The 56,219-nt window shown below is 73.7% G+C and carries 52 protein-coding genes and 3 tRNA genes (1 of these 55 running past the window's edge); 33 read left to right on the top strand and 22 right to left on the bottom strand.

The genetic code is table 11. From position 1 onward, the window contains the following. The 3 genes from nirB to IF20_RS32560 all read right to left on the bottom strand — a co-directional run. Positions 1-1,556, bottom strand: partial view of a nitrite reductase large subunit NirB gene (gene nirB, locus IF20_RS32570; RefSeq protein WP_110944763.1) — the 5' portion only. The gene continues 1,021 nt to the left of window position 1, outside the view; the window shows 1,556 of its 2,577 coding nt (coding positions 1-1,556); its start codon is at positions 1,554-1,556; the stop codon falls past the left edge of the window. A 366-nt stretch (positions 1,557-1,922) separates the two neighbouring features. After that, positions 1,923-3,119, bottom strand: a complete 1,197-nt coding sequence (locus IF20_RS32565; protein ID WP_052869021.1) for a M20 metallopeptidase family protein — start codon at positions 3,117-3,119, stop codon at positions 1,923-1,925. Positions 3,120-3,203: 84 nt separating this feature from the next. After that, entirely contained in the window at positions 3,204-4,502 is a 1,299-nt protein-coding gene (locus IF20_RS32560; protein ID WP_052869020.1) for an MFS transporter, read from the bottom strand. Positions 4,503-4,653: 151 nt separating this feature from the next. Between IF20_RS32560 and IF20_RS32555 the strand changes: the two genes are divergently transcribed. Beyond that, complete coding sequence (locus IF20_RS32555) at positions 4,654-5,673, top strand: Lrp/AsnC family transcriptional regulator (protein ID WP_052869019.1); 1,020 nt, start codon at positions 4,654-4,656, stop codon at positions 5,671-5,673. A 102-nt stretch (positions 5,674-5,775) separates the two neighbouring features. On the opposite strand, the gene IF20_RS32550 is transcribed toward IF20_RS32555, so the two are convergent. Continuing rightward, positions 5,776-6,630 (bottom strand): aldo/keto reductase, encoded by an 855-nt coding sequence (locus IF20_RS32550; protein WP_052869018.1) that lies wholly within the window; start codon positions 6,628-6,630, stop codon positions 5,776-5,778. Between the two features lie 40 nt (positions 6,631-6,670). Here IF20_RS32550 and IF20_RS32545 point away from each other — a divergent pair, with 40 nt between their 5' ends. After that, on the top strand, positions 6,671-7,456 hold the full coding sequence (locus IF20_RS32545) for a TSUP family transporter (RefSeq protein WP_199896861.1): 786 nt from the start codon (positions 6,671-6,673) through the stop codon (positions 7,454-7,456). 24 nt (positions 7,457-7,480) lie between these two features. Here IF20_RS32545 and IF20_RS32540 read toward each other — a convergent pair whose 3' ends face one another. Together IF20_RS32540 and IF20_RS32535 are read right to left on the bottom strand one after the other, a co-directional pair. Continuing rightward, positions 7,481-8,101, bottom strand: coding sequence for a sensor domain-containing protein (locus IF20_RS32540; RefSeq protein WP_052869016.1), 621 nt, complete (start codon positions 8,099-8,101; stop codon positions 7,481-7,483). A gap of 107 nt (positions 8,102-8,208) precedes the next feature. Next, on the bottom strand, positions 8,209-8,538 hold the full coding sequence (locus IF20_RS32535; protein ID WP_052869015.1) for a cupin domain-containing protein: 330 nt from the start codon (positions 8,536-8,538) through the stop codon (positions 8,209-8,211). Positions 8,539-8,745: 207 nt separating this feature from the next. Here IF20_RS32535 and cutA point away from each other — a divergent pair, with 207 nt between their 5' ends. Continuing rightward, positions 8,746-9,042: a divalent-cation tolerance protein CutA gene (gene cutA, locus IF20_RS32530; protein ID WP_052869051.1), complete on the top strand. Its 297-nt coding sequence runs from the start codon at positions 8,746-8,748 to the stop codon at positions 9,040-9,042. An 8-nt stretch (positions 9,043-9,050) separates the two neighbouring features. Here the strand turns inward: cutA and IF20_RS32525 are convergent, their stop codons facing one another. Next, positions 9,051-9,761, bottom strand: coding sequence for a SanA/YdcF family protein (locus IF20_RS32525; protein ID WP_052869014.1), 711 nt, complete (start codon positions 9,759-9,761; stop codon positions 9,051-9,053). A 111-nt stretch (positions 9,762-9,872) separates the two neighbouring features. Between IF20_RS32525 and IF20_RS32520 the strand changes: the two genes are divergently transcribed. The 8 genes from IF20_RS32520 to IF20_RS32485 all read left to right on the top strand — a co-directional run bounded on the left by IF20_RS32520 (position 9,873) and on the right by IF20_RS32485 (position 19,217). Beyond that, positions 9,873-10,406, top strand: a complete 534-nt coding sequence (locus IF20_RS32520; RefSeq protein ID WP_110944755.1) for a gamma-glutamylcyclotransferase family protein — start codon at positions 9,873-9,875, stop codon at positions 10,404-10,406. A gap of 7 nt (positions 10,407-10,413) precedes the next feature. Next, positions 10,414-11,415, top strand: coding sequence for an adenosine deaminase (locus IF20_RS32515; protein WP_052869013.1), 1,002 nt, complete (start codon positions 10,414-10,416; stop codon positions 11,413-11,415). A 191-nt stretch (positions 11,416-11,606) separates the two neighbouring features. Next, positions 11,607-12,431, top strand: coding sequence for a sirohydrochlorin chelatase (locus IF20_RS32510; RefSeq protein WP_110944754.1), 825 nt, complete (start codon positions 11,607-11,609; stop codon positions 12,429-12,431). Next, complete coding sequence (locus IF20_RS32505; protein ID WP_234426909.1) at positions 12,428-13,945, top strand: deoxyguanosinetriphosphate triphosphohydrolase; 1,518 nt, start codon at positions 12,428-12,430, stop codon at positions 13,943-13,945. Before IF20_RS32510 ends, IF20_RS32505 begins: the two co-directional genes overlap by 4 nt. A 177-nt stretch (positions 13,946-14,122) precedes the next feature. Next, complete coding sequence (locus tag IF20_RS32500) at positions 14,123-15,388, top strand: NAD(P)/FAD-dependent oxidoreductase (RefSeq protein ID WP_052869012.1); 1,266 nt, start codon at positions 14,123-14,125, stop codon at positions 15,386-15,388. Positions 15,389-15,397: 9 nt separating this feature from the next. After that, positions 15,398-15,847, top strand: a complete 450-nt coding sequence (locus IF20_RS32495) for a GNAT family N-acetyltransferase (protein WP_052869011.1) — start codon at positions 15,398-15,400, stop codon at positions 15,845-15,847. Between the two features lie 75 nt (positions 15,848-15,922). Continuing rightward, on the top strand, positions 15,923-17,833 hold the full coding sequence (dnaG, locus tag IF20_RS32490; protein WP_052869010.1) for a DNA primase: 1,911 nt from the start codon (positions 15,923-15,925) through the stop codon (positions 17,831-17,833). Positions 17,834-18,002: 169 nt separating this feature from the next. Then, entirely contained in the window at positions 18,003-19,217 is a 1,215-nt protein-coding gene (locus IF20_RS32485) for an RNA polymerase sigma factor (protein WP_052869009.1), read from the top strand. Between the two features lie 199 nt (positions 19,218-19,416). Here IF20_RS32485 and IF20_RS32480 read toward each other — a convergent pair whose 3' ends face one another. Together IF20_RS32480 and IF20_RS32475 are read right to left on the bottom strand one after the other, a co-directional pair. Then, positions 19,417-20,862 carry an FGGY family carbohydrate kinase gene (locus IF20_RS32480; RefSeq protein WP_052869008.1) on the bottom strand — a complete coding sequence of 482 codons (1,446 nt, stop codon included), beginning with the start codon at positions 20,860-20,862 and terminating at the stop codon, positions 19,417-19,419. Between the two features lie 114 nt (positions 20,863-20,976). Beyond that, entirely contained in the window at positions 20,977-21,276 is a 300-nt protein-coding gene (locus IF20_RS32475; RefSeq protein ID WP_052869007.1) for a YtxH domain-containing protein, read from the bottom strand. Positions 21,277-21,491: 215 nt separating this feature from the next. Here IF20_RS32475 and IF20_RS32470 point away from each other — a divergent pair. From IF20_RS32470 to IF20_RS32455, 4 genes are all read left to right on the top strand, one after another. Further along, positions 21,492-21,564 (top strand) — tRNA-Asn (locus IF20_RS32470). 5 nt (positions 21,565-21,569) lie between these two features. Next, positions 21,570-21,642 (top strand) — tRNA-Asn (locus tag IF20_RS32465). 280 nt (positions 21,643-21,922) lie between these two features. Next, positions 21,923-21,999, top strand: a tRNA-Ile gene (locus IF20_RS32460). A gap of 550 nt (positions 22,000-22,549) precedes the next feature. Then, positions 22,550-23,080, top strand: coding sequence for a hypothetical protein (locus IF20_RS32455; protein ID WP_052869006.1), 531 nt, complete (start codon positions 22,550-22,552; stop codon positions 23,078-23,080). Positions 23,081-23,099: 19 nt separating this feature from the next. On the opposite strand, the gene IF20_RS32450 is transcribed toward IF20_RS32455, so the two are convergent. Both IF20_RS32450 and IF20_RS32445 read right to left on the bottom strand, forming a co-directional pair. Next, positions 23,100-24,011 carry an NADP-dependent oxidoreductase gene (locus tag IF20_RS32450; RefSeq protein WP_052869005.1) on the bottom strand — a complete coding sequence of 304 codons (912 nt, stop codon included), beginning with the start codon at positions 24,009-24,011 and terminating at the stop codon, positions 23,100-23,102. Then, complete coding sequence (locus tag IF20_RS32445; protein ID WP_052869004.1) at positions 24,008-24,472, bottom strand: hypothetical protein; 465 nt, start codon at positions 24,470-24,472, stop codon at positions 24,008-24,010. Before IF20_RS32445 ends, IF20_RS32450 begins: the two co-directional genes overlap by 4 nt. Before the next feature lie 236 nt (positions 24,473-24,708). On the opposite strand from IF20_RS32445, the gene IF20_RS32440 reads away from it, so the two are divergent. The 12 genes from IF20_RS32440 (at position 24,709) to IF20_RS32385 (ending at position 37,459) form a co-directional block, all read left to right on the top strand. Then, on the top strand, positions 24,709-25,944 hold the full coding sequence (locus IF20_RS32440) for a sedoheptulose 7-phosphate cyclase (protein WP_052869003.1): 1,236 nt from the start codon (positions 24,709-24,711) through the stop codon (positions 25,942-25,944). Further along, positions 25,941-26,708 (top strand): SDR family oxidoreductase, encoded by a 768-nt coding sequence (locus IF20_RS32435; RefSeq protein WP_110944752.1) that lies wholly within the window; start codon positions 25,941-25,943, stop codon positions 26,706-26,708. The genes IF20_RS32440 and IF20_RS32435 overlap by 4 nt, the downstream gene beginning before the upstream one ends. 55 nt (positions 26,709-26,763) lie before the next feature. Beyond that, positions 26,764-27,447, top strand: a complete 684-nt coding sequence (locus IF20_RS32430; RefSeq protein WP_052869002.1) for an HAD-IA family hydrolase — start codon at positions 26,764-26,766, stop codon at positions 27,445-27,447. Beyond that, positions 27,444-28,487, top strand: a complete 1,044-nt coding sequence (locus tag IF20_RS32425; protein ID WP_234426908.1) for an ROK family protein — start codon at positions 27,444-27,446, stop codon at positions 28,485-28,487. Before IF20_RS32430 ends, IF20_RS32425 begins: the two co-directional genes overlap by 4 nt. Next, on the top strand, positions 28,484-29,572 hold the full coding sequence (locus IF20_RS32420; RefSeq protein ID WP_052869001.1) for an alcohol dehydrogenase catalytic domain-containing protein: 1,089 nt from the start codon (positions 28,484-28,486) through the stop codon (positions 29,570-29,572). Before IF20_RS32425 ends, IF20_RS32420 begins: the two co-directional genes overlap by 4 nt. Next, positions 29,569-30,378 carry a sugar phosphate isomerase/epimerase family protein gene (locus IF20_RS32415; protein ID WP_052869000.1) on the top strand — a complete coding sequence of 270 codons (810 nt, stop codon included), beginning with the start codon at positions 29,569-29,571 and terminating at the stop codon, positions 30,376-30,378. The genes IF20_RS32420 and IF20_RS32415 overlap by 4 nt, the downstream gene beginning before the upstream one ends. Continuing rightward, positions 30,375-31,412 (top strand): zinc-dependent alcohol dehydrogenase, encoded by a 1,038-nt coding sequence (locus IF20_RS32410; protein ID WP_052868999.1) that lies wholly within the window; start codon positions 30,375-30,377, stop codon positions 31,410-31,412. Before IF20_RS32415 ends, IF20_RS32410 begins: the two co-directional genes overlap by 4 nt. Continuing rightward, positions 31,409-32,668, top strand: coding sequence for an MFS transporter (locus tag IF20_RS32405; protein WP_234426907.1), 1,260 nt, complete (start codon positions 31,409-31,411; stop codon positions 32,666-32,668). The genes IF20_RS32410 and IF20_RS32405 overlap by 4 nt, the downstream gene beginning before the upstream one ends. 115 nt (positions 32,669-32,783) lie before the next feature. Beyond that, on the top strand, positions 32,784-33,560 hold the full coding sequence (locus IF20_RS32400; RefSeq protein WP_052868997.1) for an alpha/beta fold hydrolase: 777 nt from the start codon (positions 32,784-32,786) through the stop codon (positions 33,558-33,560). Positions 33,561-33,645: 85 nt separating this feature from the next. After that, positions 33,646-34,875: an acyltransferase family protein gene (locus IF20_RS32395; RefSeq protein ID WP_052868996.1), complete on the top strand. Its 1,230-nt coding sequence runs from the start codon at positions 33,646-33,648 to the stop codon at positions 34,873-34,875. An 85-nt stretch (positions 34,876-34,960) separates the two neighbouring features. After that, positions 34,961-36,157, top strand: a complete 1,197-nt coding sequence (locus IF20_RS32390; protein ID WP_052868995.1) for an MFS transporter — start codon at positions 34,961-34,963, stop codon at positions 36,155-36,157. 6 nt (positions 36,158-36,163) lie between these two features. Beyond that, positions 36,164-37,459 carry an acyltransferase family protein gene (locus IF20_RS32385; RefSeq protein WP_110944750.1) on the top strand — a complete coding sequence of 432 codons (1,296 nt, stop codon included), beginning with the start codon at positions 36,164-36,166 and terminating at the stop codon, positions 37,457-37,459. Positions 37,460-37,519: 60 nt separating this feature from the next. Here IF20_RS32385 and IF20_RS32380 read toward each other — a convergent pair whose 3' ends face one another. Both IF20_RS32380 and lysA read right to left on the bottom strand, forming a co-directional pair. Further along, entirely contained in the window at positions 37,520-38,722 is a 1,203-nt protein-coding gene (locus IF20_RS32380; protein WP_052868993.1) for an MAB_1171c family putative transporter, read from the bottom strand. 298 nt (positions 38,723-39,020) lie between these two features. Further along, a complete protein-coding gene (gene lysA / locus IF20_RS32375; RefSeq protein WP_199896854.1) occupies positions 39,021-40,358 on the bottom strand; it encodes a diaminopimelate decarboxylase in 1,338 nt (445 codons plus the stop codon). A gap of 337 nt (positions 40,359-40,695) precedes the next feature. Here lysA and IF20_RS40245 point away from each other — a divergent pair, with 337 nt between their 5' ends. Beyond that, positions 40,696-42,432 carry a PucR family transcriptional regulator gene (locus IF20_RS40245; RefSeq protein ID WP_234426906.1) on the top strand — a complete coding sequence of 579 codons (1,737 nt, stop codon included), beginning with the start codon at positions 40,696-40,698 and terminating at the stop codon, positions 42,430-42,432. A gap of 57 nt (positions 42,433-42,489) precedes the next feature. Here the strand turns inward: IF20_RS40245 and paaE are convergent, their stop codons facing one another. From paaE to paaN, 9 genes are all read right to left on the bottom strand, one after another. Then, positions 42,490-43,605, bottom strand: coding sequence for a 1,2-phenylacetyl-CoA epoxidase subunit PaaE (gene paaE / locus IF20_RS32365; RefSeq protein WP_052868990.1), 1,116 nt, complete (start codon positions 43,603-43,605; stop codon positions 42,490-42,492). Continuing rightward, positions 43,605-44,123, bottom strand: a complete 519-nt coding sequence (gene paaD / locus IF20_RS40240; RefSeq protein WP_234426911.1) for a 1,2-phenylacetyl-CoA epoxidase subunit PaaD — start codon at positions 44,121-44,123, stop codon at positions 43,605-43,607. The genes paaE and paaD overlap by 1 nt, the downstream gene beginning before the upstream one ends. Positions 44,124-44,449: 326 nt before the next feature. After that, on the bottom strand, positions 44,450-45,340 hold the full coding sequence (gene paaC / locus IF20_RS32355) for a 1,2-phenylacetyl-CoA epoxidase subunit PaaC (protein ID WP_234426905.1): 891 nt from the start codon (positions 45,338-45,340) through the stop codon (positions 44,450-44,452). Positions 45,341-45,361: 21 nt separating this feature from the next. Beyond that, positions 45,362-45,676 (bottom strand): 1,2-phenylacetyl-CoA epoxidase subunit PaaB, encoded by a 315-nt coding sequence (gene paaB, locus IF20_RS32350; protein ID WP_052868986.1) that lies wholly within the window; start codon positions 45,674-45,676, stop codon positions 45,362-45,364. Next, the gene (gene paaA, locus IF20_RS32345; RefSeq protein ID WP_110944761.1) at positions 45,673-46,677 is read right to left on the bottom strand and encodes a 1,2-phenylacetyl-CoA epoxidase subunit PaaA; all 1,005 of its coding nucleotides are present in this window, start codon (positions 46,675-46,677) and stop codon (positions 45,673-45,675) included. The genes paaB and paaA overlap by 4 nt, the downstream gene beginning before the upstream one ends. 757 nt (positions 46,678-47,434) lie before the next feature. Beyond that, positions 47,435-48,316, bottom strand: a complete 882-nt coding sequence (locus IF20_RS32340) for a 3-hydroxyacyl-CoA dehydrogenase family protein (RefSeq protein ID WP_052868982.1) — start codon at positions 48,314-48,316, stop codon at positions 47,435-47,437. Continuing rightward, positions 48,313-49,242 carry an enoyl-CoA hydratase/isomerase family protein gene (locus IF20_RS32335; protein WP_110944747.1) on the bottom strand — a complete coding sequence of 310 codons (930 nt, stop codon included), beginning with the start codon at positions 49,240-49,242 and terminating at the stop codon, positions 48,313-48,315. Before IF20_RS32335 ends, IF20_RS32340 begins: the two co-directional genes overlap by 4 nt. Before the next feature lie 173 nt (positions 49,243-49,415). After that, on the bottom strand, positions 49,416-50,654 hold the full coding sequence (locus IF20_RS32330; protein ID WP_052868980.1) for a thiolase family protein: 1,239 nt from the start codon (positions 50,652-50,654) through the stop codon (positions 49,416-49,418). A gap of 1 nt (position 50,655) precedes the next feature. Beyond that, the gene (gene paaN, locus IF20_RS32325; protein ID WP_052869043.1) at positions 50,656-52,326 is read right to left on the bottom strand and encodes a phenylacetic acid degradation protein PaaN; all 1,671 of its coding nucleotides are present in this window, start codon (positions 52,324-52,326) and stop codon (positions 50,656-50,658) included. Positions 52,327-52,540: 214 nt separating this feature from the next. On the opposite strand from paaN, the gene paaI reads away from it, so the two are divergent. From paaI to IF20_RS32300, 5 genes are all read left to right on the top strand, one after another. Beyond that, positions 52,541-52,918 carry a hydroxyphenylacetyl-CoA thioesterase PaaI gene (gene paaI / locus IF20_RS32320; RefSeq protein ID WP_052868978.1) on the top strand — a complete coding sequence of 126 codons (378 nt, stop codon included), beginning with the start codon at positions 52,541-52,543 and terminating at the stop codon, positions 52,916-52,918. Positions 52,919-52,923: 5 nt separating this feature from the next. Continuing rightward, positions 52,924-54,270: a phenylacetate--CoA ligase PaaK gene (paaK, locus tag IF20_RS32315; protein ID WP_407702582.1), complete on the top strand. Its 1,347-nt coding sequence runs from the start codon at positions 52,924-52,926 to the stop codon at positions 54,268-54,270. 36 nt (positions 54,271-54,306) lie between these two features. Further along, a complete protein-coding gene (locus tag IF20_RS32310; protein WP_052868975.1) occupies positions 54,307-54,924 on the top strand; it encodes a TetR/AcrR family transcriptional regulator in 618 nt (205 codons plus the stop codon). A gap of 79 nt (positions 54,925-55,003) precedes the next feature. Beyond that, the gene (gene trxA / locus IF20_RS32305; RefSeq protein ID WP_324605608.1) at positions 55,004-55,555 is read left to right on the top strand and encodes a thioredoxin; all 552 of its coding nucleotides are present in this window, start codon (positions 55,004-55,006) and stop codon (positions 55,553-55,555) included. Next, complete coding sequence (locus tag IF20_RS32300; protein WP_052868972.1) at positions 55,548-56,144, top strand: histidine phosphatase family protein; 597 nt, start codon at positions 55,548-55,550, stop codon at positions 56,142-56,144. Before trxA ends, IF20_RS32300 begins: the two co-directional genes overlap by 8 nt. Positions 56,145-56,219: the final 75 nt, after the last annotated feature.

Genomic DNA, 56,219 nt, shown 5'->3' with positions numbered 1-56,219 from the left:
TCGCCGTCCTTGGCCTCCGGGCGGCCGTGCGAGGCGAGCAACTGCTCGTACGAGGTGAGGCGCAGGGTGCGGACGATCTCGTACAGCTCGGCGCGGGTGTGCGGGAAGCAGCCGCACAGGCCGGTCTCGACGGTGACGCCGTTCAGCTCCAGCTCGTCGTTGACCAGGGTGGTCAGCGCCTTGACGCAGGAGCCGCAGCCGGTGCCGGCCTTGGTGCACTTCTTGACCTCGGGGACCGTGCCGCAGGAGTGCTCGGTGACGGCCGCGCGGATGGTGCCCTTGGTGACGTTGTGGCAGTTGCAGATGACCGCCTCGTCGGGGAGCGCGGATGGGCCGAGCGCGACGGGGGCGCCGGCCCCGGCGGGGAGGACCAGCTGCTCGGGGGAGATCGGCGGGACGGTGCCGGTGAGCGGGCGCAGGGTGCCGTACGCCTCGGCGTCGCCGACCAGGACGCCGCCCAGCAGCGTGCCGTCCTGGCCGATGACCAGCTTCTTGTAGACGCCCGAGCGGGAGTCGGCGTACACCACGTCCAGGCAGCCCTCCGCGGTGCCGTGCGCGTCGCCGAAGGACGCCACGTCCACGCCGAGCAGCTTGAGCTTGGTGGAGGTGTCGGCGCCGGTGAAGCCCGTGGTGTCCGCCGCGGCGATCGCGGCCGCCGCCGTCTCGGCCATCTCGTAACCGGGCGCGACCAGGCCGTACACCCGGCCGTCGGCGGCCAGCGCGCACTCGCCGATCGCGTACACGGCCGGGTCGGTCACCGTCCGGCAGGAGGCGTCCACCACGATGCCGCCGCGCTCGCCGACCGCCAGGCCGCAGTCGCGGGCGAGCTGGTCGCGCGGCCGGACACCGGCGGAGAAGATCACCAGGTCGGTGTCGATGCGGGAGCCGTCGGACAGCTCCATGCCGGTCACCGCGCCGTCCGGGCCCGCGGTGATCTCCTTGCCGCCGACGCCGGTGTGCACGGTCACGCCCATGTCCTCGATGGTGCGGCGCAGCGCCCGGCCGCCGCCCTCGTCGACCTGTACGGGCATCAGCCGCGGCGCGAACTCCACGACGTGCGTGTCCAGACCGAGGCCTTGGAGCGCGCCCGCCGCCTCCAGGCCGAGCAGACCGCCGCCGACCACCGCGCCGGAAGCCGCCCCCCGCTGCTCCTGCAAGCGTTGCGCGTACTCCTCGATGGCGAGCAGGTCCTCGATCGTCCGGTAGACGAAACAGCCCTCGCTGTCCTTGCCGGGGACGGGCGGCACGAAGGGGTACGAGCCGGTGGCCAGGACGAGCTGGTCGTACCGGACGGTGAAGCCGGACCGGGCGGTCACGGTGCGGGCCGCGCGGTCGACGGTCTCGGCCGGGTCGCCGAGCCGCAGCTCGATGCCGTGCCGCGCCATGAAGTCCGCCTCCACCAGGGAGAGGTCCTCGGGCGTTCGGCCGGCGAAGTACGAGGTGAGCTGGACCCGGTCGTAGGCCGGGCGGGGCTCCTCGCAGAGGACGACCACGCGCGCGGCGGCACCGGTCAGGCCCCGGTCGGCGAGGGCCTCCAGGAAGCGCTGGCCGACCATGCCGTGGCCGACGAGCACGATCGTGGGTGCCCCGGTCGTGGGTGCGGTGTTCGCCTCGGCAGTCACAGTCAGGAGCCTCCATCGTGGATGAGCAGGCGGAGCACGGGGGCGACCTGCCCGCCGCGGGTCACCACCGCGTGCTGTTCCGCGGTCATGCACAGAAGCGTGCGGGGCGGCTGTTACCCGACCGCATCCCGCCCGTTTCCGCCGGGGAACGCTGCTCTCCTCACACGGCACCCCGCCGTGTGAGGAGCACGACGGGGCGCCGGCCACGATGAACCGCCGGCCCCTGGAACCGGCCTGTACGCAGTGCTCTGGGGCCGGACCGCGGAGGGGACGGTCCGGCCCACTCGGTGGGCGGTGGTGTCAGGCGGCCGCCTTCGTCAGGCGGCGGGCCGCCAGTTCCGCGTATACCGCGGCGCCGTCCGCGAGGACCGCGTCGTCGAAGACCGCGAGCGGGGAGTGGTTGTTGGGCGAGGTCTCCGGGTCGGCGCCGGCCGGCGGGGAGCCCAGCGTCAGCATCGCGCCCGGCACCTCGGCGATCACCCGCGAGAAGTCCTCCGAGCCGTGCAGCGGCTGCGGCAGCGGCGCGTAGAACTCCTCGCCCAGCGCCTCCCGCACGGTGTGCGCCACGAAGTCGGCCTCGGCGTGGTCGTTGACGGTCACCGGGTACTGCTCGACGAACTCCGCGTCCACCTCGACCCCGTACGCCCGCGCGATGCCGCGGCAGACCTCCGGCGAGCCCTCCCGGACCTTGCGCTGGGCGGTGGGGGAGAAGCTGCGGACGGTCGCGTGGAAGGTGGCGGAGTCGGGGATGACGTTCTGCTGGGTGCCCGCGTGGAAGGTGCCCACCGTCAGCACGACCGGGTCGAAGACGTCGAAGGTCCGGGTGATCCACGCCTGCAGCGCGGTGACCATGGCACAGGCGGCCTGCACCGGATCCTTGGCGCGGTGCGGCATCGAGCCGTGCCCGCCCTCGCCGTTGACGGTCACCTTCAGCACGTTGGAGGCGGCGAGCGCCGGGCCGCCGCGGGTGCCGAACACGCCGCTCCGCAGGCCCGCCGACATCACGTGGATCGCGTACGCGGCGTGCGGGCGGCTGCCGGAGGCGTCCAGCACGCCTTCGGCCAGCATCTGCCCGGCGCCGTCGAAGCCCTCCTCGCCCGGCTGGAACATGAAGACCACGTCGCCCGCGAGCCGGTCGCGGTGCGCGGAGAGCAGCTTCGCGGCGCCGGTCAGCATCGAGGTGTGCAGGTCGTGGCCGCAGGCGTGCATCCGGCCGGTGTCGGCGGCGAAGTCCAGGCCGGTCTTCTCGGCCACCGGCAGCGCGTCCATGTCACCGCGCAGCAGCACCGTCGGGCCCTCCTGCGCGCCGCGCAGCACCGCCGTCACCGAGCTGAGGCCGCTGCCCGTGCTGATCTCCAGCGGCAGTCCGTCCAGCGCCGCCAGCACCGTCTCCTGGGTACGCGGCAGGTCCAGGCCGACCTCGGGGATGCGGTGCAGCGCGCGGCGCAGCTGAACGAGGTCGCCGGCGAGGGCGCGGGCGTCGTCCCGCAGATTCATGTGTGCTCCTTCGGAGAGGGGGTGGCAGCAACGAGAGGACCGCAGCGCGAGGCGTTCCACAAGAGGGCCTCGCGGCCGGCGGGTTCAGTTCCCGGTGGTCCTGGGCCGGCGGATCAGGAAGGTGCCGGCGAGCGAGACGGCGGCGGCGCCCGCGGCCCACCACGGCACCAGCGTCAGGTGCCCGGCCTTGGCCAGGCCCTCTGCGAGCAGCGGGAACGTGCCGCCGAACAATCCGATCGCGATCGTGTACGGCACGCCCATCGCGACCACCCGCACCGCGACCGGGAAGAGCTGCGCGAACAGCACGTTCGTCAGCCCGATCGGCGCCGCGATCAGCACCAGGTACACCACCGTGACCAACCACATCGGCACGGCGCCGTGCGCCAGCGCCAGCATCAGCGGCACGGTGGCCAGGGCCAGCAGGGACAGCCCCATCCGCAGCGTGCGCAGGGCGCCCAGCCGGTCGGCGAGCCGGCCGACCATGACCATCGCCGCGACCAGCAGCACCAGCGGGCCCAGCATCGAGGCGGCCGACTCGGTGCCGGAGACGACGCCGAGCTGCTGCGCGTACTGGGGGAGGTAGGTGGTGCCGTAGTAGTACCCGACGGTGGCGCCGACCGAGATCAGGAAGACGGCCGCCATGTTGCGCAGGTTTGCCCGGTACAGCGCGCGCCGCTCGGCGCCCTTCGGGCCGTCCGCGCCCGTCTCGGCGAACTCCGTGCTCTCCCGCACGCCGCGCCGGATCCACAGCGCGATCAGCCCGAGGGCGGCCGCCACCAGGAACCCGATCCGCCAGCCGCCCCCGCGCACCCCGTCCTCGCCGAGCGCCACCAGCAGCAGGGTCAGCACGCCGAAGGAGAGGATGTTGCCGATCACCACGCCCGAGTACGAGATCGAGCTGTAGAGGAAGCGCAGGTGGCGGGGGGCTGTCTCGGTGACGTACGCGGCGGCGCTGGGGTTCTCGCCGCCCATCGAGAGGCCCTGGACCAGCCGCAGGAGGATGAGCAGTACGGGCGCGGCGGTGCCGATCAGCGCGGCGGTCGGCAGCAGCGCGATCAGCACGCTGGCGCCGGAGATGATCGTCATGCTGAGGGTGAGCGCGAACCGGCGGCCGCGCGAGTCGGCGAGCCGGCCCACCACGTAGCTGCCGAAGGGCCGGACGACGAAGCCGACGGCGAAACCCAGGTACGCGGCGAGCAGCTTGGTCACCGGGTCGTCGCCGGGGAACATCGCCGCGGCGAAGTACGGGGCCAGTACCGCGTAGACGGCCCAGTCGAAGGACTCCACGACACCGCCGACGGTCGCGGCGAGCAACGCCTTGCGCCCGTTGCCGTGCGCCGTGCGTGGGGTGTCCGCGGTTCTCGCCGTGACCGCTGATGTCATCGCCAACCTCGTCTCGTAGGCCCGGACGACCGAACGTCCGGTTTGGGGCGGTGCCGGAATGGCTCGAATGGATCGCCATGCTGGCCAGCGGCCGAAGGTGGGGAAACGAATTACCCTTGGTACGCAGGAAAGCTTCAGGAAGGCGCTGACCATGCAGGAAAACGTGCCTACGACGCTGCAAGGGCTCGACGCCCGGCTGATTCACGCCCTGCAGATCGCGCCGCGCGCCTCGTGGCAGACGATCGCGCCGGTGCTGGGCGTCGACCCGGTCACCGCGGCCCGCCGCTGGAACCGCCTGGAGCGCGCCGGGCTCGCCTGGGTCACCGCCTACCCGGGCCCCCGGCGGCTGGACCGGATGTGTGTCGCGTTCGTCGAGATCGACTGCGTGGCGGGCAGCGTCGAGACGGTCACGCGGACCCTCGTGAGGCTCCCGCAGGTGGCCACCGTCGAGCAGATGGCCGGCGGCCGGGACCTGGTCATCACCGTGTTCGTACCGGGCCTCGCGGCCCTCTCCGAGCTGCTCCTGCGGCGCATCGCCGAGCTGCCGGGCGTCACTGCCACCCGCGCCGCCATCGGCACCCGGGTCTACGGCGAGGGCAGCCGCTGGCGGCTGCGCGCCCTGGACGCCCGCCAACGCGAGGCGCTGCGCACCGCCGAGGCGCCGGCGAGCGTGGCCGCGCCGCTGGACGCGCAGGACCGGGCGCTGATCACGGAGGTGTCCCGGGACGGCCGGGGAAGCGCCGTGGACCTCGGGCGGGCGGTCGGGCTGAGCGCGCCCACGGTACGGCGCCGCCTCGGCCGGCTGCTCGCCGACCGGGACATCGCGCTCCGTTGCGAGGTGGCCCGCGAGCTGACCGAGTGGCCGATCTCGGCGACCCTGTGGGCGAGCGTGCCCGCCACCCACCTCGCCGAGACGGCGCGGGTCCTGCTGGGCCTGCCCGAGGTGCGGCTGTGCGCCGCCGTCACCGGGCGGCAGAACCTGCTCTGCACGCTCTGGCTGCAGTCGGTGCAGGACGTGCAGCGGCTGGAGATCCAGCTCGGCGAGCGGCTGCCGCACCTCCAACTGCACGACCGGGCCATCGTGCTCAAGCAGTCCAAGCTGATGGGGCGCGCGCTGGACGACCGGGGGCGGGCGCGGGACGTCGTCCCGGTCGACCCGTGGGCGGGCTGAGGCGGCTCCCGGCTTCGAGTCGTCGGCGACCGCCCCGGCGACAGCCCGGGGCTGCTCCCGATCACCGGCCGCAGCCCGCTGCTCCCGGGCGCCGGTCCGCGGCTAGCGGTCCGCCGCTTCTGCCAGCAGTGCCATGTCCGCCGGGCTCAGTTCGAGGTCCGCCGCGGCGAGGTTCTCCTCCAGGTGCGCGAGCGAACCGGTACCGGGCGTGGGGAGCAGCACGGGGGAGCGGTGCAGCAGCCAGGCCAGCGCGATCTGCCCGTGGCGCGCGCCGTGCCGCTCCGCGACGAGGTCCAGGGCGCGTGCCGCGCCGCCGGCCAGCCCGCCGTTGCCGAGCGGGAACCACGGCAGGAACGCGATCCCCTGCCGCTCGCACAGCGTCAGCAACTCCTCCGAGCCCCGGTCCAGCAGGTTGTAGCGGTTCTGCACGGAGGCGATCGGGGCCAGCGCCAGCGCGGCGGTCAGCTCGGCCGGGCGGACCGTGTCCAGGCCCAGGTGCCGGATCTTGCCCGCGTCCCGCAGCTCCAGCAGCGTGCCCAGCTGATCGGCGAGCGGCACCTTCGGGTCCAGCCGGTGCAGCTGGTACAGGTCGATGGTGTCCCGGCGCAGCCGCCGCAGGCTCGCGTCGCACATCGCACGCAGCGACTCGGGGCGCCCGTCGATGTGCCAGGCGTCCGCGCTCGTGCGGATCACGCCGCCCTTGGTCGCGATCACCAGTCCCTCGGGGTACGGGTGCAGCGCCTCGGCGACCAGCTCCTCGGCCACCCCGGGACCGTAGTTGTCGGCCGTGTCGATGAGGTTCACCCCGCGCTCCACCGCGCGCCGCAGCACCGCCACCGCCTCCCGCGGATCGGCGTGCCGCGGACCCCAGTAACCCGGCCCCGCCAGTTGTGCCGTGCCGTACCCGAGCCGCCGTAATGGCAGCTCGCCGCCCAGGGAGAAGATCTCGGAGTCCATGACTCACCACCCTAGAGCGGCCGGTGGTCCTTAAGATCACCTGGTGCCTGACATATCCCTGACGACCCTGCTCCTGCTGTGCCTGGCCGCGCTGACGGCCGGCTGGATCGACGCCGTCGTGGGTGGTGGCGGGCTGATCCTGCTGCCCGCGCTGCTCGTCGGCCTGCCGCACGTGCCGGCCGCCTTCGTGCTCGGCACCAACAAGTCGGCGGCGGTGGTCGGTACGACGGGCGCGGCGCTCACCTACGTCCGCAGGACGCCGCTGGACGTGCCGTCCGCGGTGCGCATCGGGCTGGCGGCGGCGGGTGGTTCGCTGGGCGGCGCGTTCCTCGCGGCGGGGCTGGACAGCGCGGTGCTGCGCCCGCTGATCATGATCGTGCTGGCCGGGGTGCTGGCGTTCGTGCTGCTCCGGCCGTCCTTCGGGACCGCGCCCGCGCCCGCGGGCCCGGTCACCCGGCAGCGGGTGCTCGCCGCCGTACTGATCGCCGGGCTCGGCATCGGCTTCTACGACGGCCTGATCGGGCCCGGCACCGGCGCGTTCCTGGTCATCGCGCTGGCGGCGATCCTGCACATGGACCTGGTGACCGCGTCGGCCACCGCCAAGGTCGTCAACGTCTGCACCAACATCGGTGCCCTGGCGATGTTCACCTACCAGGGCACCGTGCTGTGGGGACTGGGCGCGCTGCTCGCGGCGTTCAACCTCGCGGGCAGCACGGCCGGCGCCCGGATGGCGCTGAAGAAGGGCGCCGGCTTCGTGCGCGGCGTGCTGGTCGTGGTCGTCGCGGCGCTGCTGTGCTCGATGGCGTACGACCAGTGGCTGGCCTGACCAGGGCGCTCCGGGCCCGTTGGCTCAGAGCTTGTTGAGCGCCTGGCGGAAGGCGGCCTTGAAGGCCGGCACCGGGGCCTGCGCGAAGGTGCCCATCTCGCCCCACCGCACGACCGTGACCGTACGGCCCGAGCGGCCCACGCCGAAGAGGTGGATGCCCGGCTCGGACTCGGGCATCGAGGTGTGGACGCCGTGGACCCGGCCGCCGTCCGCCGCGCTCACCGTGCCGTAGTCCTTCCAGGACGCCGTACCACCGGGCTTGTCGTGCAGCCAGTCGCCGGCGCAGCGCGCGACCTGCCGGCGCAGCTTCGCCGCCAGCCGGCGCGCGCTGTCGTCGTCGGCCGTCACCACGGTGACCTGCCCCGCGTTGGTGTCGTACTCGGTCCAGTAGCTGCGGTGGTACGTGCCGTCCCCGGCGGGCACCGCACCGCCGTCCAGGCAGAACGGCGCCGGGTCGGGCAGCCCCGGCGTCACCTTCGAGGCGTACCAGGGCGAGGACGCGTGCGGCGGGAGCTCGCCGGGCGCGAGGAAGCGCGGCGGCGCGCTCGTGGCCGGGGCTGCGACCGCCGCGGTCGTGCCGGCGGCGGCCAGCACGGCCACGGTGGCGGTGAGCGCGGTGCGGCGGCGCACATCACGGAGACGCATGAATGAGACCTTTCCCCCGATGCGGTACGTAGCGGAATCCCGGTACGTAACGGAACTCTCGCCGGTGAGACCGCCGGGCCGGGGCGAAGGTTGTGCCGTCCTCGGCGTCACATGCCGTCGACGTGCGTCACCGAGGTCAGGAGCAGGGCGGAGTTCTCGACGGCCGTCACGCCGTGCTTCTCGCGCGGGACCGGCGCGACCTGCCCCGCGATCATGTCCTGCTTGCCGTCGCCCGTCGTGATCTGCACGTGCCCGTGCAGGATCTGCACGCTGCCCGCCGGCGGCGAGACGTGCTCGTCCAGCGAGGCGCCGCCGATCAGCGCGATCACGGTCTGCCGCAGCGGCCCGTCGTGCAGGAAGAGCCGGGCGCTGCGGCCGTGCGGGTCGGCCTTGGCGTCGTCGAGCTGCTGGCGGGCGAGGGCGGTGAGGTCGTCCATGGGGGGCCCTTCGGTCGCGGAGTGCCGGCGTTTCGGTGGCATGTTTTGTCCCATCCTGGCGGGTGCGCGGGGCGCCGCAAGTCATCGGCGCGCCGTGGTACCCGTGGAGGGGGAAGGATCAGGTACCCACCCGTCCGCGACCTAAAAGGACCCGTACCCGTGACCGATCAGCCCGTCGACACCGCACCGCCCGCATTCCTGACCGTGATGACGACGACCGACGCGGCGGAGAAGGCCGAGGCGCTGGCCCGCGGCGCCATCGAGGCGCGCCTCGCCGCATGCGCACAGGTCAGCGCGCCGGTCACCTCCGTGTACCGGTGGCAGAACGCCATCGAGACCAGCCAGGAGTGGCAGGTGCTCCTCAAGACGACCGGCTACCGCTACCAGGAGCTGGAGGAGTACCTCCGCGGGGCGCACGACTACGACACCCCGGAGATCATCGCGCTGCCGGTCGTCCACGGCGCGGCCGACTACCTGGCCTGGATGCAGGAGGAGACCCGCTAGCGGGCTGCTCAGCGCAGCGCCCGCGCCACCCCGTTCTCGCGCGGGCCCAAGAAGTGCGGGTCGGGGCGGAGTACCGCGTCGGCTGCTGCCTTGGGCGCCGCGAGGACCTCACGTACGGCGCCGTAGTACCAGGTCACGTCGTGCGCGTCGGTGGCACCGACCCCGTATGCGTCGATGCCCGCCGCCGCGCACAGCGCCAGCGCCCGCCGGACGTGGAACCCCTGGCTGACCAGGATCGCCCGGTCGACCCCGAAGACGCGGCGGGCGCGACTGCAGGAGTCCCAGGTGTCGAAGCCCGCGTAGTCGCCGACGATCCTCCGCGCGGGTACCCCGCGCGCGGTCAGGTACCGGCGCATGGCGTCCGGCTCGTCGTAGTCGTGGGTGCTGTTGTCGCCGGTCACCAGGATCGCCCTGATCCGGCCCGAGTCGTACAGCGTGGCCGCCGTGTCCAGCCGGTGCGCGAGGTACGGGGACGGCTCGCCGTCCCACAGGCCCGCGCCGAAGACCACCGCCACCGGCGCCGCCGGCACGTCGGCCACGGTCCGCACCCGGTCGCCGGTCGACAGCCGCAGCCAGGTCGCGGGCAGCAACGCGAGCACGCAGACGGCCACGACGGCCTGCACGGCCCGCCGGCGTCCCCGAGTCGTGCGCGGCAGCCGCAACCGCTGCCGCAGCCACCGTGCCGCCCGCCGCACCAGGCCGTTCGCCCGCACATCCATGACGCCCCCGTTCCGTCGCGCTTCGATCAGTCCTCCGACCTACCGGACAGCGACGCGCGGCGGCCTGGCATGGTTGCGAGCGGGAAGAACGCACAAGAGGAGAACCGACCCATGAACGACCGGCCCGACGGCCACGAGCGGCTGCCCTTCTTCGTCTACGGGACGTTGCGACCGGGAGAGGCCAACCACGCCTGGGCCCTGCGCGGCCGGACCGCGGCCGAGCAGCCGGCCACGGTCCAGGGGGCGCTGCTGTACGACGGGCCCGGCTACCCGTACGCCGTCCGGGGCCCCGCCGACGCCGCGGTCCACGGCCACCTCGTCACGCCCGCCGAAGACGTCTACGACGAGGTCCTGGCGGTCCTGGACCGGCTGGAGGGCTACACGCCCGGCGCGCCGCACAACGACTACGACCGCGTCCGGTGCGCGGCCGTCCTGCCGGACGGCACCTCGGTGCCCGCCTGGGTCTACCTCGCCGCCGAACCCCTGGCCGGCCGCCTGCGCGCCGCCGGCACCCCGATCCCCGGTGGCGACTGGCTCGCCACCGACCGACGTGCCGCGGGCCCGGTGGGCCCCGGCGTCGCCGCCAACGAGGGCCGCGCCTTCGCGGCCGCCACTGCCACTGCCACTGTCCAGGAAGGTCTCTGAACCGAGCATGACCACCGCCCACCCCCCGGTCCCCAAGGCCGAACTGCATCTGCACATCGAGGGCACGCTGGAGCCCGAGCTGGCGTTCGCGCTCGCCGCGCGCAACGGCATCGCGCTGCCGTACGCCTCCGAGGACGAACTGCGCCGCGCCTACTCCTTCAGCGACCTGCAGTCCTTCCTGAACCTGTACTACGCGCTGATGGCCGTGCTGCGTACCGAGGAGGACTTCGCCGACCTGGCGCACGCCTACCTCGCGCGCGCGAAGGAGCAGGGCGTGCGGCACGCGGAGATCTTCTTCGACCCGCAGGCCCACACGTCCCGCGGCGTGCCGATCGGCACCGTCATCGAGGGCCTGGGACGGGCCCTGGACGCCGCGCAGGAGACCTACGGCATCTCCACCCGACTCATCATGTGCTTCCTGCGGGACGAGAGCGCGGAGTCGGCCCTGGAGACCTTCGAGGCGGCCCGCCCGTACCTGGACCGGATCACCGCCGTCGGGCTGGACTCCGCCGAGGTCGGCAACCCGCCGTCGAAGTTCCGCGAGGTGTACGCGCGGGCGCGGGAGGCCGGGCTGAAGTGCGTGGCGCACGCCGGTGAGGAGGGGCCGCCCGCGTACGTGTGGGAGGCGCTGGACCTCCTCGGCGTGGACCGGGTCGACCACGGCGTGCGGTGCATGGAGGACCCGGAGCTGGTGGCGCGGCTGGTCGCGGAGCAGATCCCGCTGACGGTCTGCCCGCTGTCCAACGTCCGGCTGCGGGTGATCGACGACCTCGCCGACCATCCGCTGCCCGCCATGCTGGACGCCGGTCTGCTGGTGACCGTCAACTCCGACGACCCGGCCTACTTCGGCGGCTACGCGCACGACAACTTCACCGCCGTGCGGGACGCGCTGGGCCTGGACGAGGACACCCTGCGCACGCTGGCCAGGAACTCCTTCCGGGCCTCCTTCCTGGACGAGGAGACGCGCGCGGCGTACCTGGAGGAGGTCGACGCCCACCGCGGCGCCTGACCGCTGCCCGCGGGGAACCGGAGCGGTACGGGCAGGCCCTCCCCGGCGGCCGGCCGGCCGCGTGAGACCGGAGAAACGACTCGTCACTCCCGCGCAACGCTCCGGCAACTCTGCGCTGGCACGCTCCCATCATGACGGCGTCGCAAGCGCACCTTGCCGCTTCGGTTCCCTTCGACAGTACGGCGCAGCTCATGACAGAGATCACCGCACAGCTCAGTACGCAGCTCAGCCGGGTCAGACTCCACAGTCGCCGCACCGTGCCGAGCTGCGGCACCGCCGCCGCGACGCCGACTCTCGTCGCAGTCGCACACGGCAGCCGCGACCCCAGGGCCCTGGAGACCGTCACGGCCCTGCTGGACCGGGTGCGGCAGCACCGCCCCGGACTGCCGGTACGTCTCGGCCACATCGAACTGAACGCGCCATTGTTGCCCGACGTGCTGGCCGAGCTGGACGGCGACGCCGTCCTCGTCCCGCTGCTGCTGGGCCGCGGCTACCACCTCAAGCACGACATACCGGCGACGGCCGCCGCCGCACCGCACCTCAGGACCCGCATCGCCGGGGCGCTCGGACCGCACTCGCTGCTCGCCGAGGCGCTGCACGAGCGGCTGACGGAGGCCGGGACGCGGCCCGAGGCACCGGGCACGGGGATAGTCCTGGCGGCGGCCGGCTCCCGGGACCCGCACTCCGCCGCCGACACCGGGCGCACCGCCCGCCTGCTGTCCGCACGGCTCGGCGGCACACCCGTCGTCCCCGGTTACGCGGCGGGCGCCGGGGCCACCGTCGAGGAGGCCGCCGACGGGCTGCGCACCCGTGGCCTGCGGCCCGTCGTGGCCTCGTACTTCACCGCGCCCGGCCGGTTCGCCGCCGCCTCCGCCGCCGTACTGGAGGCCGCGGCGGCGCCCCTGGGCGACCACCCGGCCCTCGCGCGTCTCGTCCTGCACCGTTACGACCAGGCGCTCCGCTCGCGTACCGGGTCCGACCGCGAAGGGGCCGGTGCGGCTACCGTCGCGGTATGACGGGTACGCCCTTTCAGCCCACCGGCCGTCCGCCGCACGGGGACGGCACCGGCCCGGTGCCGCACGCTGCCGCGCGCCCCGACCGGGCGCCGCACCCCGACGCGCGCCCCGGTGCGCAACTCCCGTACGCCGCGCATCCCGACGCGCCGCCGAACCCCACGGACCCGGCGGCGCCGGGGCTGCCGGAGTACACCGGCTACACGCTCGCCGACGCCGAGCGCTGGGTGCCCGAGCCGGACAAACGGCCGGGCCGCACGGCCTTCCAGCGCGACCGGGCACGCGTGCTGCACTCCGCCGCGCTGCGCCGGCTGGCCGGCAAGACCCAGGTGGTCACGCCGGGTGTCACCGCGTCCGGTGCGGGCCGGCCGCACGCCTGGGACGCCACGCCACGGACCCGGCTCACGCACTCCCTGGAGTGCGCGCAGGTGGGCCGGGAACTGGGCGCGGCGCTCGGCTGCGACCCGGACCTGGTGGAGACCGCCTGCCTGGCGCACGACCTGGGCCACCCGCCCTTCGGGCACAACGGCGAGCAGGCCCTGAACGAAGTGGCCGCGGCCTGCGGGGGCTTCGAGGGCAACGCGCAGTCCCTGCGGCTGCTCGCCCGGCTCGAACCGAAACGGTTCGTCACCGACGACGACGGCCGCGTCGTCAGCGTCGGCCTCAACCTCACCCGCGCCGCCCTGGACGCGGCGACCAAATACCCTTGGCAGCGCGGCGGGCACCCGGCGGACCCGCGCTCGCGCAAGTTCGGGGTGTACGCCGACGACCTGCCCGTCTTCCGGTGGCTGCGGCAGGGCGCCCCCGAAGGGGCGCGCAGCTTCGAGGCGCAGGTCATGGACTGGTCGGACGACGTGGCGTACTCGGTGCACGACGTCGAGGACGGGCTGCACGCCGGGCACCTGGATCCGGCCGTGCTGTACGCGGACCCCGAGCGCGCCGAGGTCTTCGCGGTGGCCGCCGACCGGTACGCGCCCGGCGCCGGCGACGCGGAGCTGGGCGCGGCGCTGGACCGGCTGCTGGACCAGGAGTGGTGGCCGCACGGCTACGACGGCTCCGCGGTCGCCCAGGCCCGCCTGAAGGACGCCACCAGCCAGCTGATCGGCCGGTTCTGCCTGGCCGCCGAGACCGCCACCCGCGACGCCTTCGGGGACGGGCGGCTCACCCGCTACCGGGCCGAGCTGGTCGTCCCCGAAGAGGCGCGCCTGGAGTGCGCCGTACTGAAGGCGGTCGCCGACCGCTACGTGATGCAGCGTCCCGACCAGGAGGCGCTGCGCGCCGAACAGCGGGTGATCATCGCCGAGCTGGCGGAGGCGCTGCTCGCGCGGGCACCGGACGGCCTCGACCCGCAGTTCCGGTCGCTGTTCGACGCGGCCGGGGACGACACCGCCCGGATGCGGGCCGTCATCGACCAGATCGCGGCCCTCACGGACGCCTCGGCGCGCACCCTGCACGCCCGTCTCACCCGCCCCAGGGGCCACGCAGCGGCGGACCGCCCGCCCGCGCGTGACAACTAAGGGTGACGCATCAAGGGCCTACCCTCTTCCCCCATCACGCTCTGTGCGGGACGCTCGAACCCGGGCGGTGCTGAGGGCCCGAACGGGGGTATGGCTTTTTCGAACGGGGTGCCGACGGGGGTCGAACGGGGGGCGTTCAAGGCGCAGACGCACTGCGCCGCAGCGAGGAGGAAGCAAGTGGTCGACGCACACCAGACGTTCGTCATCGTCGGCGGTGGCCTGGCCGGGGCAAAGGCGGCCGAGACCCTCCGGTCGGAGGGGTTCAGCGGCCGGGTGATCCTCATCTGTGACGAGCGCGACCACCCGTACGAACGGCCGCCGCTCTCCAAGGACTTCCTGATCGGCAAGGCCGAACGGGACAGCGTCTTCGTGCACGAGCCGGCCTGGTACGCGCAGAGCGACATCGAGCTGCACCTCGGCCAGCCCGCCGTCGCCCTGGACCCGGTCGCCCGCACGGTCCGGCTCGGTGACGGCACCCTCATCGCGTACGACAAGCTGCTGCTGGCCACCGGCGCCGAGCCGCGCCGCCTGGACATCCCCGGCACCGACCTCGCCGGCGTCCACCACCTGCGCCGCCTCGCGCACGCCGAACGGCTGCGCGGCGTGCTGGCCTCCCTCGGCCGTGACAACGGCCACCTCGTGATCGCGGGCGCCGGCTGGATCGGCCTGGAGGTCGCCGCGGCGGCCCGCTCCTACGGCGCTGAGGTCACCATCGTCGAGCCCTCGCCGACCCCGCTGCACGGCGTGCTCGGCCCCGAGATCGGCGAGCTCTTCACCGAGCTGCACCGCGAGCACGGCGTCCGCTTCCACTTCGGCGCCACGCTCACCGAGATCACCGGCCAGGGCGGCGTCGTGCTGGCCGCGCAGACCGACGACGGCGAGGAGCACCCGGCGCACGACGTGCTCGCCGCGATCGGCGCCGCACCCCGCACCGCCCTCGCCGAGCAGGCCGGGCTCGCCCTCGTGGACCGCGCGGCGGGCGGCGGCATCGTCGTGGACGCCTCGCTGCGCACCTCCGACCCGCACATCTTCGCGGCCGGTGACGTGGCCGCCGCGGCCCACCCGGTCCTGGACACCCGGCTGCGCGTGGAGCACTGGGCCAACGCGCTCAACGGCGGCCCGGCGGCGGCCCGCGCCATGCTCGGCCAGGAGGTCTCCTACGACCGCATCCCGTACTTCTTCTCCGACCAGTACGACGTCGGCCTGGAGTACTCCGGATACGCCCCGCCCGGCTCGTACGAGCAGGTCGTGCTCCGCGGCGACGTCGGCAAGCGCGAGTTCATCGCCTGCTGGCTGGACGGCGGCGGCCGGCTGCTCGCCGCGATGAACGTCAACGTGTGGGACGTCACCGAGCCGCTCCAGGCCATGATCCGCTCCGGGCGCGGCCTGGACGCGGAGGCGCTGGCCGACCCGACGGTGCCGCTGGAGACGTTCCTGTCGTAGCGTGCGGGCATGCAGATCCGTACCGCGCCCGCCCCAGTGGCGGAGATCTTCGACCTCCGCTGGTCGGTGCTGCGCCCCGGGCTGCCCGCCGACGCCGCCGTGTACCCGGAGGACGCCGACCCCGGCGTCTTCCACATGGCGGCGTACGACGGGGACGCGGTGGTGGCCTGCGCGACCTTCTTCCCCGACCCGGTGCCGGGCGAGGAGGACGTGCCCGCCTACCGCTTCCGCGGCATGGCCAGCGCGCCCGAGGTACGCGGGCGCGGCTTCGGGGCCGCCGTGCTGCGCGCCGGCATCGAGGAGGCGGCGCGGCGCGGTGCCACGTACGTGTGGTGCAACGGGCGGGTCTCCGCGCGCGGCTTCTACGAGCGGATGGGCTTCACCACGGACGGTGAGACCTTCGAGATCGTGCCGAGTGGCGCGCATCACCGCTTCGTCCTCAAGACCGCCGCGGGCTGAGGAGCGGGCGGGCCGCCGGGGGCCGCCGGGGGAGCGGACCCGGGAGTTGTCGGTGGTCCCCCGTAGAATTCTCGCGTGGCAGGCAGGATCAACGATGACGACGTGCGGGCGGTGCGGGACGCGGTCCCGATCGATGCCGTCGTGTCCGAGTACCTCCAGCTCCGCAACGCCGGCGGCGGCAATCTGAAGGGCCTCTGCCCCTTCCACGACGAGAAGTCCCCCTCCTTCCACGTCAGCCCGGCCAAGGGGCTGTACCACTGCTTCGGCTGCCAGGAGGGCGGCGACACCGTCGACTTCATCATGAAGGTCGACCACCTCTCCTTCGCTGAGACCATCGAGCGCCTCGCCTCCCAGGCGGGCATCACCCTGCGGTACGAGGAGGGCGGCTACGCCCCCGGACGCCAGCAGGGCGAGCGGACCCGCCTCGTCGAGGCCCACAAGATCGCCGCGCAGTTCTACGTCGACCAGCTGGACGGCCCCGAGGCCGAGATCGGCCGGAAGTTCCTCGCCGAGCGCGGCTTCGACCAGGCCGCGGCCCAGCACTTCGGCGTCGGCTACAGCCCGGCCGGCTGGGACCACCTCACCCGCTTCCTGCGCGGCCGCGGCTTCACCGACAAGGAGCTGATCCTCTCCGGCCTCTCCCAGGACGGCCGCCGCGGCCCCATCGACCGCTTCCGCGGCCGCCTGATGTGGCCCATCCGCGACATCGCCGGCGAGGTCGTCGGCTTCGGCGCGCGCAAGCTCCGCGACGACGACAACGGCCCGAAGTACCTGAACACCCCCGAGACGCCGATCTACCGCAAGTCCCACGTGCTGTACGGCATCGACCTGGCCAAGAAGGAGATCGCCAAGGGGAACCGCGCGGTCGTCGTCGAGGGCTACACCGACGTCATGGCCTGCCACCTCGCGGGCGTCCGCAGCGCCATCGCCACCTGCGGCACCTCCTTCGGCGAGGGCCACATCAAGATCCTCCGCCGGCTCCTGATGGACAACAGCGGCTCCGAGGTGGTCTTCACCTTCGACGGCGACGCGGCGGGCCAGAAGGCGGCGCTGCGCGCCTTCGAGGAGGACCAGAAGTTCGCCGCAGAGACCTCCATCGCGATCACGCCCGGCGGCATGGACCCCTGCGAGCTCCGCCTCGCCAAGGGCGACCAGGCCGTCGCCGACCTGGTCGAGTCCCGTACCCCGCTGTTCGAGTTCGCCCTGCGCCAGCTCGTCGCCCGGCACAACCTCGCCACCCCGGTCGGCCGGGCCGCCGCGCTGGACGAGGCCGCGCCCATCGTCGCCAACATCAAGAACAGCTCGATCCAGCACGAGTCCGCCGTCCAGCTGGCCGGGCTGCTCGGCATCCTGGACACCCAGTTCGTGGTCCGCCGCGTCTCCCAGCTGGCCCGCTGGGCCCGCGAGCGCGGCCGGGACGCCCGGGACGCGCGCGACCAGGGCAAGCCGCAGCGGCGCGGCCCCGAGCCCGCGCAGCCCGCAGTGCCCGAGGCCCCCCGCGGCCCCGCGCTGAACCTCCGCAGTCCGGCGCACCGCGTCGAACGGGAGCTGCTCAAGCTCGCCCTGCAACGCCCCGACCTGGTCGCGCCGACCTTCGACGCGTACGGCGTCGACGAGTTCACCGCGCCGCCGTACGCCGTCGTACGCCGCTGCATCGAGGACGCCGGCGGCACGGCCGCGGCGGACGCCGGCTTCCTCACCCGCGTCCGCGAGGCCGCGCCCGACGACACGGTGCGCTCGATGGTCACGGAGCTGGCCGTCGAGCCCCTGCACACCCGCCGGGACCCCGACGAGCTGTACGCGGGCGTCCAGCTCGTCGCCGTACGCCTCGCCGCCGTACGGCAGCGCTGCACCGAGATCCACGGCGCGCTCCAGCGCCACGACCCCCGGACCGGCGACGACGCCTACACCGCCCTCCAGCAGGAGCTGTGGGTCCTGGAGCAGTACGCCCAGTCCCTCCGGGAGCGCGGCGCCGCGGCGCTCTGACGGCCGCCGGCCTACGAAGCCGCGGCCGGCCCATGCGGCTCCGTGGGCCGGCGGCGCCGCCCCGGCCGGACCGGCTCGTTCTCCGTAACCGACCGGTCACCCGCTGAATGCAAAAAGTCGTCGCACGCCCCTCGTGGCGGGAGTGTGTCGTACTCCACACTGAGAAACGGTGCCTGAGTCCTCGGAGCGCGACGGATCCGGATGCAACGACCCGGAGTCCGACGCCAACCCGCTCTTGATGTACGGGACGGACGGCGGCTCGGCCGCAGCCGTACCCGACCTTTGTGCCGCCTCAGCAGCGATCACCCTGGAGGTCGCCCCCGTGCAGACCCCGAGCCTCGCCGACGCGCCGGCCGCCGCGGCCGCCACCGTGCCCCAGCAGGCCGAGCCGCCCGCCCCCGAGATGCTGGCCGACGAGCCGGATCCGGCACCCGAGACGCCGCCCGAGCCGCCTTCCAGGCCCGAAGCGGGCGGCCCGTCCTCCGATCTTTTTCGCCAGTACCTCCGGGAGATCGGCCGGATCCCGCTGCTCACGGCCGCCGAAGAGGTCGAACTGGCCCGCCGGGTCGAGGCCGGCCTGTTCGCCGAGGCGAAGCTCGGCAACACCCCCGACCTCGACTCCCAGCTCGCCGTCGACCTCGACAAGCTGGTGGTGCTGGGCCGGATGGCCAAGCGCCGCCTGATCGAGGCCAACCTCCGCCTGGTCGTGTCGGTCGCCAAGCGCTACGTCGGCCGCGGCCTGACCATGCTCGACCTCGTACAGGAGGGCAACCTCGGCCTCATCCGCGCCGTCGAGAAATTCGACTACGCCCGCGGCTACAAGTTCTCGACCTACGCGACGTGGTGGATCCGCCAGGCCATGTCCCGCGCCCTCGCCGACCAGGCCCGCACCATCCGCGTCCCGGTCCACGTCGTCGAGCTCATCAACCGGGTCGTACGGGTCCAGCGCCGCATGCTCCAGGAGCGCGGATACGAACCGACGCCCCAGGAGGTCGCCGCCCACCTGGACCTGCCCGAGGAACGCGTCAGCGAGGTCCTCCGCCTCGCCCAGGAGCCGGTCTCGCTGCACGCGCCCGTCGGCGAGGAGGACGACGTCGCGCTCGGCGACCTCATCGAGGACGGCGACGCCGCGTCCCCCGTGGAGTCCGCCGCCTTCCTGCTGCTGCGCGAGCACCTCGAAGCGGTGCTCTCCACCCTCGGCGAACGCGAACGCAAGGTCGTCCAGCTGCGGTACGGCCTGGTCGACGGCCGACCGCGCACCCTGGAGGAGATCGGCCGGATCTTCGGCGTCACCCGCGAACGCATCCGCCAGATCGAGTCCAAGACCCTCAACAAGCTCCGCGACCACGCCTTCGCCGACCAGCTCCGCGGCTACCTGGACTGACGCCGCACCGGCCCGACCCCGGCTCGCAGCGGCCCGGGAAGCCGGAAGCAGGGCTCCGCCCGCCGTCGCCTCCTGAAACGCGGCGAGGCGACCGAAGCGCCCGGCGACCGGCGCGTCCGGCTCCCTCACCGGCCGCCCGGCTCTCGCCCCCCGGGTGCGTCTCGCCCCGCGGGGCCGTTCGGACCGGCGGTCCCGGCGCTCAGCCCGTCGACGCCTCCTCGAAGGCGCCCGGATATGCCTCGTCCCGCACCGTCGCGTACTGCTGCCGCACCGCCTGGCCCACGGCCAGCTCCTCGCCCGGCTCGAACACCTGGCAGGCCGCCGCCGGCCAGGCCGGCGGCTCCTGCGCCGTGTGCGTGCCGTGCGCGAGCCCCAGCGCCCACGCCGCCTGCCGGGCCGCGCCCAGCGCCGCGTAGTCCGCCGGTTGCGGCACCACGACCTGCGCGCCCAGGAGCGCGGGCGCCGCGGCCTGTACGGCGCCCAGCTCCGCTGCGGCACCCAGCAGGAACACCCGGCGCACCTGCACGCCCCTGCCGCGCAGCACGTCCAGCGCGTCCGCCAGCCCGCACAGCATGCCCTCGACCGCGGCCCGCGCCATGTGCTCGGGCTTCATGCTCTCCCGCCGCAGCCCGTGCAGCGAGCCCGCGGTGTGCGGCAGGTGCGGGGTGCGCTCGCCCTCCAGGTACGGCAGCAGCACCATTCCGTGGGCGCCGGGCGACGACTTCAACGCCAGGTCCGACAGGCCCTCCAGGTCGGTGCTCAGCGCGTCCGCCATGCCGCGCAGCACCCGCACGGCGTTGTTGACGTGCACGACCGGCAGGTGCATGCCCGTCGCGTCCGCGAAGGACGTGATCGTGCCCGTGGAGTCGGCCAGCGCCTCGTGGTGGATGCCGAAGACCGAGCCGGAGGCGCCCAGCGACACCACCGCGTCGCCGATGCCGACGCCGAGCCCGAAGGCCGCCGCCATCGTCTCGCCCGTACCGGCGGAGATCAGCAGGCCCTCGGGCGTCACCCCGGCCGCGTCGGCCGGGCCGAGCACCTCGGGGAGCCGCACCTGGTGCCCGAGCGCCAGCTCGACCAGGTCCGGGCGGTACGTGCCGCTCGCCGCCGACCAGAACCCGGTCCCCGAGGCGCCGCTGCGGTCCGTCGTGCGGCGCGCGGGGCGCCCCAGCAGCTGCCAGACCAGCCAGTCGTGCGGCTGCATGATCTCGGCGACGCGGGCCGCGTTCTCGGGCTCGTGCCGCGCCAGCCAGCGCAGCTTCGCCACCGGCTGCGCGGCGTGCGGCACGGAGCCCACGCCCTGCGCCCACGCCGAGCGCCCGCCGAGCGCGTCGATCAGGTCGGCCGCCGCGCTCTGCGCCCGCTTGTCGTTGCCCATCAGCGCGGGACGTATGAGGGAACCCTCGCCGTCCAGCGGCAGCAGCCCGTGCTGCTGGGCCGAGACGCCGATGGCCTGAACCCCCTCCAGGAGCCCGTCGGCGGCCGCCTCGCCGAGTGACATCAGCCACGTCTGCGGATCGACATCGGGTCCCTTCCCGTCAGGGTGCGGGGCGTACCCCTGCCTGACGACGGCACCACTCTCGGTGTCACAGACGACGATGCGTGTGCTCTCGGACGAGCTGTCCAACCCGGCGACTATCCCCATGCGCCTGATGATGCCGCATGGGGCGGACGGTACGGAAAAGCGGTCTCCCCGGGTCGCGCGACGGCGGCCCGGGGAGACCGGTGGGTCCGGCCGGGTGCTCCCGGCGGAGGAAGATCAGGTGTTGCTGGTGCCCCAGTCGTCCTCCGTGCCCGGGCGCTGCTCGCGCAGCGAACGCACGCGGTCCGTCACGGAGTTCGGCATCTTGTCGCCCACCTTGGCCGACACCGTGTCGTACGCCTTGGTCGCGGCCTCCCGCCCGGTCTGCGCGGCGGACTCGGCGGTGTTGCGCACGGCGGGGTTCTGCGCGATCCGCCGTGCGCTCTTGCGCAGCTGTTCGTACCGCTCCCGCCCGGCCCGCGTGCCGAGCACGTATCCGATGGCCAGTCCCGCGATGAACGTGAGCCGGTAGCGCATCGCTCCACCCTTCTGTCTGGTCGTTCCCGCTCTCCGGTACCCGCCGTCGAAGCGGTCAGTCGCCGGGCTGTGCTCCGCCTACCCGCGGCCCGGCTGATCACCCGTGGGCATACCGATTGGCGAAGCACCCCCCTGCTTGCGCTAATGTATGTGTCGCAGCGAGCGCACGCCGTCCGGGAGCCCGGACCGGAGTGCATTCGAGGCACACAGAGCAATCCCCTGTAGCTCAATTGGCAGAGCAGCCGGCTGTTAACCGGCAGGTTACTGGTTCGAGTCCAGTCGGGGGAGCGCAGTCCCCTGTAGCTCAATTGGCAGAGCATTCGGCTGTTAACCGGAGGGTTACTGGTTCGAGTCCAGTCGGGGGAGCAGCAGGAGGAGGGCCCCGCGAGGGGCCCTCTTTCATGTCCGGATCCGGTTCGGTCCCCGGTCCGCCACGCGGCCGGCATCGATCGCCCAGGAATCGAACACCCGGACCACTCCAAAGAGTGATCCTCTGGGTGGAACCGAACGGTGGGTGATCGCGGTCTTCACGACCGCACGCGATGGTCCGCTCTGCGCTCGGCAGCCACCCGCTCGGGCAGCAGATCGTATGAGCGGCTATGCTGCGGCAGACGGCGCGCACAAATGTGCGCGGCGCGCCGTGACGGGGGCGGTAGCTCAGCCGGTTAGAGCAGCGGACTCATAATCCGTCGGCCGTGGGTTCGAGTCCCACCCGCCCCACCACAGCAAAATCGATGTGACCTGCGAGGACGTGGGCGGAGGGTTCGTCCCTACTGCTGCGACCTGCGGTTTTCGAGAAGGCGCCCCGGTGGGGCCCTTCGGATCCTCGGACTCTTGGGGCCCTTGCTTGAGGGGCCCGCGGTCCCGCGGCAGGCATCTCGTCCGCGCCGAACATCCACTCGCCGCCGTCACCACCTGACGGCAGGGCCGGGGATGTTACTCACCTCACAGAAGCGCCCACGGCCGCAGCCGCCACGAGGCCGCGCCGGCTGAGCGATTCGCCCACGAGCTTCCCCAGGGCTTGGTCGCCGCTCCTCTCGGGAAGCTTGCGTCCTCCATGCCCGCGTGAACCGTGCCGGCCGGCGTCATGCCGAGGTTGGCCTTGCGGTGGGGGAGCCGGGTGTGCAGTGTTCACCGGATGGATCACCGCAGGCCAAAGGGGGGTCCGGGGCCTGTTTGTCGGGAGCGGGGTAGATTGAGCACCGGGCAGCTCTGGCTCAACGGTGCGTCGTGTGCGGTCCAAGACTTGATGCGGTGACACACAGGGGGCCAGGTGTTCAGCAGATTGTTCCGGCGTGGCGTGGGGCGTTCCTCGGCTGCGGACGAGGACCGGCGGCGGGACGCGGAGTTGAGGGCGCACAGCCGCTGGCTGATGCGGCAGCTCGCGCCTCCGCTGCCGCTCGGGGCCACCAAGCTGTGCGAGCTGCTGGCCGAGCAGCGCGGTACGCCGATCAAGCTGCTGGAGTGGGACCTGCCGGCCGACGGCCCGTTCGGGGTGCTGATCTCCCGTCAGGACGAGGACGTCATCGTCTACCAGGCGAAGACCACCAAGGCGCACCAGGAGCACATCATCCTGCACGAGGTCGGCCACATCGTGGCCTACGACCTGGCGGGGGAGCGGCCCGAGCGGCCGCAGTTGCGCAACTGCTACTCGGACCGGGACGAGCGGGACGCGGAGATCGTCGCCTCCACGCTCATGCACCAGGCGATGCTGATGCAGCGGCAGGCGCAGCGGTACGGGCTCGACGAGCCGTGGCGGCCCTCCGTCTACGGCAGCCTCGCCTTCGAGGACGGGCTGACGTAGCCGGAGGGCGGCAGGGTCGCTAGGGGACCAGTACCAGCTTGCCGCGGAAGCCGCCGCGCTCCAGGCGCCGGTGGGCCTCGGCCGCTTCCTCGAAGGGGAGCACGGTGGTCTCCTGGCGGGGGCCGGCGCCGCCGGCCGCGGTGTCGGCCACGCTCACCAGGTCGTCCCGGTCCAGCTCCACGCTGATGAGGGTGTACGCCACGTCGGGGCGGCTCGCCGGGTCCGGGGCGCTGAACGGGGTGATGGTGAGGAAGGCGCCCTGCGGGCGTACGGCCTCGAACAGGTCGGGCGCGCCGCCGGCGTCGATCACGATGTCGTAGGCGCGGCTCTCGATCTGCGCCAGGTCGGTGAGCACCGCGCCGTCGGCCGGGCGCCCGGAGCGCCGCTCCTGCCATGCGGACCGGTCGGCGGGGCGGACGAGCAGGTCGGTACGGGCCGACTCCTCGTCGAGCAGGCGGGCCGCGAGGTGCCCGCCGACGCCGCCCTGGGCCCCGATCAGCAGGATGCGCTTGCCGTGCCGGTCCGGGGTGCTGCGCAGCAGCTGCGTCGCGGTCACGCCCGCCAGCGGCAGCGTCGCGGCGTCCGTGAGCGGCACGCCGTCCGGTACGTGCGCCACGTACTTCGGGTCGAAGGCCACGTACTCGGCCATGCTGCCCACGCCCGTGCCCAGTTGGGCGGTCATCGCGAGCACGCGGTCGCCGGTGCGGAAGCCGGAGCCCGCGGGGGCGTGCGCGACGGTGCCCGCCAGGTCCCAGCCGAGCACGGCGGGCAGGGAGGTGGGTATCTGGCCCGAACGCGTCGCCAGGTCCACCGGGTTGACGGCGGTGGCGGCCGTCTTGATCACCAGGCGGTCCGCCGCGTCCGGCTCCGGCAGGTCCAGGACCTCCAGGACCTCCGGTCCGCCGGTCCGTGTGATGCCGACGGCCCTCATGCGTCGCCCTCCTCGCGTGCCGGCTTCGCCGACTTCTTCGGGTCGTCCAGCACGTCCATGATCGACAGAAGCTGCTCACGCAGTTCCGGGGTGAGCTGGCCGGCGCGCATCGCGATCGAGCGCACCTGCCGGTCGGAGAGCGCTTCGGCCCACTCGTCCTTCTCCTCGGGGGCGGCGGGCGGGGTCGCCTCGGAGATGAGTGCGCTCACCGACACCGGCAACGTCATCTCCCGGGACTGGAAGTAGCGCACGAGCGCCGAGAGCACGCTGACCGTCGGATTGGTCTGCGAACCGTTGCGCAACGCCGTCAGATAACTCCGGGAGATCGTGACGTCGTGGCTCGGGTCCTGCGAGATCGCCTGGGCGACTTCGGAGGTGGTGGGTTCACGCAGGCGGCCCACGGCATCAGCCGTGGCGGCATCCGCGAACCAGGCATTCAGACGTTCTGCCAGCGTGGCCATGCGGTCGACCTTCCAGGGGGTTCCGGCGACTCAGGGGTGGCGGCGGTGAGGCGCGGGGCGGCTCAGCCCATGGGGAGCGCGCTGTGCGGTCTCGCATGTGTCGACAGCGTCGTCTCCTTACCTATGAGCCTAACACGCGCGTCACCCAACGGGCCGTGCTGCTACTATATTCGACACCACGCTGGTCATGGCGTCGCCTGTTCAGTGATGTGGCATCGATTTTTCACGGAGGGGACATGCAGAGCGGTACTCAGTTCACCCAAGGGCTCCGGCTGGCCATGGACAACGGTCCGGCCTGGACGGTCGAGGCCGTGCGCCAGGTGCGCTACCACGTCATCAGCTCCGACCACCTCTTCTCGCCGGACAACAGCACGCTGCTGACCGGCTGCCCGGACGCCCCGCTGCGGTCCGGGGAGCGCCGGCTCGTCGTCATCGACGAGAACGTGGACGCGCTCTACGGCGCGCGGATCCGCGAGTTCTTCGCCTGCCACGACATCGAGATCACGGTGCTCCCGCTGCGCGCCGACGAGACCGTGAAGCAGTTCGACGCCGTGTCCCGGGTCGTCGACGCGATGAACGACTTCGGCATCGACCGCCGCCGCGAGCCGGTCCTCGCCATCGGGGGCGGGGTGCTCACCGACATCGTCGGATTCGCGGCGAGCCTCTACCGGCGAGGCACCCCGTACATCCGCATCCCCACGACGCTGATCGGCCTCGTCGACGCGGGGGTCGGCGTCAAGACGGGGGTCAACTACGAGACCGGCAAGAACCGGCTGGGTACGTACGCGGCGGCCACGGCCACCTTCCTCGACCGCTCGTTCCTGCGCAGCCTGGACCTGCGCCACATCAGCAACGGCCTGGCCGAGATCCTGAAGATGGCGCTGATCCGCTCGGAGGAGCTCTTCGAGCTGCTGGAGAGGCGCGGCCCCGCGGTGCGCGCCGACCGCTTCCAGGGTTCCACCGGCGACCTCGCCCAGGCCGCCGACGCGATCGTCGCCGAGTCCATCCACCTCATGCTCGAGGAGCTGCAGCCCAACCTGTGGGAGTCGGCGCTGGAGCGCTGCGTGGACTACGGGCACACCTTCAGCCCGACCATCGAGATGCACGCCCTCCCCGAGCTGCTGCACGGTGAGGCCGTCGTGATCGACATGGCGCTCACCACGGCGCTGGGCACCCTGCGCGGTGACGTCGACCAGGCCCAGGCCGACCGGATCTTCTCCGTCATCCACGCGCTCGGACTCCCGCTGTGGAACGACGTGCTGGACGACCCGAGCCTCCTGGAAGCGGCGCTGCGCGACACCGTGCGCCACCGCGACGGCCGGCAGCGCCTGCCGTTGCCGGTCGGCATCGGGGGCCACCGCTTCGTCAACGACGTGACCGGCGCCGAGCTGCGCGCGGCGACAGAGCTGCTGCGTCGTTGCGCCCGGAACGTGGCGCAGGGCGCCCCGGCCGAGGTTCTGGTGGGCGCATGAGCACCCCGGAGCGGATGCCCGAGCGGGCGGTGGTGGTCGGCGGATCGACCGGGATCGGGCGGGGCGTCGCCGACGCCTGGGCCGCGGCCGGCGTCGAGACCCACGTCTTCAGCCGCAGCCGGCCCACCGGTGACGGCGGCGACCGGCTGATCTGGCACCGGCTGGACTTCCGCGACCCGGAGCAGGCCAAGGAGGCCCTGCGTACCGGTATCCCGGAGCGGGTGGACCTGGCCTGCTACTCCGCCGTCTACTTCACCTCCCGGCGTGAGCCTTTCATGCAGGTCAGCGAGGCCGACTGGCTGGACCAGTTCGCGGTCAACGTGCACGGCCTGTCCGCGACGCTGCGCGCGGTGCTGCCGGCGCTGCGCACCGCGGGTCCCGGCATGTTCCTGCACATCTCCTCCGAGGTCGTCTACAACGCCGGGCCGAACCGCGCGGGTTACGCCGCCACCAAGGCCGCCGCCGACTCGCTGATCCGGTCGGTCGCGCAGGAGACCGACCCTGCCGAGACGACGTTCGTGCAGGCCATGCCGGCCGGCATGGTGGACAGCCCCGGTATCCGGGCGCGCCGGTCCGCGGACTTCGACTACAGCGGCTACATGTCCCCGGCCGCCTTCGCCCCCCTGGCCGTCGAGCTCGCCCGCACCCGAGGCGTGCCGTACGCCGGCGACGCACTCGTCGTGCACGAGGACACCACCTGGTCGTCCGTCGCGAAGGACCTTCCCGTGTCCCAGTCGCGTCCGCTCGCCGACGCCCGCGCGTAGCCGGCCTTTCCGTAGGTCACCGGCCCGTCCGCTGACCCTTTCCCAGGAGTAACCCTTGCCTCAACTGCACGCGGCAGCGCTGCTGTTCGACATGGACGGCACCCTCGTGGACTCGACCGCACTGGTCGAGTCCACCTGGGCCGGCTTCTGCGAGCGGCACCAGCTCGATCTCGCGGAGGTGCTGGCCTTCGCGCACGGGCGCCCCACCCGGGAGACCGTGCGCCGCTTCCTCCCCGACCCCGACGAGGCGGCGGCGGAGACCCGGCGCCTCGTCGCGCACGAGGAGTCGGAGACCACCGGCATCACGGAGGTCCCCGGTGCCCGCGCGCTGCTGACCGCGCTGCCGGCGGACGCCTGGGCCGTGGTCACCTCCGCCGGCCGCCGGCTGGCGGAGGTACGGATGGCGGCGGCGGGGCTCCCGCTGCCCGGCATCCTGGTGAGCGCGGACGACGTGACCCACGGGAAGCCGGACCCGGAGGGCTATCTGCGGGCCGCCGCCGCGCTCGGCTGTTCGCCGGAGGACGCCGTCGTCGTCGAGGACTCCGGCGCCGGGGTGCGGGCCGGGCTCGCCGGCTGCGGACGCACCGTGGTCATCGGCGGCCTCGACGCGTACGACGACGTGGCTCCGCGCTGGGCCGACTTCCGCGGGTTCCGGGTCGCCGCACCGCAGTCGGGGCGGGCCGGGGTGATCCTGGACGTGCCCGAGCCGGTCGCCGCAGGAGGGGCGGTCCGGTCGTGACACGAGCCAGCACTCCGCTGCGGGACGCCCCGAAGGACCGCCGGACCGCCCCCGGGGCACCGGCGGCCACCTTCGCGGCGGACATCGGCGGCACCTGGGTACGGCTGCGTACCGGCGGGCAGGACGCGCCGGTGGAACGGCTGCCCTCGCCCAGCCGCCTCCGTCACCCGGACCGCTCCACCGCCCGGCTGCGCGCCGACATGGTCGAGCTGCTGAGCGACCGGGCCCCGGCCGGCGCCCGCGCCGCCCTCTCCTTCGGCGCGGCCATCGACCACCTCACCGGCACCGTCTACGGATCGGCCCCGCTGTGGGGTGCCGAGTCAGCACCGTACGACCTGGCCGCCGACCTGCGGCGGCGCCGGCCCGACGTCACCTGGCACCTCGTCAACGACGTCACCGCCGCGCTGCTGGACTTCGCCGCCGTGCACGCCGGGCCCGGCACCCGCCGGGTCGCCTACCTGACCGTGAGCAGCGGCATCGCCCTGCGCATCGCGGACGTGGAGCGGACCCGGATCCCGGTCGACGCCCGGGGCCTGCAGGGCGAGGTCGGCCATCTGCCGGTCCCGCTCACCGACCCCGGCGCCGACGTCCTGGCGGGCCTGCCCTGCGAGTGCGGCGCGACGGACCACCTCGCCTCGATCGCCTCCGGGCCGGGCCTCACCCGCGCCGCCCATCGGCTCGGGCTGCCCTGGGCCGAGCAGGTCGCGGACCGGCTCCCCGGCGCACTCGCCGCGGGCGACCCCGACGCCCGGCGGCTGCTGGAGCTGTGTGCCGCCCCGGTCGCCCAACTGCTGCGCACCCTGTGGTGCCTCGACCCGCACCTCGACCTCATCGGGATCGGCGGGGGAGTGGCCGAGGGGCTGGGCGGCCACTACGCGGCCGAGATCCGCCGCCGGCTCGCCGCCGCCACCTCCTACGCCGACCGGGGCCACGACGACGCCTGGCTCGACGACCGGCTCGTGTTCTGCGCGCCGGGGCAGGTGGACCCGCTGCGCGGGGTGCACCGTATCGGCGACTGGCTCCCGGGGGTCACCCGATGAGCGCCACGACCCACCGGGTCCTCGTCCGCCGGCCGGCCGACCGTTCAGGGCGCACCCTGGTCGAGGTGGCCGAGGTGCGCACGCCGCGGCTCGACCCGGGCGACCTCCTCCTCGCGCCGACGACCGTCGGCATCTGCGGCACCGACTGGCAGATCCTGCGCGGGCTGCGCGACGACCCCACCCCCGTCCTCGGACACGAGGGCGTCGGGTACGTGGTCGAGCCCGGCGCTTCCGGGCTGCCGACGGGCACGCCGGTCACCGTGAACCCCACGCATCCGCACGACCCCTCCTTCCTGCTCGGCCACAACCTCCCCGGACTGTGGGCGGAGCGCACCCGCATCCCCGCCTCGGCCGTACGCGCCGGACTGGTCGTCCCGGTGCCCGCCGACGCCGCACAGCCGCGCGTGGCCGCGCTCGCGGAACCGCTCGCCTCCGCCGTGTACGGCGCGCAGCTCGCGCGCCACACGGTGCGCCCGGCGGCGCTGGTCGTGTGGGGCGACGGCATCGTGGGGCGGCTCGCGCGCGACCTGTGGCGCACGGAGCGACCCGAACTGCACACCCTTCTCATAGGGCACGGTGAGGACGCCGTCGACCCCCGCGCCGCGGACCTCCCCGGGCTGCTGGCGGACCTGCCCTCACCGGTCGTCGCCGTGCTCGCCACGCCGCGTACCGGTACGCGGGAGGCGCTGACCGCCCTGGACCGGTACGTGCCGGGCACGCTCCTGGTCGACGTGCACGCCGGGGTGGAGCCGGGGCCGATCCCGCTGACCGCGGGCGACCTCGACGTCGCCGCGATCCGCGCGGCCCACTGCGGCGGCGCCCCGTGGCCCCCGCGGGTCGAGGAGTTCGCCCGCCCGCACGGCAGGCTCCTGCTGTGCGGCCACCGCGGCGTCTCCGGCGACCACCTGCGGCGAGCGATCGACCTGCTGCGGACCACCCCGGACCTCGGTGCCCAGGTGCTCACCCACGAAGTCGGACTGGAGGAGGCGGCCGACCTCGTCAACACCGTGCTGACCTCGGGCACGCGCCGCGTCGACGGGCGCCGGGTGCTCAAGGCCGCGGTGCGTACCGGGAGCCGGCCGTGAGCGCGCCGGCCACCGCGGTCCCGGCCGGGCTCGCCGTCGCCGCGCCGCAGTGGCGGATCGACCACGACCGCCGGGCGGCGGCCCACGCCGCCCTCGCGGCGGGCGCCGACCAGCTGCACCTGGACTACGGCGGCGCCCACCGCGGCCCGCCGCTGAGCGATCCCGCCGCGCTGCGCGCTGCCGAGGCGGTGGCCGGGGAGATCCCGGTGCCCGTACTCGCCGTCAACCACCTCAACGACATCGGACTGGCGGACGAGCGGGGCACCGCGAACCCGGCCGCCGCCGACCTCCTGCTGCGCGCCCTGGACCGCGCCCTGCACCTGGGCGTCGCCGTGCTCCACGTACCAGGGTTCCGGCGCAGCCTGCCGGCCACCACCGGCCTGCGCGCCGGAACGGTCCAGGCGCTGCGCACCGTGTGCGACCAACTGGCCGGGACGGACCTGCTGGTCGCCTACGAGTCGCCGCTCGGCCCGTACGAGTCCCTCGCGCTGGCCCGGGCGGTGGACCGGCCGGCCCTGCGCCTGGTCCTGGACACCGGCAACCTGCTCGACGCGGGCCTGCAGCCGCTCGCCTTCGCCGAGGCGGTCGCGGGAGCCGGGCTGCTGCTGCCGGCCCTGCACGTCAAGGACGGCTCCCGTACGACGGCTCCCGCCGCCGACGACCTCCCGGCCCTGCTGCGGCGCTCCGGCGCTCGCTCGGTGCTCGTGGAGAACGACTACCGGGAGGCCCCCGGCCGGCTGCGCGCGGACATCGCGCTCTGCCGCCGCGCCGCCGAAGAAACCCGCCATCCCAAGGACACACCGTGAAAGCCATCCAGCTCACCGCCCCCCGTACGCTGTCGGTCACCGAGACCGCACCACCGGAGCCCGGCCCCGGCGAAGTCCTCGTCCGGGTGGGCCTGCTCGGCCTGTGCGGCACCGACCTCGGCTTCTTCGACGGCAGCAGCAACTACCTGCGCGACGGCCTGAAGAGCTACCCCTTCGTCCTCGGCCACGAGTGGATCGGCACCGTCGTGGGGACCGGCTCCGGCACCGATCCGGAGCTGCTCGGCCGACGCGTGTCGGGCCACAACTTCCGCGTCTGCGGCCGGTGCACGCACTGCCGCGCCGGACGCATCCGCTCCTGCCCGGACCGCAGCGAGATCGGGGTGCTCGGCCCCCGTCCGGGCGCCGGCGCGCAGCTGATCACCGCGCCGGTGGACACCCTCACCGGGATCCCCGACACCCTGTCCGACGCGGCCGGCGCCCTGCTGGAGCCGACCGCCGCCGCGGTGCACGCCGTGGACCGGCTCGCCGTGACGGCCACCGACCGCGTCGCGGTGCTCGGCGCGGGCACCCTCGGGCTCGCCGCGGCCCAGGTGGCCCGCGCGATCGGCGCGGACACCGTCGTCCTCGACCCGCACGCCCCCGCCCGGGAGTTGGCCGCCGAGCTGGGCCTGCGCGCCCAGGCAGGGCCGGCCGAGGGAGATGAAGGGGCCTACGACGCCGTGATCGAGGCGTCGGGTGCCGAGCCGGCGGTCCGTACCGCCGTCCGCCTGGTCGCGGGGGGTGGACGCATCGCCCAACTGGGCACGCCGCACCACGCCGTGGACGGGTTCGACGTGGCGGGTCTGGTGATCCGTGACGCGACGCTGCACGGCGTGCTCTCCGGCATCGGCTACTGGGACCGGCTCGTCGCCCTCGTCGAGTCGGGCGCGGTGAACCTGGACGCCCTCGTCGACCGGGTCTTCCCGCTGGACGAGCTGGACGCCGCCTTCGCCCGTCTCGCCGACGGGACCCGGCGCCGTCCCAAGGTCCTCGTCCGGATCGCCCCGGCGCCCGCCGCGGACGGCCCGGCATGAGGGGCACGGCAGTGGCCCGGGAACGGATCGACGCGTCGACGGCCGCGCGCCTGACCGTCCTGGCGAGCGCCACCTTCGTCTACGTCACCTTCGAGGTCTTCCCCGTCGGGCTCCTCCAGGACATCGCCCGCAGCCTCGACGTCTCGGCCGGCCGGGTGGGGCTGCTGATCAGCGGGTACGCCGTGGTCGCCGCCCTCGTCACCGTGCCGACGGTCGCGTTGGCCGCCCGGGTCTCCCGGGGCACGGCGCTGGTGGTCTCCCTCCTCGTCCTCGTCGCCGCCGAGGTGCTCGCGGCGGCCGCGACCGACTTCTCGACGATGGTGGTCAGCCGGGTCGCCGCGGCCCTGACGCACGGGGTGCTGTGGTCGCTCATCGCCCCGGCCGCGGCCACCCTGGTGCCGCGGGAGCGGGTGGGCACCGCCACCGCGGCGGTGTTCGGCGGTTCGACGCTCGCCGCGATCGTCGGCAGCCCGGGGACCACGCTCATCGGCGAGCTGATCGGCTGGCGCGCCACGGCGCTGGTCCTCGCGGCGGCCACCGTCGCCGTGACCCTCGGACTGGTGTGGGCCCTCGGGTTGCGCGGCCGCGCCCCGCGGCCGACGGCCGAAGAGCCGCAGGGGCCGGCTGAGTCCGCGCAGGGGGCGGTGCCCTGGCCGCGGGTGCTGGTCCTGTGCGCCGTGGCGGTGGTGCTGATCACCGCCCACTTTCTGAGCTACACCTACTTCGCCGTCCTCGTCACCGACATCACCGGCACCTCCGCCGCAGTGGTCGCGCTGCTCGCGGCCTTCGGGCTCGCCGGGGCCGTGGGCACGTATCTGGTGGGCCGGTACAACGACACGTCCCCGCAGCGGGCCGCGGTCGTGACCATCGCGGTGTTCGCCGTGGGCGTCGGGCTGCTGGCGCTCGCGCCCGCACTGGGCAGCTACCCGGTGCGCAGCGCGGCGGCCGCGGTCGCCGTCGCCCTGTGGGGCGGCGCGTTCGCCGCTGCCGGGCCCGTCTTCCAGACGGGCGTGATGCGGCTGGCCGGCAAGGACGCCGACCGCGCCTCCTCGGTCTACGTCACCGGCTTCCAGATCGGGATCGCCGGTGGCTCGGCGCTGGGCGCCGCTCTGCTGAGCCACTCGTCGCTGTGGCTGCCGGTCACCTCCACCGCACTCGTGGCGGTGGTGCTGCTGGCGGTCCTGGTACGGCGCCCGGTGCCCGCGGCCGACGAGCCGGGGGACCGCCGGCCGGAGCTGTGTCCTCAGGAGCACTGAGGCCTCCTGAAAAGCAGCTTGCTCATATAATGGCAGCTGTGCTTCTATAAGTGACCCGCGCCGGCCCCGGCCGTGCCGATCACCCCCTACTGCTCCACCCAGGAAGGCAATTGAGATGCCCCACACGTCCGTCGACAGCGCGACCGTTCACTACCGCACCGAGGGAGAGGGCCCCGGGCTGCTCCTGGTGCACGGCACCGGCGCCACCGGTGAGACCAACTACGGCCATCTGGTCAAGGAGTTCACCGACCGGCACACCGTGATCCTTCCCGACTACGCGGGCAGCGGTGACACCGTCGACGACGGCAGCCCGCTGGCGCTGGAGCACCTCGCCGACCAGGTGCTCGGCGCCGCCGACGAGGCGACCGACGAGCCCGTCGACGTCGTGGGCTTCTCGCTCGGCGCGCTCATCGCCGTGATGGCCGCCGCCCGCCGCCCCGAGCGGGTCCGCCGGCTGGTGCTGGTGGCCGGCTGGGCCCGCAACGACGACCTGCGCAAGCGGCTGGGCTTCACCCTCTGGCGCCGGCTGGCCGACCTCGACCCGGAGCTGTACTCGCACTACATCAGCCTGCTGCTCTTCACCCCGGGGTTCCTGGCCAACCTGGACGCGGAGACGTTCGACGCGGCCGTGGGCGGCGCCGAGGTCAACGAGGGCACGCTCCGGCAGATCGAGCTCGGCCTGGAGGCCGACATCCGCGAGCTGCTGCCGAAGATCGGCGTCCCCACGCTGGTCGTCGGCTGCCGCCACGACCAGCTCGTCCCCGTCGAGCACTCCCGGGAACTGCACGAGGCCATCCCCGGCAGCAGCTACCTGGAGATCGAGAGCGGTCACCTCGTACCGGCCGAGGCGCCGGAGGAGCTGGTGACCAGCATCCGGAACTTCCTGGCCTGACCCCCGCGGCGCGGGCGCAGGAGCGGCCCCCGCCACTGCGCCCCGCCCGCCGCGCCCATCCGAGCCGAAGGATCGCAGCCCGCCCATGGCCACGCACCAGACCACCCCGACCCAGCTCATACCGCCGTCACCGTCGACACCCGGGCCCGTGGACCCCGCCGGCCCGGCCTCGGCCGCCGACGCGCCGCGGATCGGCGGCCCGTCGGTCCGGCTGCCCTCCCTGACGGGCCTGCGGTTCCCGGCAGCGCTGCTGGTCTTCCTCTTCCACCTCTCCCTGCCCGCCCACTGGCTCATGGCCGGCGACGCCAACGACACCCTCTTCGCCCGCCTGGTCGAGCAGGCCGGCGGCCTGGGCGTGACCTTCTTCTTCGTCCTCAGCGGCTTCGTCCTCGCCTGGTCGGCGCGCGACGGGGACCCGCGGACCTCGTTCTGGCGCCGGCGGTACGTGAAGATCGTGCCCAACTACCTCGTCGCCTGGGCGCTCGCGATGCTGCTGATCGCGGCCGGTACCGCCCCGTGGCGGTCGGTGGCCACCTTCTTCATGCTCCAGTCCTGGGTGCCGGACTACGACACCAACTTCAGCGTGAACTCCCCCGGCTGGTCGCTGTCCACCGAGGTCTTCTTCTACCTGTGCTTCCCGCTGCTCTTCGCCGGAGTGCGGCGCATCGCCCCGCAGCGGCTGAAGTTCTGGATCGTGGGCGTCATCGCCGGGGTGTGCGCCACCCCGTGGCTGGCCACCACCTTCATCCCCGCGGGCGACGTCTACATGTCGAACGAGCCCGGCGTCTCCGGGCTCCACCTCTGGTTCGCCTACGTCTTCCCGCCCGCCCGGCTGCTCGACTTCCTGCTCGGCATCCTGGTCGCCCGCGCCGTCATGCTGGGCCGCTGGCGCAACATCGGCCTCGCCTGGTCCGGCCTGCTGCTCGTCGCGAGCTATGTGATCGCCGAACTCCCCGGCGTGCCCTACCTGTTCGCGCAGCGTGCGGTGTGCCTGGTGCCGTGCGCGCTGCTGATCGCGGCCGGCGCGCTGGCGGACGCGGCGGGCCGGCCGACCCCCTTCCGGGGCCGCGCGATGGTCTGGCTCGGCGAAGTCTCCTTCGCCTTCTACCTGTTGCACTTCGTCGTGCTCTCCGAGGCGCGCAACCTGCTCGATGCCCGGCTGGCGTCCGGCTGGGCCGTGGTCGCCTTCGCCGCCGCCGAGTGCGCCGTGTCGATCCTGCTCTCCTGGGCGATGTACGCCTGGGTCGAGAAGCCGCTGGTACGCCGCTGGGCCCGCAAGCGGGCCAAGACCCCCGACCTCGCCGCGGCCGCCTGACCCGGCCACCGTCCGATTCCGCGCCCCCGCACCCCGCGCGACCGCTGCGCGCGGGGTGCCCGCCCTGCACGACCGAAGGTGCCCCATGCCGTTCCGACTCGCCGCCCTGATCCTTGCGATCTTCTGCGTCGGCACCGCGGAGCTGTCGCCCAGTGGCATGCTGGACGACCTCTCCGCCGACCTCACCGTGAGCCTGGCCATGGCCGGCCTGCTGGTGACCGCGTACGCGTTGACGATGGTGGTCGGCGGCCCGCTCGTCACCGCGCTCACCACGCGCGTCCGCCGCAAGCTGCTGCTGGTGGGACTGCTGGCCGTCTTCGTCCTGGGCAATGTCGTCTGCGCCCTGGCGCCGAACTTCGGTGTGCTGCTGGCCGGCCGGGTGCTGACCGCGGTGGTGCACGGCACCTTCATGGCCGTGTGCGTCGTCACCGCGGGTGCCATGGTCGGCGAGGGCAAGGGAGGCGCCGCCGTCGCGGCCACCCAGCTCGGCATCAACCTCGCCACCGTCCTCGGCGTACCCATGGGGTCCTTCCTCGCCCAGCACTACGACTGGCGGGCCCCGTTCGGCATCGTCGCGGCGCTGGCCACGGTGGCCATCGCCCTCGTCCTCGCCTGGGTACCCGACACCCCCACCCCGACCGTGACGGCGGCCCACGAGGCCCGGGTCTTCCGCCGCCCGAACGTCTGGGGCACCGTGGGCGCCACCGTGCTGTGCTCCGGCGGCATGTTCACCCTGATCACGTACATGGTGCCGCTGCTGACCGGCGTCGGCCACCTCCCGCGGCACTGGGTGCCCGTCGTGCTCCTCGCCTACGGCGTGGGCTCCATCGTCGGCAACCTGCTCGGCGGGCGGTACGCGGACCGCGGCGTCGACCGGGCGGTGGGACAGCTGTCCTGGACCCTGGTGGCCGTCTGCCTGCTCGTCTGGCTCCTCGCCCCGTACGCGCTCGGCGGCGCCGTCGCCCTCGTGCTGTTCTCGCTCGCCACCTTCGCCCTGATCCCCGGCCTCCAGACCAAGGTGCTGACCGAGGCGGCCGACGCGCCCACCCTGTCGCTGACCGCCAACATGTCCGCCTTCGGGCTCGGCGCCGCGCTCGGGTCGTGGCTCGGCGGCCTGTTCACCGATTCCGTCTTCGGCACCCGCGCCGTGCCCCTCGCCGCCGCCGCGCTCACCGCCGGAGGTGCGCTGCTCGTGCTCGGCCTGCGCCGCGCGGCCCGCCGCGCCCCGGCCGACCCCACTCCGCACGCCCACCCCCTCGCCGTTTCCACCGCCAAGAGATGAGCCGTCGTGACCGCACCACTCAACGCCCCGCCCGGCCAGGAGCCCGGCCGGAGACCGTCCGGTGAGCACCCCGCCCGTACCGCCACGGAGACCTCGTCCGGACGCCCGGCACCCCTGCCCTCGCTGACCGGCCTGCGGTTCATCGCGGCAGTCCTGGTCTTCTTCTTCCACTCCTCCTTCTTCGATCCCCTGACGAACCCCTTCGGCGACCGCGGCGTGGCCGAGGGATTCCAGTGGCTGTTCAGCAAGGCGGGCTGGATGGGGGTGTCCTTCTTCTTCGTGCTGAGCGGCTTCGTCCTGACCTGGTCGAGCCGGCGGGACGACACGGTCGTCGGATTCTGGCGCCGTCGACTGCTGAAGATCTTCCCCAACCACGTCGCCGTGTGGGCCCTGGCGATGGTGCTGTTCGCCGGGGCTGCGACTCCGCTGACCGCATGGCTGCCGAACCTGTTCCTGGTCCACTCCTGGTTCCCGCAGCACGGCATCTACATCAGCGTCAACGCGCCGAGCTGGTCCCTCTGCAGCGAGCTGCTGTTCTACCTGCTCTTCCCCTTCCTCATCGGGCCGGTGCGGCGCATCCGGACGGAGCGGCTGTGGGCGTGGGCCGGTGCCATGGTCGCCGGCATGGTGGCCCTCGAAGTCGCCGTCGACCTGCTGGTGCCGGCGCAGCCGCGTACCCCCGAGGGATTCCCGATCTCCTCGCTGCAGTTCTGGCTCGGCTACAACTTCCCCCCTGGCCGCCTCTTCGAGTTCGTCCTCGGCATGCTGCTGGCCCGGCTGGTCCTGGCGGGCCGGTTCCCCCGCGTCCCCCTCGCCGGCGCGCTCGCGCTGGCGGTGGCCGGCTACGCGCTGGCGCTCAACGTGCCGTTCCTGTACGGGTTCACCGTGGCCACCATCGTCCCGGTCGGCGTGCTGGTGTGCGCGGTGGCCGTGGCCGACCTCCGCGGCGAACGCACCGCGCTGCGGGGCCGCGTGATGCAGTGGCTGGGGGAGGTGTCCTTCGGCTTCTACCTCGCCCAGTACGTGGTCCTCTACTACGGCCGGACCCGGATCCTGCACAACGAGACCTACGGCCTGCTCGGCGGCGTGCTCGAACTGCTCGTCCTGCTCACGGTCACGCTGGCACTCGGCTGGCTGCTGATGGTGTGCGTCGAACGCCCCGCCATGCGGTGGGCCCGGCCCCGCACGCGCACGCCCCGGGCACCGGCCGGACGAGTCGTCGTCTCGCCCGTCCGGGTACGCACAGGGGCGGCGCCCACGCCGGCCGAGGATGGCGGGTCGGACCCGGTGCCCGCGGCCTGAGGCGGTACCGGGCCGGGGCGGGCGCCGGGGGGCGGGCCCCGGCCGGGCCGGGCGCGGTCCTCAGCCGCGGGCGGCGCGCGCGGCCTTCCCCGCCGTACCGGAACGCAGCTCCCGCAGCCCGCGGGAGAGCGCGATCAGGTCGCCCAGATCGCCTTCGTAGTCCGCGTCGTGGTTGTCCCCCAAGGTCGCGAAGACCGACGGCGCCGGCGTCACCGCATCGGCCCGGTCCGCCTCGCCGCGCAGCCGCAGGGCCCGGTCGACCAGGTGCACCAGGCCCTGCCCGGCGGCCGGCGGAGCCGTCCCCCGGGCCGCTTCCTCCGGCACCGCCGCCTCCTCCGAGGCACGGTGCAAATAGGGGCTGAGCCGCGTGAGGCCGTCCCGGCACTCCACGTACCGGCGGTACACGGCCGAGGTGTAGTCCAGGCGCGGCAGCCACCGGTGCTCCCGCGGCTGGTCCAGCACCAGCTCCGGGTAGAAGTCCACGAGTCGCCGCCACAGCTCCTCCAACTCGCGGAACCGGGCCCGGTGGACGGCGCGCTCCCGGAAGAACTGGGCCGCACTCGCGAAGCACGGCAGGCTCAGCCCGACGCACACCACGATGGTCGCCACCTGCCCCAGGAGGAAGATGTTCGCGTAGGTGAGGGGATGCCCGTATCCGCGGCACCCCCGGCAGTTGACCCACAGCATCCGCAACGCGCAACTGAGGGAGAGCCCGAGGAGGCCGGCGGAGACGGCGCTCAGGGACACCCGGAGCAGCGGCCGGCCGCGCCGGGCATGCCGGGCGGCGAGCACGGCGCACGTCAGATAGCCGAAGGCCAGATAGGCGCCGCCGATGTCGTAGAACGCGCGCACCCGCCAGTCGTCCAGATAGGGCAGCGCGAAGGTGTGGTTGCGCAGGTGGGGTGGCAGCAGCATGGTCACGGCGACCATCGCCGTGAGGCAGCACAGGCAGAACACCACCTCCCACCTGCTCCACAGCGTCCGGCGCTGCAGGGGGTGCTCGCACAGGAAGCCGATCATGAGGCACAGCCCGGACAGGATGGCCACGTTGTACGCGAGCTTCGTGAACCCGGTGCAGAACAGGCCGTCCAGCAGCGCCGGATCGGACAGTTGGCCCAGTACGTTCCCCATGCCCAGCAGGAACAGCGACAGGCACAGGTGCAGTCGCATGGGAGCGCGGAAGCGTTGCCGGATCAGCAGCGGAAGCGTCCACACCGTGCCACCGAGCAACGTGACGATCGCCAGCAGGTTGACGTTCTTCACATCAGCCAACCACGCGCGCACGGCTGCGGCACGGGGCGTCGAGAAGCCCGCGTGAGCCGCGCCTTCGAAGCGCCCCGCCGAACTATCGCCGCGCCGGCGACTCCGGCGCAGCACTCCTGCCTCACGTGGCGTCGGGCGCGCGAGGTGCCCCCACGGCACTCCCCTGCATCCCGCATCCGTCGACCGAACACGCGTCCCCCTTGTTGCAGAGCCATTCCCAGGACTGCATCACGACGCGCCATTGAGCCCATGCCGACCAGGGAAGCAACCTACGGCGGCCCCGCGGCGAGCGGCAAACTCACCCGTCGCCACCCACCGCGGTCCGCTGTGCCTCTCCTCCCGCCGGCACGTCCCGGCGCAGCAGGTCCTCGTAGGTCTCGCGGCGGACGACCTCGCGGGCCGTGCCGGCGTGGCAGAAGACCACCGGAGGGCGGCGGGCGCCGTTGTAGTTGTTCGAGAGGGAGTAGCAGTACGCGCCGGTGACCGGTACGGCGATGACGTCGCCGGGGCGCGGGTCGCGCAGCGGTACGCCGCGGATCAGCGTGTCGCCGGACTCGCAGTGCCGACCCACCAGGTCGCAGGGGTCGCCGCCGCCGACCCGCGTGGCGACCGTGGCTTCGAAGCGCTGCCCGTAGAGCATCGGCTCCAGGTTGTCGCCCATGCCGCCGTCGACCGCGACCAGCGTGCGCGGGCCCGGCTTCACCGTCACCGCGCGGTAGAGCGTGAGCGCGGCGCCCGCCACGAGGGAACGGCCGGGCTCGATGAGCAGACGGGCGCCCTTCGGGAGCCGCGTGCGGGCGGCATCGGTCAGGGTGCGGACGTACTCCTCGACGCTCGGCGGGGCGTCGTCGTAGGTGTAGCGCACGCCGAGGCCGCCGCCGAGGTCGTACACCGCGTGCTCGCCCAGTTCGCCGAGGGCACCCAGCGCCTCGACGGCCCGGGCGAAGGGCGCGGTCTCCAGCAGTTGCGAACCGACGTGGGCGTGCAGCCCCTCCAGGCGCAGCCGGTCGCTCGCCCGTATCCGGGCGGCCGCACGGACCGCGTCCGGAACCGCCAGGCCGAATTTCGAACCGCGGTGCCCGGTGGCCATGGCGGCGTGCGTGTCCGCCTCGACCTCCGGGATCACGCGGAGGAGGACGCGCTGCTCCGCGCCCGCGGGCACGAGGCGCTCCAGGCGGTCGATGTCGTCGTGGTTGTCCACCACGATCGTGCCGGCGCCCGCCTCGACGGCCATGGCCAGTTCCTCCTCGGTCTTGGCGTTACCGTGCACGACGAGGCGGGCCGGGTCGGCACCGGCGGCGAGCGCGGCGGCCAGTTCGCCGCCCCCGGCCACGTCGACCCCCAGCCCCTCCTCGGTCAGCACGCGGATCACCGCCGTACAGGGGAACGCCTTGGAGGCGAAGACGGCTTGGCTGTTCGGCCAATGCGCGGCGAGGGCCCGTACGTACTGGCGGGCCCGCTCGCGCAGGGCCGCCTCGGACACGATCACGGCGGGCGTCCCGAACCGCTCGGCGAGGTCGGTCAGCCGGCAGCCGCCGACCACCAGCTCGCCGTCCCGGTCCAGGTGGGAGCCGGGTGGAAAGAGCCCTACGAGGTCGGCGGCGGGGGCCGGCGCGGGCCGGTCGGTCACGGTCACGGGTGCGGGCTCCTGTCACTGCGGCGGCGGGATACGGCGATCTGCGCGGCTATCGTGGCAGCCCGCACGGGGCCGGGGCCCCGGCCGATCGACACAGGAAGCGAGGGGGCCGTTGTCCGATCCGACAACGCGGGCTGAGGCATCGGGGGTGCCGGGTGAGGCGTCGGGGACGGCGGGTGAGGCGGCCGTAACGGCGGCCGGCACGGCGTTTGCTGCGTCTCACACGCCTGCGACTGCGCCTGCGGGTGCGACTGCGCCTGCGGGTGCGACCGCGACTGCGGGTGCCGATGCGAGTGCGGGTGCGGGGGTGGCCGGTGCCGCGGCGAACGGTGCTGCGGTGGACGGGCCGCTCGGAGGGCCTGAGCCGTGGGGGGAGCGGGCCGCCGGCACGTTGCGACTGCTCGTCGAAGGGGCGCCCGGTGTGCTCGTGCGCGTGCCGACCGCCCCCGCCGGCCTGGACGTCCCGGTACGCGGCACGATGATCCACGACCCCGGCGACCCGCTGCCGCCCGCGCCCGCCGCCGTGCTGCTGCTCGTCGGTACGGACGTGACGGACCCGCGGGCCTGCACGGTGGTGCGGCAGGCGGCCGAGCGCGGGTTCACCGCCGTGGTGGTCAAGGAGCGCGGCCAGGACCCGGCGCGGCTGATCGAGACGGCCGACGCGTGCGGGATCGCGGTGCTGACGGCCGGGGACGCGGTGCCCTGGCGGCAGGTGGACGCGGAGCTGAGCTGCGCGCTCGCGGCGTACGGGATCGGCGGCGCGGCCGGCGCGGCACCGGCCGGCGGCGCCGAGCTGTTCGCGCTCGCGGACACCCTCGCGGCCGTGGCCGGCGGCTCGGTGGCCATCGAGGACCTCGACCAGAACGTCGTGGCCTACTCCAAGGTGTCCGGCCAGCGCATCGACGCCCTGCGGGAGCGGGGCATCCTCCAGCGCCGGGTCCCGGACATCCCCGCACAACGCCGCCAGTACCGCGAGGTGCTCGCGGCGCCCGGCGTCGTCCGCTTCCCGGCCCGCGGCGACGAGCTGGCGCGCGCCGCCGTCGCGGTACGGGCCGGGGCACTGCCGCTCGGCACGCTCTGGGCGATCGAACCGGCCGACGGGCTGTCCGACGAGGCCGCCGCCGCGCTCCGGGACGCCGCCCAGCTCGCCGCACCGCACCTGCTGCGGGCGCTGCACTCGCCGGAGACGGAACGCCGGCTGCGCCGCGATGCCTTCCGCGCGGTGCTGCACAGCGCGGGGCTGCACGGGGCGGTGCAGCACGGCGCGGGGCTGAACGGGGCTGGACTGCACGGCGCGGGGCTGAACGGCGCGGGTCCGCCCGCGGACGAGGCGGCGGTGCGGCTGGGGCTGCGGCCGGGCGAGGAGTTCTGTCTGGCGGCGTTCGCGCCGGAGCCGGGCGCGGGACCGTCCGGTGCCGCGCTGCTCGGCCACCTCGAAGCGGTCCTGGTGCGGCACTGCGCCGCGCACCGGGAAGCGGCGACCGTGGCCGCCACCGTCGACGCCGCGTACGTGCTGCTGCCCGGCACCGGGGCCGCGGCGGCCCGGCGGTTCGCCGACGCGGCGCTGGCCGTCGTCCGCCCGGCGGTCGGGGACGGCGTACGGGCCGCGGTGACCCGCCCGCACACCGACCTGCTGCAACCCGCCGCGCTGCGCCGGGAAGCGGACGACGTCCTGCGCGCGACGGCGGCAGCGGTCCGTCCCGCGAACGGGGCGCCGGCACCCGCGGCCACGGTCGACGACGTACGCCACCGCATCCTGCTGGACCGCCTCGGCGACGAGCTGGACCGGGCCCCCTGGCTCCGGCTGCCGGGCGTCACGGCCCTGCTGGCGCACGACCGCGAGCAGGGCACGGACTACGCGGCGACGGTCCTGGCATGGCTGGCCGAGGTCGGCGACGTGGCCGCGGCCGCCGCCCGCCTGACGGTGCACCCCAACACCCTGCGGCACCGCCTGCGCCGCGTCCGCGAACTGTTCCCCCTGGACCTGGACGATCCGGACGTACGGCTGGCGGCGTGGCTGGACCTGAGGCGCACGGCGTCGGTACCGCTGCCCGCGAGCGCGCGCCGGCCGTGACCGCCCGTTCCGGGCCGCGGCGGTGACCCGCGGCGGTGACCCGCGGCGTCCGGAGCCTCAGCTGTCGAAGTCGACCGTCAGGGTGTCGGAGGCCGGGAAGGTCTGGCAGGTGAGGACGTAGCCGGCGTCGATCTCGGAGGTCTCCAGGGCGAAGTTGCGGCGCATGTCCGCCTCGCCGTCGCGGATCAGCGCGCGGCAGGTGCCGCAGACGCCGCCCTTGCAGGCGAACGGGACGTCCGGGCGGGCCTGTTGGGCGCCGTCCAGTATGGCGCGGTCGCGGGGGAGCGGGGAGGTGGTCGTCCGGCCGTCGAGGGTGATGGTGACCTCGCTGACCGGTCCGTCGGCCGCGGCCTCTTCGTGCCGCGCCTCGCGCACCGGCTCGTCGTCGGCGTAGAACAGCTCCTGGTGCACGCGGTCCTCGGGCACGTCGAGGCCGGACAGCACCGCTTGCGCGTCGCGGACCATGCCGTGTGGGCCGCACAGCCACCAGTGATCGGCGTCGGCCACGTCGACCAGCGAGCCGATGAGCGCGGCGAGGCGGTCCGCGTCCAGGCGGCCGGAGAGCAGCTCGGCCTCGCGGGGCTCGCGGGAGAGGACGTGGCCCAGCTGGAAGCGGGTGGGAAAACGGTCCTTCAGGTCGGCCAGCTCATCGGCGAACATCACCGTGGCGGTACGGCGGTTGCCGTAGAAGAGCGTGACCCGCGAGGCCTCGTCGGCGGCCAGCACGGACGCGGCGATGGAGAGCATCGGGGTGATGCCGGAGCCGGCCGCGATCAGGACGTGGTGGCCAGGGACGGTGAGGTCCGGGGTGAAGAAGCCGGTGGGCGCCATCACCTCGACCGTGTCCCCGGGGCGCACATCGTTGACCAGCCAGGACGAGAACAGCCCACCGGGTACGACACGGACACCGATGCGCGGCGTCGCGCCGGCCGGGGCGCAGATGCTGTACGAGCGGCGCTCGTCCCGGCCGTCGATCTCCCGCCGCAGCGTCAGCGACTGGCCCGGCGCGAACGCGAACTCCCCGGCCAACTCCTCCGGTACGTCGAAGGAAACGGCCGCGGAGTCCTCGGTCAGCGGCTCGACGGCGGCGACGCGGAGGGAGTGGAACGCCGGGCGCCGGCGGGCCGGGGCCGCCGCCGGGGCGGAGGAGGCGGGCGCGGTGGGGGCGGTCATCAGATCTCCTTGACGTGCTCGTACGGTTCCCGGCAGCTGCGGCAGCGGCGCAGCGCCCGGCAGGAGGTGGCGCCGAAGCGGGAGACCTCCTCGGTGTCGGCGGAGCCGCAGCGCGGGCAGGGCACGGCCCGGCGGGTCGGCGAGAGGTCCAGCAGGACCGGGCCCTCCGGATGGCGCGGGGCCGGCCCCGGCGGGGCGATGCCGTGCTCGGCGAGCTTGCGGCGGCCCTCCTCGGAGATCCAGTCCGTCGTCCACGGCGGGTTCAGCACCGTCTCGATGCGGACGTCCGCATACCCGGCGGCACGCAGCCGGGCCGCGAGCGTCGCCCGCATCTCGGCCATGGCCGGGCAGCCGGAGTAGGTCGGGGTCAGGGTGGCGGTGACCGAACCGTCCTCGGCCACCTCGACACCGCGCAGCACGCCCAGTTCGGCGAGGGTGAGCATGGGCAGCTCGGGATCGACCACCTCGCGGGCGACCCGCTCGGCGTGCGTCACGGGGGCCTCCGCCGCTGTGCGCAGGGCCGCCCCGCCCGCGGCCGTGCCCACCGCGACGGCGTGCGGTGCCGCACGGTGAGCAGCGCTGCGGTGGGCCGCGTTGCTGTCGGGTGTGGTGCGGTGGGCAACGGTGCTGTCGGGTGTGGTGCGGTGGGCCGCGGCGCTGTCGGGTGTGGTGCGGTGAGGAGCGGTGCTGTCGGTTGCAGTGCGGTGAGCTGCGGCGCTGTCGGGTGTGGTGCGGTGAGGAGTGGCGCTGTCGGTTTCGGTGCGGTGAGCTGCGGCGCTGTCGGGTGTGGTGTTGTGTGGAGTGGTGCTGCCGGGCGCGGTGCTGTGCGATGCCGTAGTCATCGTCACCACGCGGCTTCCGGGTGGGCGCGGGCGACCTCTTGCACCTCCGCGAGCAGCGGCGCCAGATGCTCCGTACGGTCACCGGACCGGCCGGAGCCCGGCAGCGGGGCGGCCTCGGGAGCCGCCAGCCCGGCCGCTTCGGACACCTGGCCGAGCACCGAGCGGGTCGCCTCGGCCACCTCCGCCGCCGGTACGCCGAAGTCCTCGCAGGTCCGGTCCGCGTACAGTTCGCCCAGCCAGGGGGCCAGTTCCGTCCAGGCCGCGGCCATCCGCCGGTGCGACTCCGCCGTGCCGTCACCGAGCCGGACGACCCACTCCGCGGCGTACTGCCGGTGGTACGTCAGCTCCTTGACGCCCTTCGCGGCCACCGCCGCCAGCACCGGGTCCGCGCAGCCGGCCAGCCGCTCGAAGAGGGCCAGCCGCCACGCGGACTGCACCAGCAGCCGGCCGACGCAGAACGCGAAGTCGCCGCGGGGCAGCTCGGCCAGGCGTACGTTGCGGAAGTCCGCCGCCTCGCGGAAGTACGCGTACGCGTCCTCGTCCCGGCCGGTGCCGTCGGCCTGCCCGGCGCGGGCGTACAGCAACCGGGCCTGGCCGAGGAGGTCGAGGCCGATGTTGGCGAGCGCCATCTCCTCCTCCAGCTCGGGGGCGCGGGTGACCCACTCCGCCAGCCGCTGCGCGCTGACCAGAGCGTCGTCCCCGAGGGCCACGCAGACCGCGGCCAGCGCCGCGGCGTCCACGCCCTCGGGCAGCGCCGTCGCCACGCCGTGCAGCGGGTCGGCGAAGCCCGTACCGAAGGCCCAGCGGGCGTCGCCCTCGTCGCCGCCGTCCGTCAGGGAGAGATACACGTGGTCGTCGAGCGCGTCGTGCGTCTCGCTCATGTCGGCTGCCATGTCTCAGCTGCTCCTGCTCCGCTAGATGTGCGGGACGTCCGCCGGGATGTCGTAGAAGGTGGGATGGCGGTAGACCTTGTCGCCGCTGGGCGCGAAGAACGGGTCCTTCTCGTCCGGCGTGGACGCCGCGATGTCGGCACTGCGCACGGCCCAGATCGAAACGCCCTCGTTCCGCCGGGTGTAGAGGTCCCGGGCGTGCGTGAGCGCCATCCGGTCATCGGCGGCACGCAACGATCCGACATGTACGTGGTTCAGCCCGCGCTTGCTCCGTACGAAGATCTCGTACAGCGGCCACTGACCCTTGGTGTCGCCCGGTGCTTCCTGCGTCTCGCTCATGCGGCGTACTCCTTGTCCTCCGCGCGGGCCCGCTCGGCCTGCTTCGCGGCGTGTGCCACCGCTGCTTCGCGCACCCAGGCGCCTTCCTCGTGGGCGCTGCGGCGCCGGGCCATCCGCTCGGCGTTGCACGGCCCGTCACCCTTGATGACCCGCATCAGCTCGGCGAAGTCCGGCGTACCGAAGTGGTGGCGACCGCGCTCCTCGTCCCACCGCAGCTCGGGGTCGGGGAGGGTGACGCCGAGCATGTCGGCCTGCGGCACGGTCATGTCCACGAACTTCTGCCGCAGCTCGTCGTTGGAGTGCCGCTTGATGCGCCAGGCCATCGACTGCGCGGAGTTGGGGGAGTCGTCGTCCGGCGGGCCGAACATCATCAGGGACGGCCACCACCAGCGGTTCACGGCGTCCTGCACCATGTCGCGCTGCGCCTGCGTGCCCCGCATCATCGTGCGCAGCAGCTCGTACCCCTGACGCTGGTGGAACGACTCCTCCTTGCAGACCCGCACCATGGCCCGCGCGTACGGGCCGTACGAACTGCGGCACAGCGGGACCTGGTTGCAGATCGCCGCGCCGTCCACGAACCAGCCGATGACGCCGACGTCGGCGAAGGTCGGGGTCGGGTAGTTGAAGATCGAGGAGTACTTCTGCCGGCCTTCCAGCAGGCGCTGGGTGAGGTCGTCGCGGTCCGCGCCGAGGGTCTCGGCCGCGGAGTACAGATACAGGCCGTGGCCGGCCTCGTCCTGCACCTTCGCGAAGAGGATCGCCTTGCGGCGCAGCGAGGGGGCGCGGGTGATCCAGGCGCCTTCCGGCTGCATGCCGATGATCTCGGAGTGGGCGTGCTGGGCGATCTGCCGGATCAGCGTCTTGCGGTACCCCTCCGGCATCCAGTCCCGCGGCTCGACGCGCTGGTCCCGGGCGATGGTGCGGTCGAAGTGCGCCTGGAGGTCCTGCTCCGGGGGCGGCGCCGCGGTGTCGCCCGGTGACGAGGAGGCAGAGCTTGGCATGTCCATCCTTCCCAACCGACCGTTCGTTCGGTTAACAGTCTCGTGTATCTCGCCGCCCATGGCAAGGGCCAACCGTGAATCAGTGCGATCGACGAACCCGTCCCCTGAGAAAGAGGCACCAGGGGCCGGGCCTCTGAGGGCGAGGCGCCAGGGGCCGAGGTCCCTGAGGGCGAGGCGCCAGGGGCCGGGGCCCCTGAGGGAGAGGCGCCAAGGGTTGGGTCCGTCAGCCCTTTCCCTGAAAGGGCAGGCCACGCTCGGTGGCCCGCTTCCCGACGGGGGTGGGCCTTGCGCTCAGCGGCCCCCGTCCTCTGGCCGGGGACTGCGATGAGCGGCCGTCCCTGTTGCGGTACGAGCCCGCGCTGAGCGACCGATCCCCTGCCCGGGGACGCGCTGAGCGAGCCGATCCTCCGGCGGTACGGGCCTGTGCTCAGTGGCCCGACCTTGACCGGATGGGCTTGCACTCAGTGGCCCGGCCCCTGACCGGACGGGCCTGCGCTCAGCGGCCCTCGAAGACGGGGCGGTCGCGGTCGAGGAAAGGCCGGACGGCCGACCGATGGTCGCGGCTCGCGCCGAGAGCGGTCTGCGCTGCCGCCTCGCGTGTCAGTACGTCCTCCGGAGCCGGCGCCGGGGCGCCCCGCAGCAGTCGCTTGACCTCGGCGTACGCCAGGGTCGGGCCCTGCGCGAGACGGCGGGCCGGCGCCAGGCCCCGGCCCCGCCGTCGTCCGCGACCCGGCGGACGACGGCGAGCAGCCCCTGGTCAGTCCCATGTGTAGAACCCCTGCCCCGACTTGCGGCCCAGTTCGCCGCGCGCCACCTTTTCGCGCAGCAGGGCGGGCGGCGCGAACCGCTCGCCCAGCGTGGCCTGCAAGTACTCCGCGATGGCGAGGCGGACGTCCAGGCCGACCAGGTCGGTCAGCTTCAGCGGGCCCATGGGGTGCTTGTAGCCCAGGCTCATCGCCGCGTCGATCGCGGCGGGCTCGGCCACGCCCTCCTCGACCATGCGGACCGCTTCCAGGCCGAGCGCCAGCCCCAGCCGGCTGCTGGCGAAGCCGGGGGAGTCCTTGACCACGACATCGGTCTTGCCGAGCGCACGCGTCCAGGCGAGCGCCGCCTGCAGCGTGGCGTCCGCGGTGTCCGGGGCCACGACCAGCTCGATCAGCGCCGAGGCGGGCACGGGGTTGAAGAAGTGCATGCCCAGGAAGCGCGCCGGACGCCGGAGCGCCGTGCTCAGCTCCGTGACCGACAGTGAGCTGGTGTTGGTCGCCAGGACCGTGCCGTCGGACACCGCCGCCTCCGCCGCGGCCAGCACCTTCGCCTTGAGCGCCGCGTCCTCCGGCACCGCCTCCACGACCAGCTCGACCTCGCCGGGCAGCTCGTCGGGGGAGGCGACCGTGGTCACCCGGGCCAGTACCGTCTCCGCCGGCTCCGCGAGCTTGCCGCGCTCGGCGGCGCGCGAGAGCCCGGTGGCCACCCGGTCCAGCGCGGCGGCCGCGGCCTCGGCGCCGCTCTCGACGACCGTGACCCGTGAACCGGCCGCCGCGAACGACTGCGCTATGCCCGCGCCCATCCGGCCGCCGCCGATCACGCCCACCGCCTCCGGTGCCGCGTCCACTCCGGCCTCCTCCGCTGCCGCGCTCATGCCTGCTCTCCCTTCATGGCCAGGTCCCGCTTCTCGGGGCCCGTGGCCAGGTCCCGCTGCTCCGGTTCCGTGGCCAGGTCCCGCTGCTCCGGGCCCCTTTCCTCCAGGCCTCTTTCCCCCGGGCCCCTTTCCTCCAGGCCTCGTTTCTCCGGGCCCCGCTTCTCCAAGAACCGCGTCATCCGGTCCCTCTTGTCCTGCCCCTCGAACAGCACCGCCTGCGCGAGGTCGTCGGCGACCGGGTGCGCACCGGGCGCGTCCACCACGAGCTTGGTCAGCCGCAGCGCCGTCGCCGAGGAACGGGCCATGCGGTCCAGTACGGCGTGCGCCCGGTCCAGCAGCTCGTCGGCGGGGACGACCTCCATGACCAGGCCCGTGGCGAGGGCCGCCGCCGCGTCCAGGTTCCGTCCGGCGAGCAGTACCTGCTTGGCGACCGACTCGCCGACCAGCTCCGGCAGCCGCCAGGAGGCACCGGCCGCGGCGAGGATGCCGAGTCCGGGCTCCGGGTTGCCGAACACCGCGTCCGGCCCGGCTATCCGGATGTCGCAGGCGTAGCTCAGCTCGGCGCCGCCGCCCAGCGCCCAGCCCTCCACCGCGGCCACCGTGGGCATCGGCAGCCGGCGTACCCGCTCGAACAGTCGGCTGTTGATGCCCTGCAGTGCTTCGTCCCGGCCGCGCCGCAGCAGTTCGGCGATGTCGGCACCGCCCGCGAAGACACCGCCGTGCCCGGTGAGCAGGAGCAGCTTCGGGTCGCGCTCCAGCAGGTCGCAGACCGCGTGCAGCTCGGAGATCATCTGCCCGCTGATGGCGTTGCGCGCCGTGGGCCGGTACAGGGTCACCACGACCCGGTCCGCCCGCTCCTCGACCCGCAACGTCTCGAACGACCCGTCCGTCCCCGCACCGCCCACGCCGCTCACCACGCGCCCCATACCCGTAGCCGCCGCGCGCTCCGTACCTCCCGCCGCCGCGCGCTCCTCACCCGTAGCTGCCCGATGCTCCACAGCCGTCACCGGCGCTTGCTCCGTACCTCCCGCCGCCGCGTGCTCCGCACCCGTAGCTGCCGCTGTCGGTGCCGCTGCCGCGCGCTCCCGCGCCGTGCCGCTCATATTCGCTCCACCAGCATCGCGACGCCCTGGCCGACGCCTACGCACAGGGTGGCCAGGCCCCGGCGGGCGTCCTCGCGCTCCAGGCGGCCCAGCAGGGTCAGGAGGATGCGGGCGCCGGAGCAGCCGAGGGGGTGGCCGAGCGCGATGGCGCCGCCGTCTGCGTTGACCTTCTCCTCGTCCAGGCCGAGCCGCCGGACGACGGCCAGGGACTGCGCGGCGAAGGCCTCGTTCAGCTCGATCGCGTCCAGCTCGGCGGTCTTCCAGCCGGCGCGGGCGAGCGCCTTCTCCGTGGCCGGTACGGGGCCGAGGCCCATGAGGTTCGGCTGGAGGCCGGCCGAGGCGGAGGTGACGATGCGGGCCCGGGGCGTCAGGCCGTACCGCCGTACCGCCTCGCTGCTCGCCACCAGCAGCGCCGCAGCGCCGTCGGAGAGCGGCGAGGACGAACCGGCCGTCACGATGCCGTCCGCACGGAAGATCGTGCGCAGCGAGCCGAGCTTGTCGAGCGTCGTGCCGGGGCGCGGTCCCTCGTCCCGGGTCACCTCGGTGTCCGTACCGGCCTTGGCGCCCTTGACCGGTACCGGGACGATCTCGCGGTCGAAGTGTCCGGCCTCCTGCGCGGCGACCGCCCGCTGGTGACTGCGGAGCGCGAAGGCGTCGGACTCGGCGCGCGTGATGCCGTCGAGGGCCGCGACCTCCTCGGCTGTCTCGCCCATGGAGAGCGTCGTCTTGGGCGTCTCGGGCCCGGACCCGGCCGTCCCCCGGTCGGCGGCGGCGAACTTCGGGTTGGTGAACCGCCAGCCCAGCGAGGTGTCGTGCACCTCGCCCGGCTTCGCCCAGGGCGTGCCGGGCTTGGCCATGACCCAGGGCGCGCGGGTCATCGACTCCACGCCGCCCGCCACCACGAGGTCCGCCTCGCCTGCCCTGATGGCCTGCGCGGCCGAGGCGACGGCGGTCAGGCCCGACGCGCACAGGCGGTTGACGGTGTACCCGGGCACGCTGTGCGGCAGGCCGGCCAGCAGGACGGCCATCCGCGCCACGTCGCGGTTGTCCTCGCCGGCCTGGTTGGCCGCGCCGAGTATGACCTCGTCGACCGCCTCGGCCGGGGCACCGGCCCGGCGCACCGCCTCGCCGACCACGAGTGCGGCCAGGTCGTCGGGGCGTACGGAGGCCAGCGCGCCGCCGTACCGGCCCTGCGGCGTACGGGCGCCGTCGACCAGGTAGACCTCGTCGGACACGTCAGCTCTCCTCGGTGGCGGTGGCCGCTTCGGGGGCCACGTGGCGGCGGGACTGGAGTACGTCGAACCGGCCGGTGATGAAGGCGGAGTCGGTGAGCGTGGCGGAGGCGGCCGGGTTCGCCGCGCTGCCGTGGAAGTCGCTGAACGCCGCGGTCTGGTTGGGGAAGACCGCACCGGTGAGGTTCTCCGAGAGGTGGACGCCGGCCTCGAAGGCGGCGGCGCGGGTGGCCTCCAGGACGTCCTCGCCGGTGGCGTGCACGGTGGCGGTGAGCGCGCCGTGCTCGCGGACCGTCTCGGTGAACAGCCGCAGGCTGTGCTCGGTGGAGTCGGTGGCGATCACGAACGATATGGGGCCGAACCACTCCCGGGTGTACGTCGCGGCGTCCTCGGTCGCGTCCAGCAGCGCGACGTGCGGCGTGCTCAGCGTGGCGCCGTCGTACTCCGGGTGCGGGACGGTCCGCGAGGGGTGCACGGCCCGACCCAGCCCTGCGGCCTCGGCGAGTCGGGCCCGTACGCCGTCGTTGACGAGCGCGCCGAGCGTGCCGGCCGCCCGCTGCGGGTCGCCGAGCAGCTTGTCCAGCGCGCCCGCCAGGTCCTCGGCGAACTCGGCGGCGGTCCGGGTGCCCTGGTCCGTGGTGATGCCGTCACGGGGGACGAGGAGGTTCTGCGGGGTGGTGCACATCTGGCCGCTGTAGAGGGACAGCGAGAAGGCGAGGTTGCGCAGCAGGCCCTTGTAGTCGTCGGTGGAGTCCAGCACGACGGTGTTCAGACCGGCCTTCTCCGTGTAGACGACGGCCTGGCGGGCGTGGTCCTCCAGCCAGTTGCCGAACTCCTTGGAGCCGGTGAAGTCCACGACGCGGACCTCCGGGTGCAGCGCAAGTTCGGCTGCGGTGCGCTGGTCGGCGGTCTCGGCCGCGAGCAGGATCACGTCCGGGTCGAAGCCGGCCTCGGTCAGCACCTCGCGGGCGATCCGGACGGTGATCGCCAGCGGCAGCACCGCGCCCGAGTGCGGCTTGACGACCACCGGGTTGCCCGTGACCAGGCCGGCGAAGAGGCCCGGGTAGCCGTTCCACGTGGGGAAGGTGTTGCACGCGACCAGGAGGTTCACCCCGCGGCCCACGGGGGTGAAGGTCTTTTCCATGACCAGCGGCTCGCCCTTGCGCTGCGGCTTGGTCCAGCGGGTCACCGCCGGGAGCTTCTTCTGCTCGGCCCAGGCGTACGCCACCGCCTCCAGGCCGCGGTCCTGCGCGTGCGGCCCGCCCGCCTGGAACGCCATCACGAAGGGCTGGCCCGTCGTGTGGTGCACCGCGTGCGCGATCTCGAAGCTCGCGGCGTTCAGCCGGGACAGGATCTCGGCGGCGATGCCCGCGCGGACGTCCGGGGTGGCCGCGCGCCAGGCCGGGGCCGCCGCCTTCGCCGCGGCCACCGCCTCCTCGGGCGTCACCTGCGGATACTCGACGTCCAGCGGCAGGCCGTACGGAGAGCGCTCGGCGACGGCGACCGTGCCGCTCTGCGGGTGCCCGGGGAGCTTGAAAGAGGTGCTCAGGTGGGCGCGGAACGCGGCCTCGCCGGCGTCCGCCGCCTCCGCGCCGTAGACCTTCGGGCTCGGGGACTCCGGGTGCGGCGACCAGTGGTCACGGTCGCCGGCCGCGGCGACGGCCCGCTCCAGCAGGTCCTTGTGACGGGCGAAGAAGTCGGGACGCTCAGTGGCGTGACCGGAGGACCGGCCGTCGGATCGATCAGTGACGCTCTCGGACAAGGCAGTCCACCTCTTGACAGGCGTTTCAGATGCTGATTGTTTAACCGCGTCGACACGCTAACCGAATGTTCGGTCGGGCAGCAAGGGTGGTTGATGTCCTGTGGAAAACTCCGGTCCGGCCCAGCGGATGTTCGCCGCCGACCAGGCGTCCCAGCGGCTCGGCATCGAATTACTGGAGGCCGGTGAGGGATCCGCGCTGCTCCGCATGACCGTCGACGAGACCATGGTCAACGGGCACGGCATCGCCCACGGCGGCTACCTGTTCCTGCTCGCCGACACCGCCTTCGCCTGCGCCTGCAACAGCCACGGCCCGGTGACCGTGGCCGCCGGCGCCGACGTGACCTTCGTGGCGCCGGCGAAGCAGGGCGACGTCCTCTTGGCCCGGGCCGAGGAGCGTGCGCGGTACGGACGGAGTGGCATATACGACGTGACCGTCCGGCGGGGTACGGAAGTCATCGCGGAGTTCCGGGGGCGAAGCCGCGCGATCCGAGGTGTGGAGGAATGAGCAGCATGGGCAGCAACCTGAAAGCCGCGGCGGGCGCGCGGAGGACCGGCACCCCGCTCCCCGCCGAACTGCTGGACGCGGGCGAGCGGATGAGCCTCGACGAACTGCGCGCGCAGCAACTCGACAACCTCCGGGCCACGCTGCGCCACGCCTACGAGAACGTGGAGCTGTACCGCAAGAAGTTCGACGCGGCCGGCGTCCGCCCCGAGGACTGCCGCAGCCTCGCGGACCTCGCGCGCTTCCCCTTCACCACCAAGGCCGACCTGCGCGACACGTACCCCTTCGGGATGTTCGCCGTGCCCATGGCGGACGTCCGGCGCCTGCACGCCTCCAGCGGCACGACCGGCCGCCCCACCGTCGTCGGGTACACCGAGGCCGACCTGGACATGTGGGCGGACGTGTTCGCCCGCTCGATCCGCGCGGCCGGCGGCCGGCCCGGCCACAAGGTGCACAACTCCTACGGGTACGGGCTGTTCACCGGCGGCCTCGGCGCGCACTACGGGGCCGAGCGCGCGGGCTGCACGGTGATCCCCGCCTCCGGCGGCATGACCGCCCGTCAGGTGCAGATCATCCAGGACTTCCGCCCCGAGATCATCCTCGTCACGCCCTCGTACATGCTCACCCTCCTCGACGAGTTCGAGCGCCAGGGCATCGACCCGCGCACGTCCTCGCTGGAGATCGGCATATTCGGCGCCGAACCGTGGACCGAGGAGATGCGCCGCGAGATCGAGGAGCGGATGGACATCCACGCGGTCGACATCTACGGCCTCTCCGAGGTCATCGGCCCCGGCGTGGCCCAGGAGTGCGTGGACACCAAGGACGGGCTGCACATCTGGGAGGACCACTTCTTCCCCGAGGTCGTCGACCCGGTCACCGGCGAGGTGCTGCCGGAGGGCGAGGAGGGCGAGCTGACGTTCACCTCGCTGACCAAGGAGGCGCTGCCGATCATCCGGTACCGCACCCGCGACCTCACCCGCCTGCTGCCCGGCACGGCCCGGCCGAGCTTCCGCCGGATGGCCAAGGTCACGGGGCGCTGCGACGACATGATCATCCTGCGTGGGGTGAACCTCTTCCCGTCGCAGATCGAGGAGATCGTGCTGCGCACCCCCGGGGTCGCCCCGCACTTCCAGCTGGAGCTCTCCCGGCGCGGCCGGATGGACCATCTGACCGTACGGGTCGAGGCGCGCCCCGACGCCGCCACGGAGGCCCGCACAACGGCCGCTGAGACGATCGCCAAGGGCATCAAGGACGGCGTGGGCGTGACGGTGGGCGTGGACGTCGTCGACCCGGAGACGCTGCAGCGCTCGGTGGGCAAGATCAAGCGCATCGTCGACCTCCGCGACAAGGGCTGAGACCGTGCCCCGCGCCCGGCGTGTCACAGTGAGGGCATGATCAGACGACCCGACCGGAACCCGGGGGCACGGCAGGGCCGGACCACCTACGACCGCGACTCCCTCGTGGAGGTCGCGGTCGCGGTGTTCAACGAGCGCGGCTACGACGGCACCGGCATGGAGGAGCTGGCCCGCCGGCTGGGCATCAGCAAGTCCTCGATCTACCACCACGTGTCCGGCAAGGAGGAACTGCTCGACCTGGCCGTCAGCCGGGCGCTGGACGCGCTCTTCGCCGTACTGGACGAGCCGTGCGGCGCGCACGCGAACGCCACGGCCCGGCTGGAGCACACCGTACGGCGCAGCGTCGAGACCCTGGCCGCCGAGCTGCCCTACGTGACGCTGCTGCTGCGGGTGCACGGGAACAGCGAGGCGGAGCAGCGGGCCCTGGAGCGGCGGCGTGAGTTCGATCACCGGGTCGCGGAGCTGGTGCGGCAGGCGGCGGCCGAGGGCGGGGTGCGCGGCGACATCGAGCCGGGGCTGACCAGCCGGCTGCTCTTCGGGACGGTCAACTCCTTGATCGAGTGGTATCGCCCGGACGGCGGACTGTCCGTCGCGGCGCTCGGTGACGCGCTGACCAGCATGGTCTTCGACGGTCTTCGGGTGCAGCGGCCCTAGTGGCCCGGCCGTTGCGGCGCGCCGGGACGGCCGGCGCCGGGTCCGCGACACGCCCGGGCGTCGACCGCGTCAGGATTCGGTGGATTGCGGATGTCTAGGACGGCGCAACGTGGGCAGGGGAGCCGGGCGGCCGCGTGGCGCGGGTCGCGGAGCACGGCATCTGGGACACCCTGGAGGAATACGCCGCTTCGCGTTCCCCGTTGACGCGGCTGAATACCGACGACCGGACCGGAAGCAGGGAAAGAACATGAGCACGGTAGAGCTCACCAAGGACAACTTCGACGAGATCGTCTCCGGGAACGACTTCGTCCTCATCGACTTCTGGGCCGAGTGGTGCGGTCCGTGCAAGCAGTTCTCGCCGGTCTTCCAGAAGTCCTCCGAGAAGCACGAGGACCTGGTCTTCGCCAAGGTCGACACCGAGGCGCAGCCCGAGCTGGCCGCGGCCTTCCAGATCCAGTCGATCCCCACCGTGATGATCGTCCGGGAGAACATCGCGGTCTTCTCGCAGCCGGGCGCGCTCCCCGAGGAGGCCCTGGAGGACGTCATCGGCCAGGCCCGCAACCTGAACATGGACGAGGTCCGCGCTTCTGTCGAGGAGGCTCAGAAGGAGCAGCAGGCCGGCGGTGAGTGAGCTGCTGCTGATCCGGCACGGTGAGACGGAGTGGAGCCGTTCGGGACAGCACACCAGCTGGACCGACCTCCCCCTCACCGCTCGCGGTGAGGAGCAGGCCCGGGAACTGGGCCCGCTGCTCGCCGGCCGGACAGTGGCGCTGACGCTGGTCAGCCCCCTGGGACGGGCCCGGAGGACCGCCGAGCTGGCCGGTCTGACCCGTACCGAGGTCGACCCCGACCTGGTCGAGTGGGACTACGGCGGCTACGAAGGCGTCCGCACGGTGGACATCCACCGCACCCGCCCCGAGTGGTTCCTGTTCACCGACGGTGTCCCGCCGGGCCCCGAAGGGCATCCGGGGGAGTCACCCGAGGAGGTGGGGGCGCGCGCCGACCGCCTTCTGGCCCGGCTGGAGCCCCGGCTGCAGGCGGACGACGGAGACGTGGCCCTGGTGGGGCACGCGCACTTCCTGCGGGTGCTCACGGCCCGGCGGCTGGGGCTGCCCGCGTCCGCCGGTGCGCTGTTCACCTTCGAGACCGGTGCGGTCGGCGTGCTCGGCACGGAACACGACCGCCCGGCGGTGGTGGCCTGGAACACCCGGACGCCGTAGGCAGGCCCGCCGCCCGCCGCCCGCCGCCCGCCGCCCGCCGCCCGCCGCCCGCCGCCCGCCGCACGTACGAGTGCG

It is taken from the genome of Streptomyces niger (genome assembly GCF_000718305.1).
GTDB classification, from domain to species: Bacteria; Actinomycetota; Actinomycetes; order Streptomycetales; family Streptomycetaceae; genus Streptomyces; species Streptomyces niger.
This window is presented reverse-complemented; position numbering and strand designations above follow the sequence as displayed.

Bases quoted from the DNA above. Each gene is read 5' to 3' on its own strand.
- IF20_RS32565 (WP_052869021.1), bottom strand. From the start codon at position 3,119: ATGAATCTGCGGGACGACGCCCGCGCCCTCGCCGGCGACCTCGTTCAG.
- IF20_RS32560 (WP_052869020.1), bottom strand. From the start codon at position 4,502: ATGACATCAGCGGTCACGGCGAGAACCGCGGACACCCCACGCACGGCG.
- IF20_RS32555 (WP_052869019.1), top strand. From the start codon at position 4,654: ATGCAGGAAAACGTGCCTACGACGCTGCAAGGGCTCGACGCCCGGCTG.
- IF20_RS32550 (WP_052869018.1), bottom strand. From the start codon at position 6,630: ATGGACTCCGAGATCTTCTCCCTGGGCGGCGAGCTGCCATTACGGCGG.
- IF20_RS32540 (WP_052869016.1), bottom strand. From the start codon at position 8,101: ATGCGTCTCCGTGATGTGCGCCGCCGCACCGCGCTCACCGCCACCGTG.
- IF20_RS32535 (WP_052869015.1), bottom strand. From the start codon at position 8,538: ATGGACGACCTCACCGCCCTCGCCCGCCAGCAGCTCGACGACGCCAAG.
- cutA (WP_052869051.1), top strand. From the start codon at position 8,746: ATGACGACGACCGACGCGGCGGAGAAGGCCGAGGCGCTGGCCCGCGGC.
- IF20_RS32525 (WP_052869014.1), bottom strand. From the start codon at position 9,761: ATGGATGTGCGGGCGAACGGCCTGGTGCGGCGGGCGGCACGGTGGCTG.
- IF20_RS32520 (WP_110944755.1), top strand. From the start codon at position 9,873: ATGAACGACCGGCCCGACGGCCACGAGCGGCTGCCCTTCTTCGTCTAC.
- IF20_RS32515 (WP_052869013.1), top strand. From the start codon at position 10,414: ATGACCACCGCCCACCCCCCGGTCCCCAAGGCCGAACTGCATCTGCAC.
- IF20_RS32510 (WP_110944754.1), top strand. From the start codon at position 11,607: ATGACAGAGATCACCGCACAGCTCAGTACGCAGCTCAGCCGGGTCAGA.
- IF20_RS32505 (WP_234426909.1), top strand. From the start codon at position 12,428: ATGACGGGTACGCCCTTTCAGCCCACCGGCCGTCCGCCGCACGGGGAC.
- IF20_RS32495 (WP_052869011.1), top strand. From the start codon at position 15,398: ATGCAGATCCGTACCGCGCCCGCCCCAGTGGCGGAGATCTTCGACCTC.
- IF20_RS32480 (WP_052869008.1), bottom strand. From the start codon at position 20,862: ATGGGGATAGTCGCCGGGTTGGACAGCTCGTCCGAGAGCACACGCATC.
- IF20_RS32475 (WP_052869007.1), bottom strand. From the start codon at position 21,276: ATGCGCTACCGGCTCACGTTCATCGCGGGACTGGCCATCGGATACGTG.
- IF20_RS32450 (WP_052869005.1), bottom strand. From the start codon at position 24,011: ATGAGGGCCGTCGGCATCACACGGACCGGCGGACCGGAGGTCCTGGAG.
- IF20_RS32445 (WP_052869004.1), bottom strand. From the start codon at position 24,472: ATGGCCACGCTGGCAGAACGTCTGAATGCCTGGTTCGCGGATGCCGCC.
- IF20_RS32440 (WP_052869003.1), top strand. From the start codon at position 24,709: ATGCAGAGCGGTACTCAGTTCACCCAAGGGCTCCGGCTGGCCATGGAC.
- IF20_RS32435 (WP_110944752.1), top strand. From the start codon at position 25,941: ATGAGCACCCCGGAGCGGATGCCCGAGCGGGCGGTGGTGGTCGGCGGA.
- IF20_RS32420 (WP_052869001.1), top strand. From the start codon at position 28,484: ATGAGCGCCACGACCCACCGGGTCCTCGTCCGCCGGCCGGCCGACCGT.
- IF20_RS32405 (WP_234426907.1), top strand. From the start codon at position 31,409: ATGAGGGGCACGGCAGTGGCCCGGGAACGGATCGACGCGTCGACGGCC.
- IF20_RS32400 (WP_052868997.1), top strand. From the start codon at position 32,784: ATGCCCCACACGTCCGTCGACAGCGCGACCGTTCACTACCGCACCGAG.
- IF20_RS32395 (WP_052868996.1), top strand. From the start codon at position 33,646: ATGGCCACGCACCAGACCACCCCGACCCAGCTCATACCGCCGTCACCG.
- IF20_RS32390 (WP_052868995.1), top strand. From the start codon at position 34,961: ATGCCGTTCCGACTCGCCGCCCTGATCCTTGCGATCTTCTGCGTCGGC.
- paaE (WP_052868990.1), bottom strand. From the start codon at position 43,605: ATGACCGCCCCCACCGCGCCCGCCTCCTCCGCCCCGGCGGCGGCCCCG.
- paaC (WP_234426905.1), bottom strand. From the start codon at position 45,340: ATGGCAGCCGACATGAGCGAGACGCACGACGCGCTCGACGACCACGTG.
- paaB (WP_052868986.1), bottom strand. From the start codon at position 45,676: ATGAGCGAGACGCAGGAAGCACCGGGCGACACCAAGGGTCAGTGGCCG.
- paaA (WP_110944761.1), bottom strand. From the start codon at position 46,677: ATGCCAAGCTCTGCCTCCTCGTCACCGGGCGACACCGCGGCGCCGCCC.
- IF20_RS32340 (WP_052868982.1), bottom strand. From the start codon at position 48,316: ATGAGCGCGGCAGCGGAGGAGGCCGGAGTGGACGCGGCACCGGAGGCG.
- IF20_RS32335 (WP_110944747.1), bottom strand. From the start codon at position 49,242: ATGGGGCGCGTGGTGAGCGGCGTGGGCGGTGCGGGGACGGACGGGTCG.
- paaI (WP_052868978.1), top strand. From the start codon at position 52,541: ATGTTCGCCGCCGACCAGGCGTCCCAGCGGCTCGGCATCGAATTACTG.
- paaK (WP_407702582.1), top strand. From the start codon at position 52,924: ATGGGCAGCAACCTGAAAGCCGCGGCGGGCGCGCGGAGGACCGGCACC.
- IF20_RS32310 (WP_052868975.1), top strand. From the start codon at position 54,307: ATGATCAGACGACCCGACCGGAACCCGGGGGCACGGCAGGGCCGGACC.